This window comes from Mycolicibacter arupensis (assembly GCF_002086515.1).
Lineage (GTDB): Bacteria > Actinomycetota > Actinomycetes > Mycobacteriales > Mycobacteriaceae > Mycobacterium > Mycobacterium arupense.
The window spans coordinates 1-55,215 of sequence record NZ_MVHH01000005.1; the positions used below are offsets into that span (position 1 = coordinate 1).

Below are 55,215 nucleotides of genomic sequence, written 5' to 3' on the forward strand. Positions count from 1 at the left end.
CCCACCGAAGCCAGAACCTGCGCCCGCCGATTTACACCGAAATCTGGACGCCACCGGATCAACGCTGTGTAGAGCGACAGCCCGACGGTCAGGATCGCCGCTTCACCGCTGCTGGCCAGAGTCACTTCGTGCATGCGGTGAGCCTACGGGGGAACGGAACGTGTCTCGCCCGGTCGTAACTCGTTGTCGGGGTGGGCCGGCGAGTCGTTCGATACCTGCGTGTTCAGCGAAAGCACATGCACTGCGACGGTCGCACCACCGTCTCACCGGTGATACGCTGGTCGCATGTAGCGCAGGACGAAGTCGAGCGCAGTGCCCGTCAGCAGCACCTGCAGCAGGCCGAGGCCGACTTTGATGTACTTCCTTTCGACGCTGATTGCGCGCGAGCCTTTGGCAGTGTGGCGGCGACACTCCGCGCATCGGGGCGCAAGCCGGCGGCGCGCGCGTATGACGCGCTTATCGCGGCCAGCGCGATCGCGCACGCGTTGCCGCTCTACACGTGTAACGCGGCCGACTTCGCAGGAATCCCGCGGCTCGAGCTCCGGTCCGTCACCATCCTGGTCACGTGTAGGGCAGTTGCGGTACGGCGCCAGAGACTCGCGGTACCAGCCTCTCAGGTGGGGAAATCGGCGCTGCGAGAGAGCGTTTCGTTCGCCCGGATGTCAACTAGATTATTCTCCAGCGTATCGATCACGGCATCGTACCCGCTGTTGCCCAGGACCAGTCGACGGGGTGGTGGGTCCTGCGCCATCGCCGCGATCACCGCGCGGGCGCCGCGACGCGGATCGCCGGGCTGCGCACCGTCCATCCCGATGAAGGTGGCACGAACCCTTTCGAGCATGTCGTGGTAGTCGGGGATCGGCTCGTTGACGGGTTCGTTGGCGAATCCGGTGTAGGCGTTGGTGCGGAACGCTCCCGGTTCGACGGTCAACACGGAGATCCCGTGTGGAGCGACCTCGTCGCGCAGCGCGTCGCTGACGGCTTCGATCGCGAACTTCGTCGCACTGTAGTAGCCGAACCCGGGCGCTGATACAAGCCCGGCCACCGAGGACACGTTGACGATCCACCCTTTTCCGCGGGACCGCATCCCCGGGAGCACTGCACGCGTCACGGACAGCACCGCGAAGAAGTTCAGCTCGAACATCGCCCACAACGCGGATTCGTCCATTCCCTCGATCGATCCGTACCAGCCGCGGCCGGCGTTGTTGACCAGCACGTCGATGCCACCGAAGTGGTCCTCTGCGGCGCGCACCGCACGCTGCACCTGCGCAGCATCGGTGAGTTCCAGTGGCGCGACGAGAACGCGATCGCCGTACTGCTCTGCCCACGCCGCCAGCTCCTGCGGACGCCGGGACGTCAGTACCACGCGGTCACCGATCTCAAGTGCCGCTTCTGCGAACGCCATTCCGAAGTTGCCGGGGGTGCCTCCGGTGATGAACCAACGCCGAGTCATGGCTCGATCACCACCCGGCTGATCATTGTGCCGTCGAGGGTGAAGCGGTAGTGCAGGTCGGCGACCCCGCCCGGGAAGTCGCCCTCCAGGTGTTGTCCGATGTCGACGCCTGAGGCAGTCATCGTCGCACCGGTGAACTCGGTCGTGTAGGTGTACTCCGCGGCCGCGACGGCCACCCAGGCCCCGATCTCGTCATGTCCCTCGTAGTCGTGGCCTTCGTCGGTCACCACCGCATCGGTGCTGAGTGTGGCCAGCGCTTGATTCGCATCGTGGGCATCGAGTGCGGTCATAAACGTTCTGACGGTCTTGGGGAGTGCATCCCAATCTGTGGTGTTGGTCATTGCCCCATGATGAAAGTTCCCGTAGGGGGAAGGTCAACCCCCGGTTCGACTCGCGTCGCGATGTTGACCTTGCCCTTGGGGGAGGCTTGAGGATAGCCGTGTTTTGTCACGTGGGCGACGAAGAGCAGAGGAGTTCGCCATGGGTGCACAGGTCTCGATCGGTGACTTCGCAGTGATGACCAGTTTGAGTCGGAAGGCGCTACGCCACTACCACGACATCGGCTTTCTCGAACCCCTGCAGCGGATATCGCTTCTACGACACCGGCCAGGTCGATCACGCCCACCACCGCGCCGCGATGAACGACCCACACCAGCGGTTCGGCACATGCGTATTCATCAGGTGAAAGCGGCGTACATTACCTGACATAATGTACGTTATCGGCGTTGGGCGATATCCGCTGGAAAGGGTCGGTTCAGATCTATATCGTCGATCTCTTCGCCACGCAGGCGGAGTCACACCCCGGAGTTCACCATGGCCAGTCATCACCCGTCTCGGTCCTGGCGCGGTTGTCCGATGTGCAAACCGCACAAGCGCCGCGGCGCTGGCCGTGCCGCCTAGGATCCCGTGCCGGTACGCTGCCGCCTTGGCTACGGCCGCCGTTATTCACGACGCGACGACGGACGTGACTGACTCGGAGTCACCCCTTCCTCGCTCCCGCCCTGGCCTGTCAATACGTCACAGTGACGAAATAGGGTGGTTGTACCGGATGGGCCATGCGACTCGAAATCAACTCTGGCAGTTGCGAATCAGGCCAGAGGTGGCACCGCGCTACCCAGGGTGCGCATCGCCTGTGCCAGCCGCCGGTGACGATGGGCGAAGAAGTACCGCAAGATGGTGCCCACCAGTGCGCTCCATCCCGGGATGAGTCCCAACGGCCCCCGTGGCGCGACGGTGATCTCGTCCGTAACGATGGTCTTCTCGCCGGCGGAGTCGTTGCCGGGCTCCAAGGTGCGCTGGTGCACCCAGATGCGCATGCCCGTCATGCGGGACTCTTCACGGAACATTCGGCCCGGTTCGATCCTGGCGATGGTGATGTCATCGACCCCGGCCGGGATGAACCCGAAAAGCAGAATGTAGCTGCGGCCGATCCGTGTTCCGGGTGTCACAGTGCCGATCGAGCGGCCACGGAAGCTGCGCGGCATGGTCATCGCAAGAAAGGGACCCATCTCATCATTGATCCCGTCTTGCGACGTGACCCGCTGCCATACCGCGTCCGCCGAGCCATCGACCACACTGGTCGTGCGGATCACCTGTTCATCGGTGCGATCCGATTTCATGTCGTTCCTTCGTCGGCTTGGTTGGTCTGGATCGCGCCGGCGATCGGCGGCGGCCAGTAGCCCGTTGTCGTTGTTAGGATCACCTCAATACTGGGATGAATCCCCCGGTTTGACTACTCGCATTTCGCCAGGAGTTTCCCTATCGCACCACCAGACCGGTACCGACCCCGTAAGCAGCCGAAACAGGACCGCGCCAAGGAGACTCGGCAACGGGTGCTCGATGCTGCTGCTCAGGTTTTCTCCGAGTACGGGTATTCGGCGAGTACCACCAACCGCATCGCTGAATATGCAAGGTTGTCCATCGGCTCGCTGTATCAGTATTTTCCCAACAAGGACGCGATTCTGCGCGCCTTGATGGAGCAGCACGTCGAGGCCGGCATGACACTGCTCGCGCAACGCATCGCCGACGGTCTGCCTGGCCGGCTGGATGCCACACTCCGAATCGTCGTCCGCGCCGCGATCGAGAACCACAGTCACGACCCGGGGCTACATCGCGTGCTGTTCGAGGAAGCGCCGCGGTCCCCTGCCTTCCTTGACCGCCTGCACAGCCTCGAAGACATGGCAGTCGCCTCGACGGCACAACTGCTCGCTCAATACTCCGAAGTGAACGTCAACGATTCCGCCACTGCCGCACTAGTCATCGTTGTCACGATCGAATCGCTCGTCCACCGGCTCATCGCGACGCCTGCGCCCGTCCCGGCGGCTGTGGTCGAGGACGTCATCGTCACGATGCTGTGCGGTTATCTCACCGGCAGCGCCGGGTAATGCCGCTTACGACCGCCAGTCTGAGCGCCCGGCCACTACCGCGGCGGTGGCGGTGCTACGGGTTGGCAGGCATTGACCGCGGGGTTCCACCAGTTACCCGGACCGCAGTTCGGCGGTGCGGTGGGCTGGCATTCGTTGGTACCCGGATTCCACCAGTTACCCGGACCGCAATCGGGCGGTTGAGCCGAGGCGACCACGGGCGCAACCGTTGTCGCGTACGCCACCGGCGCTAACGCCACAGCCGCGGCAAATGCCATGCGAAGAGCGAACATAGCCAGACCTCCTAGGGAAGTGCCCAGACCCCCTCTGTGGGAGCCGCTCTTTTAGCACTACCCCATTCGGCGGTCTGACAATCACACGCTGTTGGAGTTCTACTCCGGCCAGCGCCGAGTTCAGTTCTGCACGTGGCGAATCAGTTGTGCCCAGGTTTCGCGCAGCGATGCGACGACGTCCTCTGACTCCTGCGGATGCAGCCCGTTGAAATTCTTGGCCGGAATCGACAGTTCGATGTCGTCGGGCACCTGCGCGCCGGCTATCGCCAGTGTCTTGCGGGCATCGGCGTGCGCCCAGGCCGCGCCATAGCGGCCCAATGCCGTACCGATCACCGCCGCGGGTTTGCCGATCAAGGCGCTCTCGCCGTACGGGCGTGAGAGCCAATCGAACGCGTTCTTGACCACCCCGGGCAGCCCGCCGTTGTACTCGGGAGTCACCACCAACAGCGCGGCACTGTCAGCCGCCGCGGTGCGCAGCGCCTGAACGGCTTCGAGCGGCGTCGCGGTATCGATGTCCTCGTTGTAGTGCGGTAGCTCGCCCAACTGGTCGAACAACGTCGCTTCGACATGCTCGGGCGCAGAGGCAATGGCAGTATGGGCGAGCTGACGATTCAGCGAGCCCGATCGCAAACTGCCGACGAGGACGAGAACCCTGATGGTGGACTGGTCGTGAGTCACTGCTCGAAGCGCATTCTGGGTTGGCCTTCTGGTCTGAGTCGGTCTGAGTTGATCGTGATGATAGTGCGCTCAGCTCCGACGGACAGATCGTGCGGCTACAGCGACTGCAGTACATAGAGGGCGCCGGTTGCGGTGGCAATCGCACCGAGCGCGATGCGCAACACAGCCTCCGGCAGCCGGGGACCTAATCGCACGCCCAGATAGCCACCGACCAGGCCACCGGCACCCGCGACGAGTCCGATGCTCCAGTCCGGTGCGATCGGCAATCCGGTGGTGGTCGCCGCAAGGATCAGGTAGGCGCTGGCACCGACTAGCGAGGTGATGAACGTGCAGACCAGTGCCGCCGGCGCGACGATAGGCAGCGGCGTGCCTCGGTGTACCAGGATGGGGCTGAGCAGAGATCCGCCGCCGATGCCGTAGATTCCGCCGACGACGCCGACGCCGAACGCGAGGGCGATGGTGGCCCTGCGAGTCGGCGGAATCGCGGATGCGTGAGCGTGCCGGTGACGTCGGCCGTGGATCAGCGAGATGCCCAGCGGCACAAGGATCCCAGCTATCAACAGGCGGAACACCTGGATGCCGGGAATCAGAAATGCCCGGATACAGGCGCCTAACACGACCCCTGGCAGCGTGCCGATCAGCAAGACCGCGGTCAGTGGGCTGCGCAATGGAGCCTGGCTGCGGTAGCGGGCCAAGGCTCCCGGTATCGCAACGATATTGAACAGCAAGTTGGTGGGCGTGACAGCCGGGCTGGGCACCCCCAGCACACTCACCTGAAGGGGCAGCAGGAATACCGCCCCGGACACCCCAATCGGCGTGGTCACGACAGCGACCAGCAGGCCTGCGAGGAAACTCACTGCCAGAAGATCACATGCGCCCACCACCGAAGTTCAGCGCACCGGTGAGGAGCTGACCACAGTTTGGATCATCGGATTGGTCCGTCGCGGCACCTTACCGGCTCGCCGTGGTCTGGGCGTACACCTGCGGCGGGTTACGCTTTCCGTGCGCTGGGGGGCGTCCCGAGTGCGGTCGAGAGGGATGCGATGTCGCGGCAGTTGGCCGATCTGGAGATACTGCGCGAACTGGAGCCCATTGCCGCGGCGAACGTGAACCGGCACGAGTCGGTAGCGACCGACTGGAACCCGCATGACTACGTGCCCTGGGACCGTGGCCGCGATTTCGCCGGGACAGGCGGAATCGACTGGTCGCCGGAACAGTCGCAGCTCAGCGATGTCGCGAAGGCTGCGATGGTCACCAACCTGCTCACCGAAGACAACCTGCCGTCGTATCACCGGCAGGCGGCCAAGTATTTCTCTGGTGACGGCGCCTGGGCGGCTTGGGTAGGCCGGTGGACCGCCGAGGAGAACCGCCACGGGATCGTCATCCGCGATTACCTTGTCGTAGCACGCGGTGTCGATCCGGTGGCGCTGGAGCAGGCACGAATGCAGCACGTCACCAATGGTTTCGCGGCGACTGCCGAGGAGGAGGCGCGACACCAGACGGACTTTCTGCTCTCCGTCGCCTACGTGACGTTCCAGGAGCTTGCCACCCGTGTCAGCCACCGCAACACCGGCAAGGCCTGCGATGACCCGGTCGCCGACCGGATGCTGCAACGTGTTGCCGCAGACGAGAACCTGCACATGATCTTCTATCGGAATATTGCCTCTGCGGCGTTGGATCTGGTTCCCGACCAGGCGCTGGAAGCCGTCGCTGCAGTTGTCGAAAATTTCAGGATGCCCGGGCAGGGCATGCCGAACTTTCGCCGCAACGGGGTGCTGATGGCCAAGCACGGAATTTACGATCCGCGTCAGCATCTGGACGAGGTCGTCCTCCCAACACTGCGGAAGTGGCGGATTTTCGAGCGCGGTGATTTCACCTGTCTCGGCGAGCAGCGCCGTGAAGAGCTCGCTGGCTATCTCGAAAATCTTGAGCGCCAAGTGATCAGGTTCGAGGAGCAACGCGAGCGCCGGATCGCTCGCGATGAACGCAAGAGGGACGTGCAAGCCATCTAGTGCCGAGGTCGCGCGTCGGCCGAGACGCAGCGACCGGGATCGCTACGCGGAGTGCACCGCCGCCGGATGTCCAGCACTGTCCGGTGCTGCATCCACCAGGTCATGGTGCACGTCGTAGCGCGCCCGCTGTTCGGCCATCAGCCGCGGGTAGTTGGCCATGGCGCGTCGCGTCCGCAGCTCGTTGACGCCGGGAATCCGCGCCAGCACCTGGTTGAGTCCGCCGACCGCCGGGCCGATCACCCGCGGCAGATGCTTGAAGGGTGTGTCGGCAACGCCCAAGCGGGCGGCGTTCGCGTCGCCCAGAAAGGCCCGGGTCATGCCGTTGATGATGTTCACGCCCAGACGGTGTTTCCACGCGCCCGTGAACGGCAACAGCTCGGCGATCTCCCGCGCCAGATAGTCGTGGGTCAAGGCGCGGACGAAGTCACGGTCGCCCTCGTCGGGGTCCAGCGCTGTCAGTGCGTACAGCTCGGCGATGCGGATCTGATCGGCTTCGGTGACCGGATTCAGTTCTTCTGCCACGCCGTTGAGCCGACCGACGTAGCGCCAGAAATGGTAGATGTCATCCAATTCGGCGCTGGTGTAACGGATCCCCAGCTGATGCATGGCGGCTAGGGCGATCCTGCCGAACTCGACGATGGTGAACGCCATGTAGCTCTGCGGGATGGGTGCCCCCCAGACGTCGGCGTCCCAGTCGCCCTCGGCCAACAGGTGACGCCGGACAAACGCGTGAATCATGCGGACCCGCACCGTGGTGGCCAGGCCGGCACCGTCTCGGCGCAGCCCACCGGGGGTGAGGATGTCCTGTAGCCATGCTCCGACTTCGATCGACCGCACGGCCGCCTGGCTGGTGTAGCGGCCCGTGAGCACCAGCGGCATGCCGGCGGCGGCGTTCATTGCCCCGGAGGTCAGCGAGGCCGCACCCAAGACGATCCCGTAGGACGCGGTGTGGCGCACGATGTGCCCCGCCGCCCGATTCAGGCGGTCGTGGTCGAGCCACTCGGGCTCGTCGTCGATCTCGGCGAACAACGCGCGCAGTGATTCCGGGGCCGCCTCGACTGCGTCGATGCCCTCGCTCAGCGCGGTTCGCAACATGGACATGCCCGCCCCGGGCGCCAGCATGGCGAAATCGGCGACGACGGCATCGGCCGGCGGATCGGCGATCTGGGTGCCGGCAATCCAATCGCGCCCGGCCTGGCCGTATCGCGCGACGGCCAGGGAGGCATGGGGAAAATCGGGCACATTTGCCATGCAGATATGTAAACATGAGAATGCCTCACTTACTACTCACTTTGAGGGAGCCGCCATGCCCGCTCAGGCGCGATCGCGCCCGCAACAGCAACGGGCCCGCGAGATGCGCCGCAGGCTGCTCGATACCGCTCGCCAGCTGATCGCACGCCGCGGCGTGGAGACACTGACCACCCAGACCATCGCCGACGCCGCCCACGTCAGTATCGGCACTGTATATCGCTATTTTCCGGACCGATCCGCGATCATTGCCGAGCTGGTAGACGACGCGACTCGAGACATCTCACTGCAGCTGGTGCGCGCCGTGGGCCACGCCATCGACCTCGGCGTGGACCAGGCGGCGCTGCTGATCGTGGACACCCTGACGACGGCCTACGAAAACCATGCCCCGATCCTGCTTGCCGCGTTGACAGCCTCATCTTTTGACGTACCGCCGTACCTCAACCACACCGCGATGGACGAGATCGAGCGCAGCCTGCTGCCGCTGGGCAGCGTGATCCCCAGCCGTGCCCGGCCTGACCTGACGCCTGCGCAATTGGACGATCTGGTGTTCGTGACCATGGGAGTGACGTCGAGCGCCTGCCTGCGAATCGCCCTGCAGCGGCCCGCGCACTCCGATCGTGACGCGATGGTCCGGCTGACCGCGACCATGCTGGCCGCCGCGCTGACGGCTCCGTGAGCGCCCTGGAGCTGCTTCCGTACCTGCGCTGGGCTCAGCGCAGGTAGACCTCGCTCCCGCTGGGATATCCCCCGCCGGTCGTCGTCACGTGGACGTGGTCATAGTGGCCATAGCCGCCGCGCTGAGCGCCGCCTCCGGGGGTGTAGTACGTCCCGCGCCAGATGGCGTCCTGCAGGCCGAATCGGCCGGCGTTCTCCATGACGTAAGCCACGATCGAGTCTCCCAGAGCGATGCCCTCGGCGCTCGTCGGGTTGGGGACCATCACGTCCAGGGCCAGACCGTTGGGGTGCCAGCGCAGCGCGTCGGCGCGGACCCCGCCGATCTGCATGATCTGAGGAAAGGCGTCGCTGATGCTGCGGGCGGTCTGGATCGTCCGCACCTGCAGGCCCCGCTCGGGGGCGACTCCGGCGGGCAGAAACCGCGGCACGGTGCGGGTTCGCGAGGCCACCGCGAACCGTGCCGGCGGGCCGGTCTCGGGCGCCGCGATCGGCGCCGCGACCAGCTGCAAACCGCCTGGTGAATTGTCTTCAGCAACCACCGCAATGGCTTCTTTCGGCACCGCAGGATTGGCGCTGCCGCCCACAGCAAAGAACATTGCCGCTGGAGCGAGGACTGCAGCCATCAATACCGAGGAGCGTTTGCGCTGGCTGGCTAACTCGTGTCGGCCCACGGAGAGACACAATACGAGAAATTTGGCTAATAGTCACAAATTTATAAACCTCATAAATTCCTTATGTCTTGCTCGTCACATCCGAATAGGCGGCGGTCGCCGCATTTCGCGCTGTTGATGCAGGTAAATGCGGTAATGCCGGGGACGGCCCCGCCCGGCAAAGGAAGACCACCTAAGCAGATGGGTTTACACTGGGCCTCATGAAATCGACGACCCTCGCCGCGGCGTTCCTGGGCTTGGCCGTGACCCTGGCAGCGCCCGCTCACGCCGACCCCGACACCGATTTCGCCAACCAGTTGCACACCTACGGCATCTACGGTCCGCGCGACTACAACGCCTGGCTGGGCAAGATCGTCTGCGAGCGCCTGGACAAGGGTGTCGACGGCGATGCGGCCAAGTCGGTCCGCTTCATCACCCCCAACCTTCAGAAGGGCACCAACCAGGCACAGGCCTGGCAGTTCCTGGGCGCCTCGGTCAACACCTACTGCCCGGACAAGCGGCCGGTACTCGAGCGCGCGGCACAAAACGGCTGAGCCCGGCCCGCTCCCCTGGTCCTGCCACGCTTACGGACCTAGGGTCGGTAGTAACCGATCCGACCGGTGGGAGGGCCCGCAATGGCCACAGCAAGCAACCTCGACAGCTTCGGAACCCGCGACCGGCTGACCGTCGCGGACACCACGTATCAGATCCGGCGTCTCGATCGCATCGACGGCTCGGCGCGGCTGCCCTACAGCCTGAAGGTCCTCCTGGAGAACCTGCTGCGCAACGAGGACGGCCGCCTGGTCACCGCTGAACAGATCGGGGCGCTGGCCGCATGGGATCCGGCCGCCGCGCACGGCCGTGAAATCGCCTACACACCAGCGCGAGTCCTGATGCAGGACTTCACCGGCGTGCCCTGCGTGGTCGACCTGGTCGCCATGCGCGACGCGATCGCCGACCTGGGTGGCCAGACCACCCGCATTAACCCGCTGTGCCCGACGGAGCTGGTGATCGACCATTCGGTGATCGCCGATGTCTTCGGGCGTGCCGACGCGTTCGCGATCAACACCGAGCTGGAGTTCGAGCGCAACGCCGAGCGCTACCAGCTGCTGCGCTGGGGGCAACAGGCATTCGACGACTTCTCTGTGGTCCCCCCGGGCACCGGTATCTGTCACCAGGTCAACCTGGAATATCTGGCCCGCGTGGTGTTCACCCGCGACGGCGCCGAGGGGCCACTGGCCTACCCCGACACCCTGGTGGGCACCGACTCGCACACCCCCATGGTCAACGGCCTGGGCGTGCTGGGCTGGGGCGTCGGCGGAATCGAAGCCGAAGCGGCCATGCTCGGCCAGCCGATGAGCATGCTGATCCCCCCGGTTGTCGGCCTCAAACTCACCGGCGAACTGCAGCCCGGCACCACCGCCACCGACCTGGTCCTGACAGTCGCCGAACTGCTGCGCGCCACCGGCGTGGTGGGCAAGTTCGTCGAGTTCTTCGGCCCCGGAGTGGCCAATGTCCCGCTGGCGAACCGCGCCACGATCGGCAACATGAGCCCGGAGTACGGGGCCACCTGCGCGATCTTCCCAGTCGACCGCGTCACCTGCGACTACCTGCGCCTGACCGGCCGCTCCGAACACCAGATCCAGCTGGTGGAGGCCTACACCAAAGAGCAGGGGATGTGGCACGACCCGGATCGGGAGCCGATGTATTCGCAGACCCTGGAACTGGACTTGAGCAGCGTCGAGCCGTCGATCGCCGGCCCCAAACGCCCGCAGGACCGCATTCCCCTGCGGTTGGCCCCGCACACCGTCGCCGCGCTGCTCGACGGCACCGAAACCACCGCGCAGGCCTTGTCGAACCTGGACAAGGCGTCGGCGGATTCGTTCCCCGCCAGCGACCCGATCGCGTTCGGTCAATCCCAAGCGGCGGGCAGGCCGCGGGAGCCGTGGGCCGGGGGTGACAAGCTCCCCTGGCGCACCGATGCCCACCCCCTCGAGCTCGCCGACGGCACCCGCAGCGAGATCGACAACGGCGACGTCGTGATCGCCGCCATCACCTCGTGCACCAACACCTCCAACCCCTCGGTCATGGTCGGCGCCGCACTGCTGGCACGCAACGCCGTCAACAAAGGGCTGACACGCAAACCGTGGGTGAAGACCACCCTGGCGCCCGGTTCGCGGGTGGTCACCGACTACTACGAGCGGGCGGGCCTGACTCCCTACCTGGACCAGCTCGGCTTCAACCTGGTGGGCTACGGCTGCACCACCTGCATCGGCAATTCGGGCCCCCTGATCCCCGAGGTGAGCAAGGCCGTCGTCGACAACGACCTGACCGTGTGTTCAGTGCTGTCGGGCAACCGCAATTTCGAGGGCCGCATCCACCCCGAGGTCCGGATGAACTTCCTGGCGTCCCCGCCGCTGGTGGTCGCCTACGCGCTGGCGGGCACCCTGCGCGTCAACCTGCTCACCGACCCGTTGGGCACCGGCAGCGACGGCGAGCCGGTGTATCTGCGTGACATCTGGCCCACCGAAGCGGACGTGGACGCCATCGTCCACGACAACCTGCAGGCCGAGATGTTCACCACCAGCTACGCCGATGTCTACACCGGCGACGAACGGTGGCGATCGCTGGACGTCCCCGAGGGGAACACCTTCTCCTGGGCGGCGGACTCCACCTACGTACGCCGGCCCCCGTACTTCGACGGCATGACCCGCGAGCCGGCAGCGATCACCGATATCACCGGTGCCCGGGTGCTGGCCAAGCTCGGCGACTCGGTCACCACCGACCACATCAGCCCAGCCGGCTCCATTCGGTATGACTCACCTGCGGGAAAGTATTTGTCCGAGAACGGAATTGAGCGCAAGGACTTCAACTCCTACGGCTCCCGGCGCGGCAACCACGAAGTGATGATTCGCGGCACGTTCGCCAATGTGCGGTTGCGCAATCAACTTGCTCCCGGCACGGAGGGGGGCTTCACACGTGACTTCAGCCAGCCTGACGGGCCGGTCAGCACCATCTACGAGGCATCGGTGAACTACCTCGCCGCCGGGACCCCGCTGGTGATCCTGGCCGGGAAGGAGTACGGGTCGGGTTCCTCGCGGGACTGGGCGGCCAAAGGTACGGCGCTGCTGGGGGTACGGGCCGTGCTGGCGGTGTCCTACGAACGCATTCACCGCTCCAACCTGATCGGCATGGGGGTACTGCCGCTGCAGTTCCCCGACGGCTCCGACGCGGACTCGCTCGGGTTGACCGGCGAAGAGAGCTTCGACATCACCGGGGTGACCGCGCTGAGCGACAGCATCCCCGCTACCGTGCGGGTGCACGCCGGTGACACCGAATTCGATGCGACGGTGCGCATCGACACCCCCGGCGAGGCCGACTACTACCGGCACGGCGGCATCATGCAGTACGTCCTGCGGCAACTGCTCGACTGATCGGCACGCTCAGCCGATCCGGGCGCCCTCGGTGCCGAAGAAATGCAGATCAGCGACGTCGGCATGCAGCATCAGCCGGGCACCGCGGGCCACCTCTGTGTCGCCGGGAACCCGGGCCACCACCGCGTGCCGGGAGTGCGGATCCACCATCGAGCCGTACAGGTAGGTGTCGGCGCCGAGTTCCTCGACGAAATCCACCTCGACCCCTATCCCCCGATCGGCGATCCGCAGATGCTCCGGACGCACCCCGACGGTGACCGACGCTGCCGCAGCGATGTCTGGGCTCAGCTCGATGCGGTAGCCGCCCAACGACACCGCACTGTCGATCACCGGCACCGTGAACAGGTTCATCGCCGGTGATCCGATGAATCCGGCGACGAAGACGTTGGCCGGAGTGCGGTAGAGCTCGCGCGGCGGTGCACACTGCTGCAACACCCCATCACGCAGCACCGCGACCCGATCCCCCATCGTCATGGCCTCGACCTGATCGTGCGTGACGTAGACGGTGGTGATCCCCAGTCGGCGCTGCAGTTCCGCGATCTGGTTGCGGGTCTGCACCCGCAGCATCGCGTCCAGGTTCGACAACGGCTCATCCATCAAGAACACCTGTGGGCGTCGCACAATCGCGCGGCCCATCGCAACTCGCTGCCGTTCGCCGCCGGACAGATCCTTGGGTTTGCGCGCCAACAGCTCGGACAGGCCCAGCAACTGCGCGGCCTCGGCGACCCTGGCGCGGATCTCGGCCTTGGGCGTCTTGGCGATCTTCAGGGCGAACCCCATGTTCTGCGCCACGGTCATGTGCGGGTACAGCGCGTAGTTCTGAAACACCATCGCGATATCACGGTCGCCGGGATCGGTACCGGTCACGTCCTGGTCGCCGATGTAGATGTGGCCGCAGTCAACGGGTTCCAGGCCCGCCAACATGCGCAACGTCGTGGTCTTGCCGCAACCCGAGGGCCCGACCAGCACCATGAACTCGCCGTCCCGCACCGCCAGGTCCAATGCGTCCAGCGCGGGTCGGTCGGCACCCGGATAGCGCCGGGTCGCCGCGTCGAAGGTCACTGCTGCCACTGGGCTCTCCTGACTACCGTCCACCGAATCCGGTCGCCGCGATTCCGCTGACGAAGGCGCGCTGCGCGATCGCGTAGATGACCACCAACGGTGCCAGCATCAGCATGGATGCCGCCATCAGCACCGGCCATTCGGCGACGTACTCGCCCTGCATCCAGACCAGCCCGAGAGTCAGGGTCGCGATGCCCTTGCGCTGAATCATCAACAGCGGCCACAAGAAATCGTTCCAGACGTTGATCCAGGTCAGTACCGCCAACACCATGACCGCAGGCTTGGCGTGCGGCAACAGGATCCGCCAATAGATGGTCCACGGCGAGCAGCCGTCCAAAATGGCGGCCTCTTCCAGATCTATCGGGAGAGTGACGAAGAACTGCCGCATCAGATAGGTGCCGAACGCACTGCCGAACAAGCCCGGAATGATCATCGCCCACATGGTGTCGGTCCATCCGAACACCCGCATCAGGATGAACTGCGGAATCACAGTGACGGTCAACGGCACCATCAGCGTGGCCAGATACACCACGAACAACGTGTCGCGTCCGGTGAACGGCAACCGCGCGAAGGCGTAGCCGGCCAGCGAGCAGAAGAAGACCTGACCGGCGGTGACACATCCGGCGTAGAAAACCGTGTTGAACAGCATGCGCCAGAACGGCATCCGGGCGAAAACCTCGGCGTAGTTCGACCACTGCGGATGCGCCGGCAGCAGCATCGGCTGGCTGATCTCGGACTGGCGTTTCAGCGAGCCCGCCAGGGCCCACAGGATCGGGAAGAGTGCACAGGCGGCGACGGCGCCCAGTCCGGCGTAGACCCCCAACAGTCCGCCGATGCGGTGCCGCACGGGGCGGGACATCACTGCTGCACCGCGTTCCGGCGCGAGAGCCGTAACTGCAGGACGGTCAAGACCAGCAGCACCGCAAACATGACCCAGGCCAGTGCCGCGGCGTAGCCGAAGTCCAGGAAGGCGAAGGCATGCTGGAACAGCATGATGGCCAGCACGTAGGTACCGGTCTCGGGGCCGCCGCTGCTGCCGGTGAGCACGTACACCAGATCGAACGCCTGGAATGCGTTGATCACCGAGATCACCACCACAAACCACACCGCGCCGCGGATCATCGGCACCGTGATCGAGACGAAGCGCCGCACCTCCCCCGCGCCGTCGATACGGGCCGCCTCGTGCAGGGAATCGGGAACACCCTGCATGGCCGCCAACAGAATCACCGTCGCAAAAGGCACGCTCTTCCACACGCTGACCAGACACAACGAAACCATCGCCCAATGTGGTTCGGTGAGCCACGGGACCGGGCCGACACCGAACCATCCGAGCGCGATGTTGAGCAATCCGCTGTCGGTGTTGAACACGAACTGCCACACCACCGCGATCACCACCGACGAGACCGCCAACGGCACAAAGGCGATTGCCCGAAACAGCCCGATGCCCGTGATCGTGCGGTTCAGCAGTCCAGCCACCGCCAGGCTGATCAACACCGTCGGAACCACGGTGCCGACGGTGAACACCGCCGTATTGCGCACCGCGATGCCGAACAGCGGGTCGGCGGTGAACAGATCGCGATAGTTGGCCGCGCCCACGAACTTCGGCGCCGTGAACAGGTCCCAACGCTGCACGCTCATATAGAGCGAGAACGCCAGGGGGAAGGCCATGAACACCGCGACCGCCGCCAGATTCGGGGCGATGAACCAGCGACCCGCGCGGGCCCGTCTGCGCGTGGGATTCATGCCGAAGCCAACACTTCGTCGATCTGGGGCGTGAGATCACGTTTGAGGCTGGTGGCGGGCCGCTTGCCGCGCAGCACCGGGCCGATGGCGCGGTCCATCAGGGCGTGGACCTTCTGCCACTGCGGGGAGATCGGCAGGCCCTCCGAGTGCCCCGGACCACCGGTCAGCACCTCAAGGTTGCCGATCCCGGCGTGGGCGGCGGCAAATCCAGGTGAACTGATCGCCGAACGCAGTACCGGGACGAACAGCCCGCTCTCCCCGATCAACGCCTGCCCCACCGGGCCGGCCGCGAACTTCACGAACTCCCACGCCTGCTGCTGATGTCGGCTGTCGGCAGCGATAGCCAGTCCGGTGCTGCCGATGGCGGATCGGGCCGCCCTACCCCTGGCCGTGGCAGCCGGCCCGGTCGGCAGCACCGCCACGTCGAAATCGAGGTCTTCGGCCTGCGCAAACGTCTGATAGCGCCAGTGACCACCGAGGGCCATGGCTGCTGTGCCCGCGGTGAACAGTCCCATGGTCGACATCGACTGGGTGTCCGCCGCGGCGGGAGCCACGCGATGCAGGTTGGACAGATCCGCATAGAACTGGATGCCGGCGAGAAAGTCGGCGTCATCGAAGTTCAGATGTGCCGGATTGAACCGCGGGACGGCCCACGGCGTGCCGTTGTTCATGCCGAACAGCGCCGCGGAATAGGGCGGCGACCATGTGTCGACGAAGCCCCACTGGGTGATTCGGCCGGGCGAAGACCGCCGGGTCAGTGCGGTGGCGGTGGCCAGAAACTCGTCGAAGGTCCAGGGGGTGTCCCAGCGGCCCGGCGGTGGCCGCACCCCGGCCTCGGCGAAGAGCCTGGTGTTGTAGAACAGAAACGCCCCCGACCACTGTTCGGGGAACGCGTACTGGCCGCCGTCGAATCCGAACGTCTCATAGAGCGCGGGAATGCTGTCGGCGTGCAACGTCGCCGCGAACTGCCGATCCCGGTCTAACAGGGTGTTCAGGTCGGCCAAGACGCCGCGGTCGGCAAGGCCGGCGTAGTTGAACTCCCAGGCCATCAGCACGTCCGGGCACTTGCCGCCGGCGCAGAACGTCGACATCTGCTGGGTCGGGTCACCACCGGCCAGAATCGCGCGTACCCGGATGTCGGGGTGCCGGCGCTGGAAGGCGTCGACGATACGCATCCGGGCGTCTGCTTCCTCCGGATTGGCCGCGAAGAAGAAGGTCAGCGCGTCATCATCGGTGTCGCAGGCCGATGTCCACGGGATCAGCGCCGCCGCCCCGATCGCCCCGGCGCCGCGCAGCAGGCTGCGTCGCGGGAGCGTGCGAGCGCCGGACGACAGCACCGGGGAACCGTCAGACTTCGATCGGCGGGTAGAGGCGCTCGAGGGTGAATTGGCGGTCTCTTCGTGCCGCCCAGGAGCTGGCGGCCAACGACACCACCAGGATGCCCGCCAGCACTGCGACCGATGTCCACATCCGCTCGTCGATACCACCGACCGTCAACTGCCGCAATCCGTTGACGGCGTAGGTCATCGGGTCATAGGGGTGCAGTATCTGGAAGGGCTTCGCCGTGGTCTCCACCGGATACACGCCACCGGAGGACACCAGCTGGAACATCAGGAAGGCCAGGGTGAACACCCGGCCGACCGCCACTCCCAGCAGGGCGTTGAAGGCCTGGATCATCGCCAGGAACGAAGCGGCGATCAATCCCAGGAAGGCGACCGTTCCCAGCGCGTATCTGGCCTGCAATCCCACGCCGAAGTGCACCACCGTGTACATCAGCAGGACCTGGCAGATCCCCAACAACAGGGCAGGCCAGTAGGACGCGAGCACCACGCGAAGTGCGGTGACCCCGTTGACGATCGCGCGAGTCTGCAACGGCGTCAACAACATCCACACGATCAGCGAACCGATGAACAGTGCCAGCGGCAGGAAGAACGGCGCGAAACCGGTGCCGAAGGTGGCAGCGTGGTGGGTGAAGTCCATATCGACGCCGACCGGGCTGGCCAGAGTCTGCGATACCTCTACTCGCTGTTGGTCGGTGATGGTCGAGGCGCGCTGGTCGGCCTCACCCAGCCCGGCGGCCAATTGCCCGGCACCGTCTTTGAGCTGGTTGCTCCCGTCGGTCAACTGGACCAGCCCGTCGCTGAGTTGGCGTCCACCGGCCTCCAGCGCGGCGGCCCCGTCCCGCAGCGCGATGACATCCGACCGCAGGCCACCGTCGAGGACGTGATTCATGAACGTGCGCAGGCCACTGGCCGGATCAGCCAGATCCGTCTCAAGTTCCTGGGTGTTCGCGCGCAGTTCGGCCAACCCCTCGTCGGTGGCAGGGTCGATCCCTTCGACGTCGAGCAGGCGCTGGGCGCCGGCAAGGGTGTCGCCGAGTCCCTGCACCGCCGGGTCGGGGTTGGCGCGCAGGCCTGCGACCACTTGGTCGACGATCCCGGCGGCCTGTTGGTAGTTGACGTTGAGCGATGCGATGCGGTCGGTCACCGTCTTGAGGTTGCCGCCGAGCCTGCCGGCTGCCTCTCCGGCCGCGTTCGGGTCGAAACCCATGGCGGCCAGGTCATCGGTCACCTTGATCAACGGATCGGTGGCGTGGTGGACGCCGGTCGACAGCTGACGGATGCCGTCGGCGAGCGCGATGGATCCATCACGGGCGGTCGCGAGGTTCTCGGCCAAGGTCGTGGAACCCCCGGCCAACTGCTCGGCACCGTCGGCGGCCTTCTTGACTTCGTCGGTCACCTGGTTCAGTGCGGTGCCGATCACCTGTTGGCCGACCTTGGCGCTTACCTCGTTGAGCACCTCGCGGGCGGCGTTCTGGCCCATTACCGAGGCCAGGTAGTTGTTGGCGTCGTTGAAGCGGAACTGGATCTGAGCCTTCTGGGGGTGTGGCCCGGCCGGCGACACCACCGCCTCGCTGAAGTCCGCGGGCAGGGTGATCGAGAAGTAGTAGGTGCCGTCGGACACCCCTCTGGTGGCCTGGCTTTCCGACACCTGGTGCAGGTCGAGCTGCTTGGAATCCACCAGCGCACGGGTGACCTCATCACCGGCATGCAACTGCTCACCGGAGACCACGGCCCCGGTGTCCTGATTGACCAGGGCGACCGGGATCTTGTCGATGGCGGCGAAAGGATTCCAGAACGCCCACAGATACATCGCTCCGTACAGCAGCGGCAACACGATGATGGTGATCAGCGCGAGCCGCGGCATGGTGCCGCGCGAATAGCGTTTGAGGTCGGTGCCCAGCGACATTCCGGCGAGCATGGTCAGGCATTCCTCTTCTCGTGACGGCCGTGGACGAGCTCGGCGCGCTCCAGATGGTCGACGGTGATCTGCGCGGCGAGACCGAATCCGTCAGGAATCGGATTTGCCGAGGACGTGATCACGGTCTGCTGGGCCCCCAGGGCGACCAGCCGTGTCAGCAGCAGCGCGCGATCGCGGCTGTTCTTGATCTCATCTATGCTGCCGACCACCAGCAGCGGTGGGCGGGTGGTGTTGGCCAGGGCGATTCGCAGCAGCAACCCGGTCAATTCGTCGAGGTGCTCGACGTAGTCGTGCATCTGGGGTAGCGGCAGGTCGCCGAAGACCGGGCCGCAGATCGCATCGCGCTCGGCATCACCGGCACGGCGGACCAGCCGGTACCAGGGGGCATCCCAGCGGATCTGTTCGGTGATCAGGTCTTCGACCGTCACGGACTCGAAGATCGAGTCGATCTGTTCGATGCCGGCCAGCGCGGCGTTGTCGAAGATGTCGCGGGCCCTGTTCTGCCCCAGCACGGTGAGGGTGCCCGACGACGGCTTCATCCGGCCTGCCAGATTCATCATCAGGGCGGTGCGACCCGATCCGGGCGGACCGACCAGCACGGTGGCACCACCGGTGGGGATGTCCAGGTCGAGCGGCCCGAACACCCGCCCCCACGGCCCGGTCATCGTGATGCCGCGGGCGATCACCGCAACGGGCGGCTTCGCCTCTTCGGCTGGCGTGTCATCTGGCACAGACGTTCCCCTCACACATCGGTTCGCGTGACCCATCAAAGCAGAATCGGGCTGCCGTGAGCGCTCCTCAGGTGTACTTGCTGTCGAGTCCAGGGTCCGGAAGTTGCAGGGTCGCGGCACGCAGTCGCTCAGCACCACCGGCGATGTTCAGGGCGTGGATGCGCCCGTCGGCTCCGATCTCGACGCGTAGCAGGGCCACCAGGCGGTCGCCCGGCGCGATCGCGATACCCGGAGCTCCATCGATGAGCAGCACAGCACCGGCGCGCGTGCGCTCGGTGAAGCGGCGGGTCTCGGTGGCGACTTCGGCGGCACCGCGGATCTCCACCGCAACGCCGTCGGGCAGCAATACCGGGTCGGCTCGGCGCACGACATCGGGCGCCAGCAGCTGCAACAGCGCCGGGATGTCGCCACCGCGCGAGGCGGACAGGAATGCATCGACGATCCGCAGGTGTTCGGCGCGCAGTGCCGGCCGCTCTGCGGGTGCCGCGTGAAGTCGTGCCCGGGCGCGGCTGGCCAACTTCTTGGCGGCGTCTGGAGAGCGATCCAGCAGCGGGCCGATCTGGTCGAACGGGAGGTCGAAGACATCGTGGAGCACGAACGCGACGCGCTGTGCCGGTGATAGCTGGTTCAGAACCACCAACAGGGCACGGCTGATCGCCTCCGAACGCAGTACTTCCTCGTCGGCGGCCGGCGCGGCCATGGCCGGGGTGTGATCACGTTCGGGTGCCTGCGACAGGGATTGCTCGGCCCGCCGCGAGCGCGTTCGCAACTGATCCACGGCGACGCGCGCGGTGATGGTGGTGAGCCAGCCGGGCACATTGTCGACCGCGGCCAGATCGGCTCTGCTGGCCTTCAACCAGGCTGATTGGACGGCGTCCTCGGCGTCTGCCGCCGAGCCCAGCAGATGCAAGGCCACCGAATGAAGACGCTGACGTTCGTCCTCGAACCGTTGGGCCAAAACATCGGGGTTGCTCATAGGTCACCTTTCCCGCGCGGGAGTCGTCATAGAGATATCGCCATATCCACCGACGACAGAAAGAGCAACAACATGAGCGTACCGACCCTGACCGTGGTGACGGTCGCGGCAACCGCGGCCATCACCATCGCCATCGCGATCGCCGACTTCGTGCCGGCACAGTTCGTTCTGGCCAATTCGGCGCAGGTCGGCGTGCCGAGGTCGTGGTTAGTGCCGCTGGGTGCAGCAAAGCTGGCCGGCGGCGTTGGACTGCTCGCCGGGCTCGCCGGCTTCACCGCGGTCGGGATCGCTGCCGCGGTGGGGTTGGTCGCGTTCTTTGTCGGGGCCGTCGTGGCGCATGTGCGGGCCGGAGTTTTCTACAACATCGGTTTTCCGGTCGTCTACCTGCTGGCATCGACGGCGTCGTTGGTGGTGCTGCTGGCGTGAGTCAGCCGGATAATGGCGACTGATCGGCCTCTGCCAGGGCGACACCGGCGTCGCGCATCGCTGCCAGCGCGGCAACGGTTCGCTCGGGGGTGGTGCCTGCGGTCAGATGTGGCAGCACAGCGGTGTCAAACCCGGCCCGGACGGCGTCTACGGCGGTGGCTCGCACGCAGTGGTCGGTGGCCACACCCACCACGTCGACGCTGGCTACCTGGTGCCGGCGCAGCCAAGCGTCCAGCGTGGTGCCGTCGGCGTCGGCTCCCTCGAACCCGCTGTACCCGGCACAGTAGGCACCCTTGCGAAAGACCGCCTCGATGCGGTCAGTGCTCAGCGCGGGATGAAACTGTGCCCCCGGGCTTTCGGCCACACAGTGCGGCGGCCAGGACGTCTGGTTGTCCGGGCAAGCGGAGAAGTGCTCGCCCGGGTCGATGTGCCAATCCTGGGTGGCCACCACATGCGCGTAGCGCTCGCGCGCCGCCGGGCTCCGGAGGTAGCGGCTGATGGTGGCGGCGAGTGCGTCAGCGCCATCGACCGGAAGCGCTCCCCCGCCGCAGAAATCGTTCTGCATATCGACGATGATCAGCGCCCGCATGCGTTCACAGTATCGTCGGCGGCGCAAGGCTTCTCGCGTGCACAGTGCCCAGGACACCAGGACTGTCACCAGCACCGCGGCGTCGATACCGGTGGTCCAGGTGGCCGGATAGAGCACCCCGGCCAGATAGTGGGCGATAAAGCCTTCCGGCGGCAGCGGCGCCATTCCGGCGGCGGTACGCGCCCGCCGCTCCAGCCAAGTCAGTGGGCAGTCCCACCGCGCCGCGACGATCAGCACCGCCCAGCAGACCGCAGCACCATGCAGCCACAGGGTGCGTGGTGCGCGCAGCCCGATAAAGCCGCCGACCACGACATAGCCGACGAACGCCAGATGTGTTGCGACGATCAACACCACCGCGCTCAAATACATCGCTGCGCGTTTCGCCCTCCGCAGAAACCACTTCCGTCCCTGGGCGTCACGGTACATTGGCGAGCATCCAACGTGGTCAGGAGCGAATCTGATGGCAAGCGGCGATTTCGGCCCGAACGGCCCTGGTTACGGACCCGGATATGGCCAGCCCGGCGGTTATCCGCCGCCGCAGGGCTGGGGCCAGCAGCCCGGCGGTCTGGGCAGGCGTTTTTGGGCCCGCGTCATTGACGGTCTGCTGATCGGGGTGGTGGCGTTCTTCCTGTCACTGTTTCTGTTCTCCGACGATTACCCGTTCCTGGTGACCGGGCTGTTCTCCGGGGTGCTGACGTTCGGCTACTTCGTGCTGTTCGAGACGTCGCAGGGGGCTACCCCGGGTAAGCGGCTGTTGGGCCTGGCAGTACATGGGCCCGACGGAGTCTCGAAGCCGACGTCATCGCAGGCGGCCGTGCGCAATTCATTCACCTTGCTGGCGGTCGTGCCCTACCTGGGCCCGCTGCTGGCCTTCGTGGCCTACGTCGTGATCGCGGTGACGATCAGTGGTAGCCCGACAAAGCAGGGCAAGCACGATGAGCTGGCGGGCGGAACCCGAGTTACCCGGTCCTGAGGTTCAGCGGGCCAGCGTGAAGCCCTGCCAGGCCTTTCGGCGCTCCGGGGCCGGGTCGTATTCCAACCGCGACCTGCGGTCGAACACCATGACGGCCCGCTCCCCAGCGGTGTAGGCAGGCCAGCCGTCGCCCGGCGCCCCGGTGCGGCCGAACGCGCCCCAGCGGCGCTGCACGTGCTTGCTGACCTGCAGCGCCGTCCGGCGGTCTGCGCCGGCGGTGAGCAGCCGACCGAATCCACCGTTGCGGTACACATCGAACACCGCGAACAGCTCGGTGGCATGCGTGGCGCCCATCCCCGCCCACCGCAACATCCGTGGCGCATAGTCATACCGGTAGACGTAGGTGGGTGCATGGGCGCCATGGGCTTCGGCGATCTGCCACACCGCGGCGTTGAAGGCGAAGTCGCCGCCCAGGCGGATGCAGGCCGACCGCTTCGGATAGTCCGGGTAGGCGGCGATGATGCGGTCGCGCACCCCGTCGCCGGCACCGGCCAGGACCGCCTCGACCGAGGGTTCGTCGACGGGCAGCATCCGCAGGAACCGGGTGAACAACCGCCCCTCATCGGCGTTGCTGCCCACGATCAGCGGAACGCGATGGGCGGAACCCGTCCGCATCGCCTCAACCGGATCCACTGGCAGCACGTCGTCCCCGCAGACTGGGCCGATCGGAAACGCGCCCAACATGTCTCGGTTGCCCTCGGCGATCAGCCGGTCCTGGGCGGCCAGCAGCTCGGACGTCGACACCCGCAGCAGAGCCCGGGCGCTGTCGGAGGGACGTACTCCCAGCAACGCCGCGAATCGTTCGGCGAACGCGGCGGCAATCTCGTTGTTGCGCACCAGTCCAGCCGCCGGGCTCTCGGCGATCGCGCGGGTGAACAGGCCCTCCGCTGCCGGGACCGCCAGCAGGGTCGCGACGGCGTGCGCGCCCGCACTCTCGCCAAAGATCGTGACGTTGTCGGGGTCGCCGCCGAAGGTCGCGATGTTCTCCCGCACCCAGCGCAGCGCAAGGACCAGATCGCGCAGGTACAGGTTGCTGTCCAGGGTGACATCGGCGTTGGACAGCGAGGACAAGTCCAGGCATCCGAGCGCGCCCAGCCGATAATTCATCGATACGAAGACGCATCCGCGCCGGGCCAGGGCGGCGCCGTCGTAGATGGGGGTGGCCGAACTGCCCATGATGTAGCCGCCACCGTGGATGAACACCATGACCGGAAGCGGGCCCGTCTCGGTGTCCTCCGGCGCGGTCACGTTGAGGGTCAGGCAGTCTTCGCTGGTGGGCTGGAACCGGCCCGGTGCCAGCAGGGTGTAATAGCGCTCCTGCGGCGCGCATTGGGTGAATCCGTGGCAGTGGCGCACCCCGGACCAGGGCTCGGCCGGCTGGGGCGCCCGGAACCGCAGCGGGCCCACCGGCGGGCGCGCGTATGGGATGGATCGCCATCGGCGCACCCCGTCACGGGCGAAACCCTCCACAATGCCGCTGGTGATGGTGGCCTGCACAGGGTTTTTATGCATGAGCCGAACGGTAGCGAATCACCCGGTGGTTAGCGAACCTCGACGCAGGAGAGGTGAAGCTGGACCACCGCGTGGGCCCGGTGGTTAGCGAACCTCGACGCAGGAGAGGTGAAGCTGGACCACCGCGTGGGCCCGGTGGTTAGCGAACCTCGACGCAGGAGAGGTGAAGCTGGACCACCGCGTGGGCCCGGTGGTTAGCGAACCTCGACGCAGGAGAGGTGAGGCTGGACCACCGCGTGAGCAGCGCCGGTTAGCCTAACGGCATGCGTCTCACCGGGCTGATCGCCGTCCTGCTGTTGGTCGCCGGATGTTCGGGCGCCAAGGTCGGCGAGCCGGAGCCGACCACGTCCACTGCCGCCACATCCACGTCAGCGCCGCCCTCGACGTCGGTGACGTCGTCGTCGGCAAAGCCCGCGGGTCCCCCGGCCGCTGGGGCCGCGATCGCCGACGTGATCGCCTGGGTCGAGGCCGGTCGGCCGGTCGATGCCGCGGTCTATCACCAGGCCACCCGCGACGGCGAGGTCACCGACCTGATCGACGACGTCGCTTTCACCGTGTCGGCCACCCCCCGCCGCGCCACCGCCTGCATGACCGATACCGGAGCGCCCGACAGTGCGCTGGCCTGTGTGGTGGACCTGGTGAACCCGCCGGCTCAGCCCGAGGACATCTACGGCGAGTGGAAGGGCGGCTGGGTGGACTTCAGCGGCAACACGCTGCAGGTGGGTTCCGCACACGGTGATCCGGGGCGGTTTGTGCACGGCGACGGGGCCGAGTTGCCCGATGGCTCCGCGTTGTCCTTCGGCGACTACCGCTGCCGGGCGGATCGAGTCGGGCTGTTCTGCGTGAACTACGCGCACCGTTCGGCGGTGCTGTTGAGCCCGGAGGGTGTCGGAACATTCGGCTGCCTGCACCCGGTGCCTCCGCCGGCCGACGCCGGCAAGCTGTTCAGCTGCGCCAGCTGACTCTCACCGCCAGCGATCGGCCGAATCGACGGCCTGCAACAGGATGTCGCACAGATGCCGCAGCTCCTCATGCGGAGCGCCTTCACCCAAGGCCGTGGAGATGTCCTCGGCAGCGCATCGCACCTGGTAGACGCGGTCAGACAGGGCCGTCGCCTCGTCGGCGGAGAGCACCACCGAGTCTGGTGCCAGCGCGGTCGTCTTCCCGCTGCCGATCAGGGCGCGCTGCTCGTAGGCGCGCTGTCGGCAGGACTGCCGGCAGTATTGCCGCCGCCGCCCGATCCCAGCATCTCCCACGTCGCGGCCACACCATCGGCACGGCTGGGGGCGGGGACTGCGTGGCACGTCTGCACACCTTAGTCCGGAAGCCGCGACGATCCCGGTATCATGGGAGGTCGCGCCAGGGTGCGCCGGGAACTTCACAGGGTTCGCTCGCGTTGACCATCGCGAGGCATATTTCATTGATAGGCATAAGGAGAGTGGGTCATGGCTGATCGTGTTCTGCGGGGCAGTCGGCTGGGAGCCGTGAGCTACGAGACCGACCGCAACCACGACCTGGCGCCGCGCCGCATGGCGCGCTACCGCACCGACAACGGCGAAGAGTTCGAGGTTCCCTTCGCCGACGACGCGGAGCTCCCCGGCACCTGGATGTGCAAGAACGGTATGGAAGGCGCACTGCTCGAGGGCGACGTGCCCGAGCCGAAGAAGGTCAAGCCGCCGCGCACCCACTGGGACATGCTGCTGGAGCGCCGCTCGGTCGAGGAACTCGAGGAGCTGCTCAAGGAGCGCCTTGAGCTGATCAAGACCAAACGGCGGGGCTGAGCCCTCGGCTCTGCCCGTCAGGCGCTGGCGACCGCGGCGGTCTAGCCGCGGGCGCCGCGCAGCCGGTTCACCCGGCCGCCGATCCCCCACCGCGCGACCTTGACCATGGCCTCGCGGATGTTGGAACCACTCATCTTGGATACGCCCAGCTCACGTTCGGTGAACGTGATCGGCACTTCGGTGATGGTGAAGCCGTTGTTGACCGCCCGCCAGGTCAGATCGACCTGGAAGCAGTACCCCTTCGAATCGACCGCGTCCAGGCCGATCTTCTCCAGCACTCCGCGACGGTAGGCGCGGTAGCCGGCGGTGATGTCGTGGATTCCGACACCGAGCAACACGCGCGCATAGGTATTGGCGGTCTTGGACAGCACCAGCCGACGCACCGGCCAGTTTCGTACCGTCCCGCCGTCGACGTAGCGCGAGCCGATCGCCAGGTCCGCTCCGGCGTCGATGGCGTCGAGCAACCGGTACAGCTGTTCGGGTGCATGGCTGCCGTCGGCGTCCATCTCCACGATCACCTCGTAGTCGCGGTCCAGGCCCCAGGCGAATCCGGCCAGGTAGGCGGCGCCCAGTCCGGCTTTGGAGGTGCGGTGCATCACGTGGATGCGGGTCGGGTCGGCGGCCGCCCGCTCGTCGGCGAGTTTGCCGGTGCCGTCGGGGCTGCCGTCGTCGACGACGAGGACGTGCACATCGGGGCGGGCCTGCTGCAGCCGGTCGAGGATGATCGGCAGGTTCTCCAACTCGTTGTAGGTGGGGATGACCACCAACGTGTGCAGGCTGGGACGCTCACTCATGGGCGCCGTTCCTCCCGTTCTCCGCATCGGCGCCGGTGCGGCCCCGTTTGTTGTGACGTCGCGTCAACCGCACGCGCATGAAGTTTCCATTTTGCCGTATGGCGGCGACCAGGGCCGCAACGGCCGCTCCGAGCAGCGCCCACTGGATGGCCGGCCCCCACTGGGTGGCCGGCGTCAGCGAGGTCTTCAGGTGCAGGCGACCCTCGAGATAGCCGGGTTCGAAGAAGGCGGTGCGGGCGAGCTCATGGCCGTCGGGGGCGATCATCGCACTGATCCCGGTGGTACCGGCGACGACGACGTAGCGATCGTGTTCGACGGCTCGCACCTTGGCGAACGCCAGTTGCTGTTCGCTCATGGTCTGGTCGAATGTGGCGTTGTTGGTCGGTACGGCCAGGAGCTGGGCGCCGGCGAGCACCGATTGACGCGGAGCGCGGTCGAAGATCACCTCCCAGCAGGTGGCCACCCCGACCGGGACGCCGGCGACGTGCACCACGCCGTCGCCGCGGCCGGGAACGAAGAATCCCGCGCGGTCGGCGTAATCGGACAGGTGGCGGAAGAACCCGCGCCACGGCAGGTACTCGCCGAACGGCTGCACGATCCGCTTGTCGTGGCTCTCCCCCACCCCGGTGTGCGGATCCCACACCAGCACCGAATTGGATGCGACCGGGTTGTCTCGGGTCCAGCCGGGCGCGGCACGGACCGTGCCCACCAGGATCGGCGCATCGATCGCCTGCGCGGCCAGGGTGATCTGCCGCGCGGCATCGGCGTTCGTCACGGGGTCGATGTCGGAGGCGTTCTCCGGCCAGATCACGAACAGCGGTTGCGGGGCGCGCCCGTCGGCGACATCCTCGGCCAGGCGCAGGGTCTCGCGGACGTGATAGTCGAGCACCTCTCGGCGCTGGGCGTTGAAGTCGAGCCCCAGCCGCGGCACGTTTCCCTGCACGGCGGCCACCGTGATGGTCGGTTCGTCGCCCGCGCCCACCCCGGAACGACGCACCCCGGGCCACACCACGACGGCGGTGAGCATGACCAGACACAGGCACAGCCCGGGCAGCAGCACCGCGGGCGCACGATCGGTGGATTCGGGTGTCGGTGCACCGCGCAGCCACCGCACGATCTCCAACGTCAACGCGGCTCCCGCGCAACCGAGCAGTGCCACGCCGGTGGACAGCAAGGGCGCTCCGCCGAGTGCGACCAGGGGCAGCAGCGGGCCGGCGGTCTGGCCGTATCCCACTACACCCCAAGGGAATCCACCGAACGGAAAGGCCGTCTTCAGCCACTCCTGGGCAGCCCACAGCAGCGCAAACCAGACGGGCCAGCCGGGCAGGTCTCGCACCGTCACGGCGGCCGCGCCGAACAGCGCCGGAAACAGCGCGCACATCAGGGCCAGGGCCAGCCAGGGCAGTGCTCCGACCAGGCCACCGACCCAGGGCAGCAGCGGCACGTAGAACGCCAGGCCGCACAGCAGGCCGTAGCCGAAGCCCCCGGCAATGGTGGTCTCTCGGCGCACCAGTACCCAGGCCAGAAGTGCGAATGCCAGCACCGCGGCCCACCACCAATTCAACGGCGGGAAGCTCGAGCGCAACAGCATGCCCGCGCCCACCGAAGCGGCCAGTGGTGCCCAACGGTCGGCCGCGGCGATACCGAGGCGCTCCACCCGATTCGGGCCGGCCGGGTCGGGGGCGGCGGTCGGTTCATCGACCGGCACCTCGAAGATCTCCGTGGCCGGTTCGGGCTCGGTCTCGGCCGCCGGCGTGCCGGTGAGCTCAGCCATGAAGGACCACGCCACGGTGCACGGTGCGCAGGCAACGCGGGCTGGCGCCGGCTTCAAGCACCGGCAGCGCCGGCACCCGTGCGCGCGGGTCGGTCGACCACCGCTGGACGGTGTCACGCGGAGCTTCGACAGCGAGCGTGCTGGTCTCCCAAACCGCATAGGAGGCGGGAGCGCCCGGAACCAGGGTGCCGGTGATGCCGTCGTTGATCCCGGCGGCGCGCCAGCCGCCCCGCGTCGACGCCGCGAACGCGGCCCGCACCGACACCGCCCGTCCCGGGGTGCGGTGATGTGCGGCGGCGCGTACCGCCGCCCAGGGATCCAGCGAGGTCACCGGGCTGTCGGAGCCGAACGCGAGGGGCACGCCTTGGGATGCTAACAGCGCAAACGGGTTCATCCCGGCGGCTCGCTCGAGGCCCAACCGTTGGGCGTACATGCCGTCTTCGCCGCCCCAGAGGGCGTCGAAAGCGGGCTGCATGCTGGCGATCACGCCCCAGGACCCCAGTTTGGCGGCCTGCTCGGCGTCGACCATCTCCAGATGCTCCAGTCGGTGCCCGCAGCGAGCCACCGCGGCGACCCCGAACTTCGCCACCACCCGTTCCAATGCCTCGACCACCGATGCCGCCGCGGCGTCGCCGATCACGTGGAATCCGGCGGTCACCCCTGCCTCGGTACAGGCCCACAGGTGGGCGGTGACCGCGTCGGTGTCCAGATGGCACACCCCGGTGCAGCCGGGGGCATCGGCGTAAGGCTCGTGGAGCAACGCGGTGTGCGAGCCCAGTGCCCCGTCGATGAACAGATCACCGCCGAGCCCGCGAGCGCCGGTGGCCTCGATCAGTGCGCGTGCCTGAGCTGCGGTGCGGACCGGTTCGCCCCAATAGCCGATGACCTCGACTCCGTGGCCCCCGTGGCTCAACGTGCGCAGTTCCTGCCAGTCGTCGAGGCCGCCGATGTCCGGGCCGGCGCACTCGTGCACCGCGACGATCCCGGCAGCGGCCGCGGCGTCCAGAGCCGCGACCCGTGCCTCGGCGCGCTGGGCCGCGGTGAGCAGGGTGCCGGCCGCGGCGCGGACCAGGTGGTGCTCGTCTCCGGACAGCGGGGCTTGCGCGTCGATTCCCGCGGGCAGCCCGGGTACCAGGTTGCGCAGCGCGGTCGAGGCCAGCGCGGAATGGACGTCGGCGCGTGACAGATACGCAGGCCGATCCCCCACCACCGCGTCCAGGGCCTCGGTGGTGGGGGCCGCTGCGTCGGTCCAGCCGGACTCGTCCCAACCGTGTCCCCGGATCGGCTCCCCCGGATGTGCTGCGGCGTACTCGGCGATCAACTGCAGGCAGTGCCGTGCCGAGGTGGCCGGCCGAAGGTCCAACCCGGTGCGGCACAACCCGGTCTCGGTGACGTGGACATGGCTGTCGACGAAGGCCGGGGTGACCAAGGCCCCCTCTAGGTCGTGTACCTCGGCCTGCGGGAACTGGTGGCGGCCGACATCGTCGCTGCCCAGCCACACCACCAGCCCATCCCGGACTGCCATGGCGGTGGCATCGGGATGACTCGGGCTGTGGACTCGCCCCCCGAGCAGTAAGGACGCAGGTCTGGCGGTCACAACTGTCACGACGTAGAAAGTACGGGTCGGCGCTGGCTGCGGGTCAGCCGACCGGGAGGGCGCGCTGGGGCCCCTCGGTGTCGTCAGTGACATCGAGCCACTCGGCGTCGATGTAGTCGGCCCGGCTCCCGGGCACCCGCCGGCTGCTGTACCACTGGCGGCCGATCGTGGCGGCCGCCAGCAGCGGGGTGTGCCGGCCCAGCGCCGTGGCGGCCACCGCGGCCAGCAGGGGGCGGGCGGCAGCTCGGGTCTGGGGTGCCAGGAGCAGCAGACCCAGCACGGTGGTGACCGGGCCGGGAACCAGGACCAGCACGGTGCCGGCCGTGACCAGCCCGCTGTCGGCGAGCACACCGGGATCGGCGGGCTTGCGTAACCGATGGATCTGGCGCTTGAGCTGGGCGCTCGCCAGTATCAACCCGGCCAGGAACGCGCCCAGCAGGAGCAGCGTGGTCCAGCCGAAACCGAACGCCCAGATCAAGGCGGCAACCGCCGCCACCTCGACCACGACGTACAGCCCGAAGAACCTCAGCACAGCGCTCACCATGCCCTATCAACGTGCGGGCCGGGAAGGTGGTTCCATGCCTGTCGCGGGGACGGTCGGGCCGCAATACTGAGGCGATGACGATCATCCGACTCGAGGCGCCCGCCGGTCCCCTCGACGCCCTGCTGGAAGTTCCGGACGGGCCGGGGCCGTGGCCCGGCGTGGTGCTGATCCACGACGCGATCGGGTATGGCCGGGATATGCAGGCTATCTCCGAACGCGTCGCCAGCGCGGGCTATCTCGCGCTGTCGCCGAACCTGTACTCCCGCGGTGGCCGGGCGCGCTGCATCACCCGCGTGTTTCGGGACCTGCTGACCCAGCGCGGGCGCGCCCTCGAGGACATTCTGGCCGCCCGAGACCAGCTGCTGGGCATGCCGGAGTGCTCGGGCGCGGTAGGGATCGCGGGCTTTTGTATGGGCGGCCAGTTCGCCTTGATCCTGTCGTCCAGGGGATTCGGCGCCGCTGCTCCGTTCTACGGTGTCCCTCTGCCCCGGCACCTGGAGCAGACCCTGGACGGCGCCTGCCCCATCGTCGCCAGCTTCGGTGGCCGCGACCTGATGGGCAAGGGCGCCGCTGACCGGCTCCGTCAGGTGGTCGAGGGCAAGAACATCGAGCACGACATCAAGGTGTATCCGGGGGCGGGGCACAGCTTCGCCAACCAGTTGCCGGCCCAGCCACTGATCCGCATCGCAGGTTTCGGTTATGACGAGGCCGCGACCGCGGATGCCTGGGAGCGGGTGTTCGCATTCTTCGGCGAGCACTTGAGCACTGTGTCGTGACGGTTCGGGATCGGCCCCGCAGCCGGCGGCGCGGGTGTTTCGGTCTAGCCGGCAGCCGGCTCGGCCGCGGTGAGCGCCAGGCCGATATTGGTGCGCATGCCGCCCCGCAGCTTGCTGAAGAAGTTGAACACCGGACCGATGAGCGGGTAACGCTTGCCGATGGCTGAATAGACGGCCCCGTTGTCGGCTTTGTCCAACACGGTGGCAACGGCTTCGATCGGCTCGCTCTTGGGGCGCCCCCGCACATCGCAGATCGCCAGGGTGACGCGCGGCGTGTTGCGGATCCTTCTGACCTTCCAGGACGACTCCTGCGTGATCACCAGGAGGCGATCACCGTCGGGTGCGGCCCATACCGGGGTGGGCTTGGGCCGCCCATCCTTGGTGAACGTGGTGAGCAGCACGTAGTCAGACTTGGCGATCTGGGCGAAAGTGGGGGCCATGACCGCGAACCTACCCCTGACGCGCGCGTTTGTTACAGCGGCGGGCGGTTAGCGATGGGGTACAGATCGGCGAGCTTGGGCAGCGCGGGGCTGGGCTGCTCGGCGTCGACGAAGTCTGCCACCGCGTCCAGGGTGATGAGCCCATAGCGGACCAGCAGATCAACCGCGTTCAGTCCGAAGTGGGTGGCCACCTTGATCAGGTTGTCCGCGGTGATCAGACGTCCTTCGTGGGCGGCCTTGTAGTAGGCGGATTTCCGGTAACCGAAGGCTTGGTATACCTCTGTCGCAGGAAGCGGCCGTCCGACCAGGTACGGCAGCACGACCGAGGGGTCTTTTTTGCGATCGTCCATGGTTTTCGACTCTAGATCCTGTCATGTCGAATAGTTAAGAGAATTAACCGGAAATTCTTCATATTTTTCGACCCGCCAGGTATGTCGGATCACGTCCATATCGTACGAGACGCCCGACTCTCGCCCCCGCGGGGGGATGTTAACGGGGCATCCGGCGCCAGAGGGTTTGCGGCAATGCCTTGAGCACCGTGAACAACGGGCGCAGGGCCCACGGCACCCACACACTGCGACGGCCCCGACGCAGCGCCCGGGCTGCCGCCGCACCCACCTGCTGCGGAGTGCTGGACAACGGTGCCGGATCCATACCGGCCGTCATCCGGCCCACCACGAAACCTGGCCGTACGATCAGCAGCCGCACTCCCGTGCCGTGCAGCGAATCGGCGAGCCCGCTGGCGAAACCCTCCAGGCCGGCCTTCGCCGAACCGTAGACATAGTTGGCCCGGCGCACGCGCACGCCCGCCACCGAGGAGAACACCACCATCTGGCCGCGGCCGGCGGCCCGCATGGCCACGGACAGCTCTGTGAGCAGGCTGATCTGCGCCACATAGTCGGTATGCACGACGGCCACCGCATGTGCGGCATCGACCTCGGCGCGGGCCTGATCGCCCAGGACGCCGAAGGCCAGCACGGCGGTGCCGATCGGCCCATGTTCTTCGATGATCGACGCCACCAGCGCGGCATGGCCGGTGAGGTCGTCGGCGTCGAACTCCTTCGTGTGCACCGCCGCGGCCCCCGCGGCCCGCACCGCCGCCACCTCGGCGTCGAGCCGATCGGCCGACCTCGCGGCCAGCACCACCGTCGCCCCCGGCGCCAACCGCTGCGCCAGCTCGGCGCCGATCTCGCTGCGGCCACCGAAAATCACCACCGGCCCGTCAACCGTGTCGTTCACGGCTGTGATTATCGCCTGCGCTAGCGTGGGCGGTGATGGCGAACGCGACGACTCGACTGACCAGTGACGCGTTGGCGTTTCTCACCGAACGCCACCTGGCGATGCTGACGACCCTGCGGTCCGATGGCTCACCGCACGTGGTTGCGGTGGGATTCACCTTCGATCCGAAAACCCATATCGCCCGCGTGATCACCACGGGTGGTTCGCAGAAGGCGGTCAACGCCGAGCGGGCAGGGGTTGCGGTGCTCAGCCAGGTCGACGGGGCCCGCTGGCTCTCACTGGAGGGCAGCTCGACGGTCAGCGACGCCCCCGCGGCCGTTCGTGACGCCGAGCTGCGGTACGCCCAGCGCTACCGCACTCCGCGGGTCAATCCGCAACGCGTCGTGATCGAAGTCCAGGTGGAACGGGTGTTGGGCTCATCCGACCTGCTCGACCGCGGCGACCGCTAACCGGCCGATTCGCGCACCGGCACCACCACCAGGTCGTGGGGCCGATTGTTCACCGACTCCGCCCCGTCGGCGGTGACGATCACGATGTCTTCGATCCGGGCTCCCCACTGGCCGGGAAAATAGATCCCGGGCTCGACTGAGAACGCCATTCCCACGGCGAGTTCGTCGTCATTGCCCGCAACGATGTACGGCTCCTCATGCACCGACAGGCCGATACCGTGCCCGGTGCGATGCACGAAGTAGTCCGCCAAGCCCGCCTGCGCCAGGACATCGCGGGCCGCCGCGTCGACCTGCTGGGCCGTCACTCCGGGCCGGACAGCGGCCACCGCGCTGCGCTGGGCCTCCTGGAGGGCAGAATACCGCTGTGCGACAACGGAATCAGGCTCGCCCAGGCTGTAGGTTCTGGTCGAGTCGGAGTTGTACCCCGGCTCGACCGGACCGCCGATGTCCACCACGACGATGTCACCGGCCTGCAGCACACGGTCGGAGCACTCATGGTGCGGGTCGGCGCCGTTGGGACCCGAACCCACAATGATGAAGGCGACGTCGGAGTGGCCTTCGGCCACGATCGCCTCGGCGATATCGGCGGCGACGTCAGCTTCGGTGCGTCCGGGCACCAAGAACTCCGGTACCCGGGCGTGCACTCGATCGATGGCCGCGCCCGCCCTGCGCAGGGCGTCGATCTCGCTGGGGTCCTTGACCATACGCAGATCACGTAAGACCCCGGTGGCCAACACCGGTGTCGTGCCGAGCACGTCGGCCAGGGGCAACAGGTGCAGAGCGGGCATCGAATCGGTGACCGCCACCGCCGCCGGACCGCCCAGGGCCTCGGCGACCAACCGGTACGGGTCCTCGCCGTCGACCCAGTCGCGCATCGCGATCCCGAGGTCGGCCGCCGCCGATTCCCGAAGCGCCGCCAGCTCCAGGCGCGGCACCACCACGGTCGGCGATCCCGAGACCGGCAACACCAGGGCGGTGAGGCGCTCGAATGTCTGGGCCCGGGAGCCGATCAGATAGCGCAGGTCGTAGCCGGGCGTGATCACCAGGCCGGCCAGGCCGGCTTTCGCGGCGGCGGCGGCCGCGGCGGCCAGTCGGTGGGCGTAGACGCTGCTGTCGAACCGGGGAGTCACGCCATCAGGCTAACGGGCCAAATAGGCTGGACGCCGTGTCTGCTCCCGTGTTGCTGCTCGACGGCGCTAGTATGTGGTTCCGCTCCTACTTCGGGGTGCCCTCCTCGATCACCGCGCCCGACGGTAGGCCGGTGAACGCGGTTCGCGGTTTCTTCGACAGTGTGGCCACGCTGATCACCCGTCAGCGGCCCGACCGGCTGGTGGTCTGTCTGGACCTGGACTGGCGGCCCCAATGGCGGGTGGACCTCGTCGAGTCCTACAAGGCGCACCGGGTGGCCGAGGAGGCCTCGGCAGATGCCGCCGATGCCACCGACATCGAAGAGGTGCCCGACGACCTGAGCCCGCAGGTGGAGATGATCGCCGAACTGCTCGAGGCCTTCGGGATCGCCACCGGCGGCGCGCCGGAGTTCGAGGCCGACGACGTGCTGGGCACCCTGGCGGCGGCCGAACGGCGCGATCCGGTGATCGTGGTCAGCGGTGATCGCGATCTGCTGCAGGTGGTCACCGAGCAGCCGGTCGAGGTGTCGGTGCTCTATCTGGGTCGCGGGCTGGCTCGGGCCACCCTGTGGGGGCCCGGCGAGGTGGCCGAGCACTATCGCCTGCCGGTGGAGCGGGCCGGAGCCGCCTATGCCGAGCTGGCGCTGCTCCGCGGCGACCCTTCCGACGGCCTGCCCGGCGTGCCCGGCATCGGCGAGAAGACTGCGGCCGGCCTGCTGACCCAATACGGCTCGCTGGCGGCGGTGCTGGACGCAGCCGCGGACCCGGGATCTGCGTTGGCCAAAGGTGTTCGAGCGAAAATCCAGGCGGGCCGGGACTACATCGACGCCGCTGGTCCGGTGGTGCGGGTCGTCACCGACGCCCCGGTGACATTGTCGACACCGTCGGACACACTGCCCCGGGTGGCCGCCGATCCAGCGCGGGTGGCCGAGCTGGCGCAGCGGTACGGGGTGGGGTCGTCGATCGCCCGGCTCCAGCGAGCCCTGGACGCACTGCCGGACTAACCGCCGGCTGGCGCGGGCCGCCTACTTGGGCCGGCCGACCTCGTAGGTGCCCGAGTTGTCCTGGAAGGTGACGGTCACCTGGCGTTTGGTTCCATCGATGCTGACCTCGCAGTTGAACGTGTCACCCTGCTTGACCACCGGGCTCTGCCCGTTGTTGCACCGGACATCCTTGACGTTCTTGGCGCCGTAGCCATTGGTCTGATCGGCCAGGATCTGCTGCACGCCTTCCTGCGCCTTGTCGATGTCGAGCTTGGTGGTCACGAAGAAGCCGGGCTTCCAGAAGCCCAGCACCAAGAGCACCAGGACAGCGATGGCGACCGATCCCGCGAGCACGGGTCCGACCACACCCGACGACCGCTTGGTCGCGGTGCCCGGCGCCGGGTACTGACCCGGCTGCTGCGGGTACTGGCCGTACTGGCCGGGTTGACCGTACTGCCCGGGCTGGCCGGGCTGCCCGTACTGACCCGGCTGGCCATAGGCAGCGGGCTGACCGTACTGGGCGGGCTGGCCGTAGGCGGCCGGCTGACCATACTGCTCGGGCTGCGGGTAACCCGGATATTGCTGTGGCGCAGCGGGATAGCCGCCCTGCTGCGGGTACTGGGGGTACTGCTGCGGCGTGTAGGCCGGGGGCTGCCACTGCTGCTCAGCGCCGGTCGCGGGACCCTGTCCGGTGCCCGGCTGGTCCTCGGGCTGGCCGGGCTGCTGAGGCTGCCACGGCTGCGTCGGGTCGTATCCCTGCGGTCCGCTCATCGTTGTTCCTCAAGTCCTCTCGCGTAGCGGGTGCTGATCACCGCCGGCTCTCACCGTAGCGCCCGGACCAGCCTACCCGGCGTCAACGGCAACCACGCCGCGCAAAACCGTGTCGATCGCCTGTTTTGCTGTGGCCTGCAACTCCGGGCTGGGCGCCGCGTTGCGCAGCTGATCCAGCAGGTCGAGCACTTGACGGCACCATCGCACAAAATCCCCCGCCGACAGCGGCGAACCGCCACCGGCCGCGTCCGAAGCGGCCAGCGCCGAGGCAAGGTCACCGCTGCGCGCCCACCGATAGACGGCCGCGACGAATCCGTCGTCGGGCTCCCGGGTCGGATTGATCCCGTGCCGGCGCTCATCGGCACGTAACGCCGCCGAGAGCTTGCGCGTCTGTTGCAGGGCCCGGCGCACCGGCTCGGTGGGTGCCTGCAGGGTCGGCGGTCCGCCGGGGCCGTCCGCGCCACGCGTCTCAAAGAGGACCGAGGACACCACCGCAGCAAGCTCCGGGGGCTTGAGGCCGTGCCACGCCCCGCTACGGAGGCATTCGGCCACCAAAAGGTCGCTCTCGCTGTAAATCCTGGCCAGCATCCGGCCGTCGTCAGTGACCGTGGGGTCGCCCTCCCCCGAGCCGTCGCTGATGAAGCCGCGTTCGGACAACAACCCGACGATGCGATCGAAGGTCCGTGCCAGCGAGTTGGTGGCAGCTTCGACCTTGCGGCGCAGCTGCGCGTTGTCGGCCTCGACGCGCAGGTACCGCTCGGCGACGCGCACCTGGACTTCCCGGTCGGCCATGTCATGAACGGGGTGGTCTCGCATGCGCTGGCGCAGCGCCGCGAGCTCCGGATCCACCGGGCCGTCGTGCGCGTTGTCGCCGCGACGGCCGCGCGAGCTGGGCACCACCAAGCCGGCGGCCGCCGACCGCAACGCGGAGGCGAGATCGCGGCGAACCCGCGGCTGGCGGTGCTCCACACGTTTGGGCAGGCTCATGGTGCCCAGGGGCGGGACGGCGCCGGAGTAGTCCGCCGAGGAGATCCGGCCCGCCCAACGATGCTCGGTGAGCACCAGGGGCCGCGGTTCGTCGGACTCCCGATCGGCCTGCAGCACCACCGCCAGCCCGCCGCGACGACCGTTGCTGAGGGTGATGATGTCGCCGCGGCGCAGCGCCGACAACGCCTCGCCGGCAGCTTGCCGCCTGGCCAGACGCGAGGCGCGCGCCTGGGCTCGTTCGCGTTCGGAGATCTTCGCCCGCAGCCGGGCGTAGTCCAGTACCGCCGAGTCGCGACCGCCGATCTCGGCAGCGATCTCGTCGAGGGTGCGTTCTCCCCGCTCGGCGCTGCGCACCAAACCCACCACGGACCGGTCGGCCTGGAACTGCGCGAACGACTGCTCCAGCAGCTGGTGGGCCTGCTCGGGACCCATGTGCTGAACCAGGTTGATCGTCATGTTGTACGACGGCGCGAACGAGCTGCGCAGCGGGAAGGTTCGGGTAGAGGCCAGTCCGGCCACCTGATCGGGGTCGGCAGTGCTTTCGCTGGGGTGCCACAGCACCACCGCATGACCTTCCACGTCGATGCCGCGCCGGCCCGCGCGCCCAGTCAGCTGGGTGTACTCCCCCGGGGTCAGTGCGGCGTGCTGCTCGCCGTTGAACTTCACCAGCCGTTCGAGCACCACGGTGCGGGCCGGCATGTTGATGCCCAAAGCCAGGGTCTCGGTGGCGAACACCGCCTTGACCAGACCCGCCGCGAACAGCTCTTCGACGGTGTGGCGAAACACCGGCAGCAGGCCGGCGTGGTGGGCGGCCAGGCCGCGCAGCAGCGCCTCGCGCCACTCGTAGTAGCCCAGAACGTCCAAGTCGTCGTCGGCCAGATCACCGCAGCGGTGGTCGATCACCTCGGCGATCCGGGCCCGTTCGGCTTCGGTGGTCAGCCGAAGGGGGGAACGGAGGCACTGCTTGACCGCGGCGTCGCAACCGGCCCGAGAGAACACGAAGGTGATCACCGGCAGCAGCCCCGCCGAGTTCAACACCGCGATCACATCGGGACGCATCGGGGGCCGGTAGGTGGGCCGGTCGATCCGGCCGGAGGAACCGCCGTGCCGCGTTCGCCGGGCGCTGCCCCAGTCGGTGAGGCGGTCGGCTTCGCGGCGATGCGCAATGTGGCGCAGCAAGGCAGGGTCCACGCGCGGTCGCCCGCCAGCCCCCGCGTCGGGCCGCGACTCAAACAGGTCGAACAGCCGTTTGCCCACCATCATGTGCTGCCACAACGGCACCGGCCGATGCTCGTCGACAACGACGGTGGTGTCGCCGCGCACGGTCTGAATCCAGCCACCGAACTCCTCGGCGTTGCTGACCGTGGCCGACAGACTGATCAGCCGCACCTCCTCGGGCAGGTGCAAGATGACCTCCTCCCACACCGCGCCGCGCATCCGGTCGGCCAGGAAGTGCACTTCGTCCATCACGACGTGAGAAAGACCTTGCAGGGCAGGAGAGTTCGCATACAGCATGTTGCGCAGCACCTCGGTGGTCATCACCACCACCGGCGCGCCGGAATTGACCGAAAGATCGCCGGTCAGCAACCCCACCCGGTCCTTGCCGTAGCGGGCCACCAAGTCGGTGTGCTTCTGGTTGCTCAGCGCCTTGATCGGGGTGGTGTAGAAGCACTTTCCACCGCCGGCAAGGGCCAGATGCACGGCAAACTCACCGACCACGGTCTTGCCGGCACCGGTGGGCGCGCACACCAGCACGCCCCGCCCCTCCTCCAGCGCCGCGCAGGCCCGGCGCTGGAAACCGTCCAGCCCGAAGGGCAGTTCGGCAGCGAACCGGCTCAGCTCGCTGCCCCCGGGTTGCTGTGGCGAATCACTCATGAGGCGCGGTGACCGGAGCGGGCGCGTCGATCGGTGAGGCCTCGTCGTCGGAGAGCGCACCGGCCGACTCACGCTTGGCCTTGCGCTTGTCGTGCACTCGGGCGATCTGAATGGCGAATTCCTGCAGCAGGGTCAGGGTGCAGCCCAGCACGATCATCGAGAACGGGTCTGAGCCGGGTGTGAAGAACGCGGCGAAGACGAACATGGCGAAGATCAGGCCCCGCCGCCACTCCTTGAGCCGGGCATAGCTCAGCACGCCGACCATGTTGAGCATGACGATCAGCAGGGGGAACTCGAAGCTGATGCCGAACACCACGAGCAGGTTCAGCAAAAAACCGAAATAGTGCTCGCCCGACAACGCGGTCACCTGGACATCGCTGCCGACCGTCAGCAGAAATCCGAGTGCCTTGGACAGCACCAGATAGGCCAGGATGGCGCCGGTGACGAACAGCACCGCCGCCGACACGACGAACGCCACCGCGAAGCGCCGTTCCTTGCGGTAGAGCCCCGGGGTGATGAACGCCCACAGGTGGTAGAACCACACCGGGCAGGCCAGCACGATTCCGGCGGCCAGGCCAACCTTGAGGCGCAGCATGAACTGGTCGAACGGCGCCGTGGCCAGAAGCCGGCACTGCCCGTCGGGAGCGATCGAGGCGCGCGCCGAGGCCGGCAGCTCGCAATACGGCTGGCGAAGCCACTCACCGAGGCTCTCCAGGCCAAAGAGTGGCTGGGTGTACCAGATGAAGCCGACGATCGTGGTGAGCACGATGGCTGCCATCGAGATCAGCAGCCGGGTGCGCAGTTCCCGCAGGTGATCGACCAGGGACATCGTCCCGTCGGGATTGGCACGGCTGCGCCGCTGCCGCGGATCCAGCCGCCGCAGAACTCCGAGATTGCGCACAGTCGAATGGGACGCGGTCGCCGCGACGGCGGGACCGGGTTACGCCGACTGGCCGCCCGGCGGATCGACCCGCTCGGACGCGACGGTGGTCGAGGTGGCAGTCGAATCCGGCTTGCTCTCGTTCTGCAGCTCGCGGACTTCGGACTTGAAGATGCGCAAGGACTTACCGAGCGAGCGGGCCGCTTCGGGGAGTCGCTTGGCGCCGAACAGAATGACCACGGCGACGGCGAGGATCGCCAGATGCGACGGTCCTAATGCGTTCACTTTGGTTACCTCCAGACGTCGCCACGATGCTACCGCAGCTCACGACTCCGGCGGTGCATCCCGTCGCCGGGTGGCCCCGGTCCAGCGTTGACCGTCGAAGTAGCGCAGCAGTGCGCCGTCCGCAGGGTCGGGATACCAGTCGGGAGCCAGGGGTGAGGGAGCAGAACGTTTCGCCTTGGCCTTGACCAGGAAGAAGATCCCCACCACGACACCCACCATGAGGGCCAGAAAGGCGATGTCGGCCACCAGGGTCTCGAGGGTGTACAGGGTCAACGGCGTACCTGCTCATACATCGCCAATGCCCCCAACGCTGTGTCACGCACCGCCACCGCCAGCGATTCCGGCGCCACCACCTGCACCTCGTCACCCAATCCCAGCAGCAGCCGGGTCAGCCATTCTTCGGATGCGTACGTCAGCTGCGCCTCCATCCAGCCATCAGGCAGTTGTCCGATCGCCTGCATCGGGTAGTACTCGAACATCCATGCCGCCGACGGCGCCAGCCGCACCGTGGCGACCGGCAACGACGGATCGGCGTCGAACAACGAGGTATCGGTCTCGGCGTGGCGCGCAGGCTCCGGCGGCGCGGCCGGCTCGTCGAGCAGGCGGGCCTCATCGATGCGGTCGAACCGGAACAGCCGCACTCCTTCGGATTCGCGGCACCATGCCTCCAGGTAGCTGTGGCTTCCGATCAGCACCACACGAATCGGATCGACGACTCGGTGCGACACGCTGTCGCGCGACGCGGCGTAGTAGTCGATGCCCAATGCGCGGCGGCGACGCACACCGTCGCGGACCACATCGGCCGCCGATTCGTCACTCGCCGCCGAAGCGGGCGGCGCCGGTGCTGCGGCTCCTGCCGCCTCCTCGACCTTGGCTATCGCGCTGCGGGCGGCGCGCGGGTCGACGATTCCAGGCATGTCGACCAGGGTGCGCAACGCCATGAGCATGGCCGTGGCCTCGCGCGACGTCAGTCGCAGGGGACGGTCCACTCCCGCGGACTCGAACACGTCGAGGCGATCGTCGTAGAACGTCACGTCAATGAGCTCACCGGGCCCGTATCCCGGCAGGCCGCACATCACCAACTGCTCCAGATCGGTCTGCAACTGGCTCAGGCTCACCCCGAGTTCGGCGGCGGCCTGCGCCTTGGTGATACCCGGGCGGGCCTTGAGGTAGGGCACCATGTTCAACAGCCGGACCAGCCGCTTGGACAGCTGCGTCATACCGGCACCTCCCCCACCCGGGCACTCAGCCGCGCCAACACGTCATCGCGCAACGATGCCGGTTCCAGGACGACGGCATCGGTCCCGTATCCGGCTACTTCCCGGGCCAGCCGATCATGGGTTCCCATGTCCACGCCGATGACGTCGCCGTCGCGGCCGGCCAGCAGCTCACGGGCCAGCACCTTGCCGGCGCGGCGCAGCGCCACCGCCCGCCCGTCGGCAACCCAGATCCGAGCCTGCACACCGCTGGGGGCGTCGCCGACTGCCTCGGCGACGATCACGCGCAGGTCGGCGACCTCGGGTCGCGTGACGCTGTCGGGCGGCCCAATCGGCCGCACCTCGGGCCCGATCCGCGAGAGCCGGAAGGTGCGCACGGCGTTGCGGTCACGGTCGTGTCCCACCAGATACCAGCGACCGGCGTGGGTGACCACACCCCACGGCTCGACGGTGCGGGTGACGTACGGCTCGACCGGCGAGGGCCGGTGCTCGAACTGCACCGCCTGACCCGCCTGGACGGCATCGGTCAACGCGCCCAGTGCCGGTTCAGCCCGATGCATGCCCTGCAGCGCCGTGGGCGGTGTCACCAAAACATCTGCCTGAGTCGAATCCACTTCGACACCGGCGGCATGCAGTTTGGCTACCGCGCCCTCGGCGTTGGCGCGCAATTCCGGTGACTGCCACAGCTGCACCGCGACGGCCACTGCGGCTGCCTCTTCGCGGGTCAGGTCGATGGCGGGCAGGGCGTAGGTGTCGGGGTTGATCCGGTAGCCCTCTACCGTGTCGAACCCGGAGGCCTTCCCGGTTTCCAGGGGAATGCCCAGGTCACGCAGCTCGTTCTTGTCGCGTTCGAACATCCGGGAGAACGCGTCGTCACTGGGGCTGTCGCCGTAGCCCACCACGGTGGCCCGAATCTTCTCGGCCGTGAGGTAGCTGCGGGTGGCCAGCAACGCGATCACGAGATTCAGGAGTCGTTCGACCTTGGCGGTAGCCATGACAAGACAGGATAAGGCTCGTCGGTTACGTCAAGGTTCAATTGTGGTTCGCCGGTGTGCAGGAGAGCCCTGGGAAGTCCCAGGTGCTGCACTGATAGTCGGAGAATTCGGGATCCGCGGCCTGCGCCTGGCCCGCAAGGTCAGCATGCGCCGAGACTTTCGCACCATAGACGCCTGGGTAGAGCGGCATCAGCTGGTCGTCGTTGGGAAACGACAACGAGAAGCTGTCGCCGTTGTGCACCTCACGGGTCTCCTGGTAGCTGAGCGTGTGTGAGGGCCCGGCAAGCTCCAAAGGGGCGCCGGAGGCGGTCAGATGCATCTGAATCACCAGCGCGGTCCCGGGTCGATCGGTGTGGCAGTCGGTGACGTCGACGCGGCTGCCCATGTAGTCGGCCCCGTCGACGGAGTAGACGAACGGTTTGGCGACGCTGAACTGACAGGTAAGGACGCCCTCTGCGTGCGCGGCCGGCGTCCCTGCCAGCGCGGTTCCCAGGGGGATCAGCGTGGCCAGGCCGCACACTCGGTTCATCGCCGGGGTCACATGCTCGCGATCAGGCGCTTGACCCGCTCGTCGACTGACCGGAACGGGTCTTTGCACAGCACGGTGCGCTGCGCCTGATCGTTGAGCTTGAGGTGCACCCAGTCGACGGTGAAGTCGCGGCCGGCTGCCTGTGCAGCGGTGATGAATTCGCCGCGCAGCTTGGCGCGCGTGGTCTGGGGAGGGGTCTCGACGGCCTCGTCGACATCCTCGTCGGTGGTGATGCGGGCGGCCAATCCCTTGCGCTGCAGCAGATCGAACACGCCGCGGCCGCGTTTGATGTCGTGATAGGCCAAGTCCAGCTGCGCGATCTTGGGATCGGACAGCTCCATGTTGTACCGGTCCTGATAGCGCTGGAACAGCTTTCGCTTGATCACCCAGTCGATCTCGGTGTCGACCTTGGCGAAGTCCTGCGTCTCGACGGCGTCGAGCTGGCGGCCCCACAGGTCGATGACCTGCTCAAGCTGCGGGTTGCTGGCACGGGTCTGGACGTATTCCACCGCGCGCCCGTAGTACTCACGCTGGATGTCCAGGGCACCGGCCTGGCGGCCACCGGCCAGGCGCACGGGCCGCCGGCCGGTCATGTCGTGACTGACCTCGCGGATCGCCCGGATCGGGTTGTCCAGCGAGAAGTCCCGGAAGGACACCCCGGCCTCGATCATCTCCAGCACGAGCGCCGCACTGCCCACCTTGAGCAAGGTGGTGGTCTCGGACATGTTGGAGTCACCGACGATCACGTGCAGGCGCCGGTACTTCTCGGCGTCGGCATGCGGTTCATCGCGGGTGTTGATGATCGGGCGGGACCGGGTGGTCGCGCTGGAGACGCCCTCCCAGATGTGCTCGGCTCGTTGGGACAGGCAGAACGTGGCGGCTTTGGGGGTCTGCAGCACCTTGCCGGCGCCGCAGATCAGCTGGCGGGTGACCAGGAACGGCAGCAGCACATCGGAGATCCGGGAGAACTCCCCAGCCCGCACGATCAGGTAGTTCTCGTGGCAGCCGTAGGAGTTGCCCGCCGAGTCGGTGTTGTTCTTGAACAGGTAGATATCGCCGCCGATCCCCTCGTCGGCAAGCCGCTGCTCGGCGTCGATCAGCAGGTCTTCGAGCACCCGCTCGCCGGCCCGGTCGTGGGTGACCAGCTGAATCAGGTTGTCGCACTCGGCGGTGGCGTACTCGGGATGACTGCCGACATCGAGGTACAGCCGAGCCCCGTTGCGCAAGAACACATTCGAGCTACGTCCCCACGACACCACCCGGCGGAACAGATAGCGCGCCACTTCATCGGGCGACAGTCTGCGATGGCCGTGGAAGGTGCAGGTGACACCGAACTCGGTCTCAATGCCCATGATTCTGCGCTGCACGTCATCGAGCGTACTGGTTGAACCAGCACAGCGGGGCCCAGCCGGGCCGGTGGCGTGCCGCTCAGGCCGGCGGTTTGGCCGGGGCCTGGACGTTCTCCAGCACCACTTCGGCCACCTGTCGCATGGTGGTCCGCTTGTCCATCGCCGCGCGCTGAATCCACTTGAAGGCCTCGGGCTCGGTGAGCCCATGCGCGGTCTGCAGCACACCCTTGGCCCGCTCGACGAGCTTGCGGGTGGCCAGCTGCTCGGCCAGCGTGCTGACTTCGCGTTCCAAGGCGGTGATCTCCTCGGCGCGACTGACCGCCAGCTCGATGGCCGGAACCAGGTCACCGGCGGTGAACGGTTTGACCAGGTAGGCCATCGCGCCGGCGTCGCGGGCCCGCTCCACCAGATCGCGCTGGCTGAAGGCGGTGAGGATGACGATCGGCGCGATGCGTTTGGCGGCGATCTCCGACGCGGCGTCGATGCCGTCGCGGCGGGGCATCTTCACATCCAGGATCACCAGGTCGGGACGCAACTGCTCGGCCAGCTCGACGGCCTCCTGGCCGTCACCGGCCTCGCCCACCACCTCATAGCCCTCTTCGCGCAGCATCTCGGCGAGGTCTAGCCGGATCAGCGCTTCGTCCTCGGCGATCACCACCCGTCGGGTGGGGCGCGGGCTGCTGGCGGGCGTGGGCTCGGTCATGCCCCATATTCTGTCCTGGCTGCCGCCTGGGGCAACCCCGAGGGGCATCGTCTAAGGTAGGAAGCCGCGCACCGGCGCTGGGCCCTCGTATCCCAACTGGCAGAGGAAACGGATTCAAAACCCGTGCAGTGTGAGTTCGAATCTCACCGAGGGCACCACAAGTTTCGCTAGATTGGCCCCTTCAGGCCGCCACCGGACGCACTATGCGCACCGGTCGATCAGTGTCTTGCGTGCGCTATCTCGCTGCCGCTAACCAATCCCCGGCATCCCCTGCTCCCCAAGGGTTCACGATTGTCGCCCCCAAGGGACCTCACCGAACTTAGACTCGGCCACGCCGGGATCGCGGCAGCCGAGGAGGGCCCTTGAGGAAATCCGTGCTGGTGACGCTGATGACGTTGTTGTGCGCGGCGATCTGCTTTCTCCTCTGGCCCTCGGATCACTCGCAGCGCTCCGGGCACGCCCCGCCCATGGTCCGGGTGCAGTCGGAGGCCTCTCCCGGCCGTGACGGCGGCGTCGGGGGCAACCTTTTGCAACGCGATCCCCTCATCGACGCCTTGGGCGAATCCGACAATGACGACTGCGAGTCGTGCCAGCTGCCCTTTGTGCCATTCTTCGGGACACGGGCGGGAGTGAGCTGCGAGATCAACTACCGCCGTGGCGAGCTGCGCGACTCGGCGTACTGCATGTCGATGAACCCGCCGCAGCACGTGTCGATGGACGCCGACGGGGAGTTGGCGATCTGCGGCGACAACGTCGAGTGTCTCTCCGATCCGCCCTACGATCAGCCGACGCTTCCGTTCGGCCAGAGCGCGGGTGCCGGACCGTTCACCTGCCGCTCGGAGGCAACGGGCGTGACCTGCACGGTCAGCCCGTCAGAACGCGGCTTCGCGATCTCCCCAGCCGGCATCGAGCCCGTGGGCTGACGCCCGCTCATCGCGGGGCATACATGATCACGCCGACCCCGATCAGACAGATCAGCGCACCCGCGATGTCGGCGCGGTCCGGCCGGAATCCGTCGAACGCCATGCCCCACGCCAGAGAGCCGGCGACGAACACTCCGCCGTAGGCGGCCAGGATTCGGCCGAACTGTGCGTCGGGCTGCAGGGTGGCCACGAAGCCATAGAGGCCCAGTGCGATCACCCCGGCCCCGGCCCACAGCAGGCCACGATGCTCGCGCACCCCCTGCCACACCAGCCAGGCCCCGCCGATCTCTGCGACGGCGGCCAACACGAACAGCGCGACAGAACGCATCACCATGAGCGGTGACCCTAGTCGGACGCCGCCTACCTGCGGAAACCGCCAACATCCCTGCTCAGCGCATTAGGCTGTCGGTTGTGTCCGTCAAGCGGTTTCTTGCGGTGCCGGCCGAGGCTCAGACCCCGTACCGGCGTTCGCACTGCGTACCGGCCCGGACACGGCACTACGCGGCGCGCTGGTCGCAGCGACTTCGGATCCACAAATTGGCTGCCGGCCTGGCCGCGTTCATCAGCGCGGGATGGGCAGTGCTGGAGATCTGGGTCGACCCCGCCTACTGGTGGATCGGCGCCATCAACCTGGTCGCGGCCGCCGCGTTGGCGCTGACACCGCTGCTCTACTACTACGGCGAGCTGATCGCGCCGCTGGCCTTTGTCGGCATCGCCTACCTGACGACCACGATCGTGTGCTGGATGGTGGGAACCGGATCAGGCATCCAGTTCTACTTCCTGGCGGCGGCCTCCATCAGTGTGCTGATCCTCGGCGTGGACCGGATCAAGTTGGCCGCGGTCGTGGCCGGCATCGGGGCAGCACTGACTATCGCCTTGCAATTCCTGGTCCCGGCCGACAACCTGCACCAACCACCCTGGCTGCACAACCTGTCGTTTGTGCTGGTCGTCATCTCGGCCTGCTTCATGGTGGTGGCCACCGTGTGGTTCGCGCTGCGCGAGATCGCTCATGCCGAAACGGCCATGGAAGCCGAATACGAGCGTTCCGAGGCCCTCTTGGCCAATATCCTGTCCACGGCTGTCGCCGAACGGCTGAAGAACCCGGCGATCGACGTGATCGCCGACAGCTACCCGGACGCCTCAGTGCTGTTCGCCGACATCGCCGACTTCACCCGGCGGGCCAGCCAGACCGACCCGGGCCAACTGGTCGGGTTCCTCAATGAGCTCTACACCGGTTTGGACAGCCTGGTTGACCAGCACGGCCTGGAGAAGATCAAAACCAGCGGCGACTCCTACATGGTGGTCAGTGGCGTTCCCGACCCACGGCCGGACCACCTGAACGCGCTGGCACGGCTGGCACTCGACATCGCCGCCACCGTTGCCGAGTTGCGCGACCCGCTGGGTCGGCCGGTGTCGTTGCGGATCGGACTGGCCACCGGGCCGGTGGTAGCCGGGGTGGTCGGCAATCGCCGCTTCTTCTACGACGTGTGGGGTGACGCGGTGAACCTCGCCTCCCGCATGGAGTCCACCGGCGTCGCAAACCGCATTCAGGTCCCCCAAGACGTCAAGGACCGCCTCAACGACGAGTTCGAGTTCGAGGAACGCGGAGACGTCGATGTCAAGGGCAAGGGCATGATGCACACCTGGTTTCTGGTAGGCGCACGGCCCGTCGCCTCGCACGGAACGGCAAGCCGCTCTCTATCGGTGACTCCCGCGCGCTGACCGGGCTCTTGGGCCGCCTTCGGTAGGGTGCCGAAAAGGGTCGTCTCACAACGCTGAGGAGCGCAATGACAAGGCTTTGGGCTGTGCTGGGCTCGCTGGCCGGTCTGGTGACCACCGTCAACGGTTATCGCCCGCTGACCAAACGCGGCTACCCGTCGCTGTATGCGTTCGCCTTTGGTCTGTTCGCCTCGGAGCTGCCGCTGCAGCTGATCGCCGCTCAGTCCACAGCCATGGCGTCGCTGTCGCGGTGGCTCTCACCGCAGGCCCGCCGGGCCGGCTGGCTGCTGTCGGCCATCTCGTGGCTGGGCCTGCTGGGGTTGAACCATGCTGGGCGCACCAGCAATCGGCCGCTGACCGAGGCGCTGGACGCCGAGCTCGGAGCTACGCGCCGTACCGACAGCAGCGGACTTTGGAAGCGGCCCGGCCCTGACGCTGAGATCGCGAAGGCGCCCGGGGTGGTGCGCATGATGCGGGTCTACCGGGACTACGCCACCGACTCCGACATCGCCTACGGGGAGTACGGCGGGCGCAACACCCTCGATGTGTGGCGGCACCGTGACCTCCCCCGCGACGGCCGGGCGCCGGTGCTGCTCCAGGTTCCCGGCGGTGCCTGGATGGTGGGAAGCAAACGCGGCCAAGCGCATCCGTTGATGGCACACCTGGTGGAGCGAGGTTGGGTGTGTGTCTCGATCAACTATCGCCTGAGTCCGCGGTCCACCTGGCCGGACCACATCATCGACGTCAAGCGGGCGCTGGCCTGGACCAAAGCGCACATCGCCGACTACGGCGGCGATCCGGACTGGGTGGCGGTGACCGGCGGCTCGGCAGGCGGTCACCTGTGTGCCCTGACCGCCTTGACCGCGAATGATCCGCGGTTTCAGCCGGGATTCGCCGACGCCGACACCAGTGTGCGGGCGGCGGTTCCGTTCTACGGGATCTACGACTTCACCGGGGAGACCGGTCTTCATCCGCTCTTGACCCCGGCACTGGGGGCGTACGTGTTCAAGCAGAGCCGCCGGCGGTTCCCCGACACCTATCGTGACGCCTCTCCCATGACCTACATCTCTGCCGAGGCCCCGCCCTTTTTCGTGCTGCATGGGCAGAATGATTCCTTGGTGCCCGTGGAACAGGGCCGCGCCTTCAGCGCTCGGCTGCGAGAGGTCAGCTGCAATCCGGTGGTCTATGCCGAGTTGCCTTTGGCGCAGCACGCTTTCGACATCTTCGGCTCGCCGAGAGCCGCACACACCGCGGTCGCCGTGGATCAGTTCCTCACCGAGGTCTACGACCGCCACAGCCAGGACGTCGTCACCAGTTACTGAGCGGCAGTCAATACCCGGCCGGAACGGCGCAACTGTGTCAGACTTCGGCCATGGAAACATCGGTTTCGAATCTGCTGCCGAATCTGTGGAAGTCGACACTGGTCTCTGGTGTCTTGGCCCTTGCGTTGGGCGTGCTGGTCCTGGTCTGGCCAGGCCGGACCATCCTTGCTGCCGCGGTGCTCTTCGGGGTCTACCTGGTGGTCACCGGCATCGCCCAGCTGATCTTCGCGTTCAGCCTGCCCGTCATGTCCGCCGGCGGACGGGTGCTGTTGTTCCTCAGCGGTACCGCGTCGGTGATTCTGGCGGTCCTGTGCTTCCGGCACTTCAACTCTGACGAAGAGGCCCTGGCGGTGCTGCTGCTGGCCATCTGGATCGCGGTCGGCTTCATCTTCCGTGGCGTGGCCACCACCGTCGCCGCCATCAGCGACCCGGATCTGCCCGGCCGAGGCTGGCAGATCTTCATGGGTGCGGTCAGCCTGCTCGCCGGTCTGGTGACGTTGGCCTCGCCGTTCGCCTCGCTGTGGGTGCTGGCTCTGGTCGTGGGCAGCTGGCTGATCGTCATCGGGCTCGTCGAGATCGTCACCGCACTCAAGATCCGGGGTGCATCGCACAAAGTCGCTGCCGCGCTGTCTGCCGGATAGCCCGCCGCCAGACAGCGCCCGGCCCCGAAGCCGTGTCGCGGGTAGGGTGGGTCCTGACCCGTTTCGACACCTGACTGAAGCTCTGATCTGGAGTCTGCTCAATGCCTGAGTCCGGCATGCCCTCGCTGTCGCCTGAGTCGCAACCTTCCTGGCCCCCGGCCGGCGGCAGCTACCCCCCTCCGCCGGCCTACCCGTACTCCTACCCGGCGCCCGGGCAATATCCCGGCTATCCCCCGCCGGCACCCGCACCGGTACTTCGCAACGGCGCCGGCATCGCTGCCCTGGTGGTGGCCATCGCCGGCATCGTGACGGCACTGTCGGTGATCGGCGGGGTCGGGCTGGGCCTGGTGGCCGTGGTGCTGGGAATCGTCGGCCGCGGCCGAGCCAAGCGCGGAGAGGCCGATAACGGCGGAGTCGCGCTGGCCGGAATCGTCCTGGGTGCCCTGGCGGTGATCGCTGGGATCGGCTGCATCTTCATCTACGTCGGGATCTGGCGGACCGCCGGCGGCGGCGACTACGTGGCCTGCATGACTAAGGCCGGATCGGACGCCGAAGCCCAGCAGGAATGCACCGAGAGGTTCCGTGAGCACTTCGAGAACACCTTCGGCAGCGGCGCCGACGCCCCCCGGGTCCAAGAGGAGACCGACAACGGGCTGATGCCTGCCTAGCCTCCGGCTTGCTGGGGTTTGGTGCTGGGGAAATATTTCAGCACACCCTCTTGCGTGACTGTCGCCAGAACCTGCCCGGATCTGTCGAAGAAGTGCCCGGTGCCCAATCCGCGCGAGTCTGCGGCCACCGGTGACGACGTCGCGTACAGCACCCACTCGTCGAACCGAACCGGCCGGTGAAACCACACTGTGTGATTGGCGCTGGCGGCAAAGATCCGGTCGAAGCCCCACGACAGCCCGTGGGTGGTGATGATCGAATCCAGCACCGTGGTGTCCGATGAGTAGACCATCATCGCGGTGTGCAGGACCGGATCGTCGGGTATGGTGCCGTCGGCCTTGAGCCAGACCCGATTGTGTTCGAGTCGTCCGCCCTGGCTGCGCATCACCCAGGCCGGGTCGTTGCTGTAGCGCCACTCGATCGGGTGCGGTGCATTGACGAAGCCCGGCACCACCTCCTCATAACCGCTCAGGAGTTCACCGAGCCTGGGCAACGTCTCCGGCTCGGCGACAGTGGGCGCCGTCACGGCGTGTTCCAGGCCGCTGCCGGCCGCCAGGTAAGACACCATCGACGTGGCGATCAACGTCTCGCCCTGCAGTGCATCAACGCGGCGATTGGCGAACCGGCGCTCATCGCGCAGCCGGTGCACCCGGAACTCGATGTCGCGACCCGGGTCGCCGCCGTTGATGAAGTGGACCGAGAGCGCTCCAGGCGGAAGGTGCCCGGCGACCGTGCGGCTGGAGGCGACGAACGACTGTGCCATCAGCTGACCGCCGAAGGTGCGTATCGGCGTCTTGCTGGGATGCGATCCGACGAAAACGTCGTCGTCGACACCCGTGAGATCCAGTACGGCCAGCAGTTCTTCGAGATCCGTATTCGGCTCGGACGACACTAGATGTCGTCCTCCCCGATCCGGTGCACGTGAATCATGTTGGTGGAGCCTTCGGTTCCCGGGGGGGCACCTGCGACGATCACCATCAGATCACCGCGCTGGTAGCGGCCCAGATCAAGCAGTGCCTTGTCCACCTGGCGGATCATTCCGTCGGTGGTGTGAGCCTGCGGAACGATGAATGTCTCAGTCCCCCAAGTCATCGCCAACTGGCTTCGGATCTCCGGCATCGCGGTGAACGCCAACAACGGCAGCGGCGTGTGCAGCCGCGCCAACCTGCGCACCGTGTCCCCGGACTGGGTGAACGCCACCAACGCCTTGGCATCGAGGCGTTCACCGATCTCACGCGCGGCGAACGAGATCACCCCGCGCTTGGTGCGGGGCGCGTGGGTCAACGGCGGTGCCGCCGTCGAGTTCTGCTCCACCGCGCAGATGATGCGGCTCATGGTTCGCACGGCGTCCAGGGCATATTTGCCCACCGCCGTCTCCCCCGAGAGCATGACCGCGTCGGCGCCGTCGAGCACCGCGTTAGCCACATCGGAGGCCTCCGCCCGGGTGGGCCGGAAGTTCTCGATCATCGACTCCAACATCTGAGTCGCCACAATCACCGGGCGCGCATTCTCGCGCGCCACCTGGATGACACGCTTCTGTACCAGCGGCACCTCTTCGAGAGCCAGCTCCACACCGAGGTCGCCCCGGGCCACCATCACCGCATCGAAGGCCAACACCACGGCCTCGAGGTTCTCGATGGCCTCCGGCTTCTCCAGCTTCGCGACCACCGGGACCCGGCGTCCCACCCGATCCATCACCTCGTGCACCAGCTCAACATCCGACGGTGAGCGCACGAACGACAGCGCCACAATGTCGACCCCGAGCTCGAGAGCGAACTCTAGGTCCCTGATGTCCTTCTCCGACAGCGCGGGAGCGGACACCTTCATGCCTGGCAGCGACATGCCCTTGTGATTGCTGACCGGACCGCCCTCGGTGACGCTGCACACCACGTCATCGCCATCGATGTGCTCGACCACCAGCCCGACCTTGCCGTCATCGACTAGCACGCGGTCGCCCGGAGCCGCGTCGGCCGCCAGCTTCTTGTAGGTGGTGGAAACCCGGTCGTGGTCGCCGGGGCAGTCTTCGACGGTGATGCGCACCGTCTCGCCGTTCGCCCAGTAGACCGGGCCATCTGCGAAGCGGCCCAACCGGATCTTGGGGCCCTGAAGATCGGCGAGCACACCGACTGCGCGCCCGGTCGCGTCCGAGGCGGCGCGCACCCACTCGTAGGAAGCCTGGTGGTCTGCGTGCTCACCGTGGCTGAAGTTGAGGCGAGCCACATCCATGCCCGCGTCGACCAGTGCCCGGACCATCTCCGCGGAGTGGGTCGCAGGACCGAGAGTGCAGACGATCTTTCCGCGTCTATTCACAGCGCCAGCATAGTCGGGCCGGCTGAGCTGTCTTCCTCAGGAATGGTTGCGGTCAAAGAAAATCCATGTGACACACGGTTGCTGCGGCCACATCAGGTGCCGCCACGCAGCAGTCGGCCCTGCTTGTCGTGCACCCGTCCACTCAGTATCAAGACGGCGTCGATAACACCCCACGCGAACGGCACGATGATCCCCAGCCCGTAGGTGGTGATGGTGGCCAGCACACCGATCAGCAGCTGCACCAACCCCAGACCAGTCTGGCCCAGATACATCCGGCCGAACCCAAGGAAGCCGAAGAACCCCAGCAGCTGCAACAGGGCGGCGGTGACCTTCGACTTCGGCGAGTACGGCTGCCCGGTCACCGGATGCCGCCCATAGGGCGCCCACGCGTCCGGGTAGCCCGGGCACGCACTCGGATAGCCGGGCGGTGGCGGATAGGGCTGCCACCCGCCGTGTGGACCCGGTGGGGGCCACGACGGATCGCTCATGACTGCAGCATGCCAGAAATACCGGAGCTGGCGGCCGACTGGCTATCCGCGCTGTTCAGCGTCCTGGGAGGCATCCGATTCGCCATCGGCGCCGTCCGATTCTTCGTCGATGACACCAGCTTCGCCCTCGGCGTCGGCCGTGTCATCTGCCGTGTCGTCGGCCGGGGGTTCGGCGGGATCAGTGGTGTCGTCGTCGGCGGCCTCGACCTCCGGCGAATCGTCGCTGTCGGGCTCGGGCTCGGAATCCGCGTCGGCGGTGTCGGGCTGTTCGGACTCCTCACCCGGCACTGCCTCATCGGGATCGGCCTGAACCGGCTCGACCTCGGTCTGCGCGATCTCGGCCTGCGCGTCCGATTCGTCGTCCTCGGCCGTGGCGGCTGGCTCGTCCTCGTCGGACGTGACTTCGCTGGGCTCGTCGTCGCCGGGCGGTTCGACTCCTGCCGCAGCCACTTCAAGGGTGTCGGATTCGTCACGCTCATCGGGTGCTTCGCCGTCGGGCTCAGCACCCGGCTCAGCCGTCTCCTCTGACTCCACCGCCAGCTCCTGCTCGCCGCTGTCCTCGGGTTGCCACCCGCGGCGAATGGCCTCGGGATCCTCGCGCCCCTTGGCTGCGAGCAGGAGGTATACCACCGCGCCAATGAACACGAAGGTGGAGGTGAACGAGTTGACCCGGATTCCGGCGATATGGGTCGCAGCGTCGTCACGGAGCAACTCGATGCCGAACCGGCCGATGCAGTAGCCCGCCACATAGAGCGCGAACAACCGTCCGTGTCCCATGCGGAAACGCCGGTCGACGTAGATCAGCACCACGAACACCACGAGATTCCAGAGCAATTCGTACAGGAACGTCGGCTGAACGATCTTGTACAGCTCGCCGGTGGAGACGCCGTCGAGCAGGTGGGGATCGCGCACCCCCGCGGCATCCTCGCGCCAGAAGATCTCCAGGCCCCAGGGCAGCGTGGTCTCCCGGCCGTAGAGCTCCTGGTTGAAGTAATTGCCGATACGGCCGATGGCCTGCGCCAACACGATTCCGGGGGCGACCGCGTCGCCGAACGCCGGTAGCGGGATGCCATGGCGGCGGCAGCCGATCCAGGCGCCAACCCCGCCCAGTGCCACCGCGCCCCAGATTCCCAGACCGCCGTCCCAGATCCGCGGCGTTGCTTCCCAGCCGACACCGCCCTCGCCGAAGTAGGTCCGCCAGTCGGTCATCAGGTGGTAGAGCCGCCCACCGATCAGACCGAACGGCACGGCCCACAACGCGATGTCATAGATGACGCCCGGCTCACCGCCACGGGCCCGCCACCGGCGATCGCCGATCAGCAGGGCGGCGACGATGCCAATGATGATGCACAGGGCGTAGGCCCTAATCGGCACCGGACCCAGGTGCCAGACGCCGCGGGCAGGACTGGGGAAATACGTCAGCCAATCCAGGGTCATGGCGCTGAAACCTTGTGACGCACACCGGCAGCGAGTTCTTGAGTCAACGACCGCAGTTCGGTCAGCCCATCGGCGAGCGCGGTGACCAGCGCCGAACCGACGATGACGCCGTCGGTGTAGGCGCCGATCTCGGCGGCCTGTGCGCCCGATCGCACACCCAGCCCAACTCCGACGGGGATGTCGGAGACTTGGCGCACCCTGGCCACCAGTTCGGGCGCGGCGTTCGACACTGTGTTGCGGGCACCGGTGACACCCATGGTCGAAGCGGCGTAGACGAACCCGCTGGTCGCCTTGACGGTCTCGGCAAGGCGTTGTGGCGTCGAGGACGGTGCCACCAGAAAGATTCGGTCCAGCGCGTGCGCTTGGGAGGCGGCCAGCCAGTCGTCGGCTTCGTCGACGATCAGGTCAGGGGTGATCAAACCCAGTCCACCCGCTGCCGCGAGATCGCGGGCGAACGCGTCGACGCCGTAGCGCAGCACCGGATTCCAGTACGTCATCACCACGGCGCGTCCGCCGGCGTTGGCGATGGCCT

58 protein-coding genes, 1 tRNA gene and 3 pseudogenes (1 of these 62 only partly in view) are annotated in these 55,215 nt (G+C 67.2%); 20 read left to right on the forward strand and 42 right to left on the reverse strand.

All coding sequences use genetic code 11. The features are described from left to right. Positions 1-236: 236 nt before the first annotated feature. Positions 237-497: pseudogene (locus tag BST15_RS23155) on the forward strand (PIN domain-containing protein); the annotation flags it as partial. 116 nt (positions 498-613) lie between these two features. On the opposite strand, the gene BST15_RS03905 reads toward BST15_RS23155, so the two are convergent. Both BST15_RS03905 and BST15_RS03910 read right to left on the reverse strand, forming a co-directional pair. After that, complete coding sequence (locus tag BST15_RS03905) at positions 614-1,453, reverse strand: SDR family NAD(P)-dependent oxidoreductase (protein ID WP_046189613.1); 840 nt, start codon at positions 1,451-1,453, stop codon at positions 614-616. After that, entirely contained in the window at positions 1,450-1,794 is a 345-nt protein-coding gene (locus BST15_RS03910) for a nuclear transport factor 2 family protein (protein ID WP_046189614.1), read from the reverse strand. Before BST15_RS03910 ends, BST15_RS03905 begins: the two co-directional genes overlap by 4 nt. A gap of 139 nt (positions 1,795-1,933) precedes the next feature. On the opposite strand from BST15_RS03910, the pseudogene BST15_RS22515 reads away from it, so the two are divergent. After that, positions 1,934-2,078, forward strand: a pseudogene (locus BST15_RS22515) (MerR family DNA-binding transcriptional regulator); the annotation flags it as partial. A gap of 463 nt (positions 2,079-2,541) precedes the next feature. On the opposite strand, the gene BST15_RS03915 reads toward BST15_RS22515, so the two are convergent. After that, on the reverse strand, positions 2,542-3,072 hold the full coding sequence (locus tag BST15_RS03915; RefSeq protein WP_046189615.1) for a hypothetical protein: 531 nt from the start codon (positions 3,070-3,072) through the stop codon (positions 2,542-2,544). 99 nt (positions 3,073-3,171) lie between these two features. On the opposite strand from BST15_RS03915, the gene BST15_RS03920 reads away from it, so the two are divergent. After that, positions 3,172-3,837, forward strand: coding sequence for a TetR/AcrR family transcriptional regulator (locus tag BST15_RS03920; RefSeq protein WP_409366514.1), 666 nt, complete (start codon positions 3,172-3,174; stop codon positions 3,835-3,837). Between the two features lie 392 nt (positions 3,838-4,229). On the opposite strand, the gene BST15_RS03925 is transcribed toward BST15_RS03920, so the two are convergent. Beyond that, positions 4,230-4,787: an NAD(P)H-dependent oxidoreductase gene (locus BST15_RS03925; RefSeq protein ID WP_046189617.1), complete on the reverse strand. Its 558-nt coding sequence runs from the start codon at positions 4,785-4,787 to the stop codon at positions 4,230-4,232. Between the two features lie 95 nt (positions 4,788-4,882). Continuing rightward, on the reverse strand, positions 4,883-5,644 hold the full coding sequence (locus BST15_RS03930) for a sulfite exporter TauE/SafE family protein (protein WP_198528312.1): 762 nt from the start codon (positions 5,642-5,644) through the stop codon (positions 4,883-4,885). 186 nt (positions 5,645-5,830) lie between these two features. On the opposite strand from BST15_RS03930, the gene BST15_RS03935 reads away from it, so the two are divergent. Next, complete coding sequence (locus BST15_RS03935) at positions 5,831-6,799, forward strand: acyl-ACP desaturase (RefSeq protein WP_046189619.1); 969 nt, start codon at positions 5,831-5,833, stop codon at positions 6,797-6,799. A gap of 42 nt (positions 6,800-6,841) precedes the next feature. Here the strand turns inward: BST15_RS03935 and BST15_RS03940 are convergent, their stop codons facing one another. After that, entirely contained in the window at positions 6,842-8,050 is a 1,209-nt protein-coding gene (locus BST15_RS03940; RefSeq protein ID WP_046189620.1) for an oxygenase MpaB family protein, read from the reverse strand. A gap of 55 nt (positions 8,051-8,105) precedes the next feature. On the opposite strand from BST15_RS03940, the gene BST15_RS03945 reads away from it, so the two are divergent. Next, on the forward strand, positions 8,106-8,726 hold the full coding sequence (locus BST15_RS03945) for a TetR/AcrR family transcriptional regulator (protein WP_165757099.1): 621 nt from the start codon (positions 8,106-8,108) through the stop codon (positions 8,724-8,726). A gap of 34 nt (positions 8,727-8,760) precedes the next feature. Here the strand turns inward: BST15_RS03945 and BST15_RS03950 are convergent, their stop codons facing one another. Then, entirely contained in the window at positions 8,761-9,396 is a 636-nt protein-coding gene (locus BST15_RS03950) for a VldE C-terminal domain-containing protein (protein WP_109370831.1), read from the reverse strand. A 200-nt stretch (positions 9,397-9,596) separates the two neighbouring features. Between BST15_RS03950 and BST15_RS03955 the strand changes: the two genes are divergently transcribed. Both BST15_RS03955 and acnA read left to right on the forward strand, forming a co-directional pair. Then, positions 9,597-9,929 carry a DUF732 domain-containing protein gene (locus BST15_RS03955; protein WP_046189623.1) on the forward strand — a complete coding sequence of 111 codons (333 nt, stop codon included), beginning with the start codon at positions 9,597-9,599 and terminating at the stop codon, positions 9,927-9,929. Positions 9,930-10,010: 81 nt separating this feature from the next. Beyond that, a complete protein-coding gene (gene acnA / locus BST15_RS03960; RefSeq protein WP_046189624.1) occupies positions 10,011-12,809 on the forward strand; it encodes an aconitate hydratase in 2,799 nt (932 codons plus the stop codon). Between the two features lie 9 nt (positions 12,810-12,818). Here the strand turns inward: acnA and BST15_RS03965 are convergent, their stop codons facing one another. From BST15_RS03965 to BST15_RS03995, 7 genes are all read right to left on the reverse strand, one after another. Then, the gene (locus BST15_RS03965; protein ID WP_046189625.1) at positions 12,819-13,880 is read right to left on the reverse strand and encodes an ABC transporter ATP-binding protein; all 1,062 of its coding nucleotides are present in this window, start codon (positions 13,878-13,880) and stop codon (positions 12,819-12,821) included. Positions 13,881-13,893: 13 nt separating this feature from the next. Beyond that, on the reverse strand, positions 13,894-14,730 hold the full coding sequence (locus BST15_RS03970; RefSeq protein ID WP_046189626.1) for a carbohydrate ABC transporter permease: 837 nt from the start codon (positions 14,728-14,730) through the stop codon (positions 13,894-13,896). Further along, positions 14,730-15,614, reverse strand: a complete 885-nt coding sequence (locus tag BST15_RS03975; protein WP_046189627.1) for a carbohydrate ABC transporter permease — start codon at positions 15,612-15,614, stop codon at positions 14,730-14,732. Before BST15_RS03975 ends, BST15_RS03970 begins: the two co-directional genes overlap by 1 nt. Continuing rightward, positions 15,611-16,948, reverse strand: coding sequence for an ABC transporter substrate-binding protein (locus tag BST15_RS03980; RefSeq protein ID WP_046189639.1), 1,338 nt, complete (start codon positions 16,946-16,948; stop codon positions 15,611-15,613). Before BST15_RS03980 ends, BST15_RS03975 begins: the two co-directional genes overlap by 4 nt. A gap of 13 nt (positions 16,949-16,961) precedes the next feature. Beyond that, complete coding sequence (locus BST15_RS03985) at positions 16,962-18,875, reverse strand: YhgE/Pip domain-containing protein (protein WP_046189628.1); 1,914 nt, start codon at positions 18,873-18,875, stop codon at positions 16,962-16,964. A 2-nt stretch (positions 18,876-18,877) separates the two neighbouring features. Next, a complete protein-coding gene (locus tag BST15_RS03990) occupies positions 18,878-19,540 on the reverse strand; it encodes an ATP-binding cassette domain-containing protein (RefSeq protein ID WP_052734802.1) in 663 nt (220 codons plus the stop codon). Positions 19,541-19,673: 133 nt separating this feature from the next. After that, positions 19,674-20,582 (reverse strand): sigma-70 family RNA polymerase sigma factor, encoded by a 909-nt coding sequence (locus tag BST15_RS03995; protein ID WP_046189630.1) that lies wholly within the window; start codon positions 20,580-20,582, stop codon positions 19,674-19,676. A 72-nt stretch (positions 20,583-20,654) separates the two neighbouring features. Here BST15_RS03995 and BST15_RS04000 point away from each other — a divergent pair, with 72 nt between their 5' ends. Then, the gene (locus BST15_RS04000; RefSeq protein ID WP_046189631.1) at positions 20,655-21,008 is read left to right on the forward strand and encodes a DoxX family protein; all 354 of its coding nucleotides are present in this window, start codon (positions 20,655-20,657) and stop codon (positions 21,006-21,008) included. Position 21,009: 1 nt separating this feature from the next. On the opposite strand, the gene BST15_RS22520 is transcribed toward BST15_RS04000, so the two are convergent. Further along, entirely contained in the window at positions 21,010-21,597 is a 588-nt protein-coding gene (locus BST15_RS22520) for an isochorismatase family protein (protein WP_046189640.1), read from the reverse strand. Between the two features lie 54 nt (positions 21,598-21,651). After that, a pseudogene (locus tag BST15_RS22525) lies at positions 21,652-22,023 on the reverse strand (DUF2784 domain-containing protein); the annotation flags it as partial. 34 nt (positions 22,024-22,057) lie between these two features. Between BST15_RS22525 and BST15_RS04010 the strand changes: the two are divergent. After that, positions 22,058-22,570, forward strand: coding sequence for an RDD family protein (locus BST15_RS04010; protein WP_046189632.1), 513 nt, complete (start codon positions 22,058-22,060; stop codon positions 22,568-22,570). A gap of 3 nt (positions 22,571-22,573) precedes the next feature. Here BST15_RS04010 and BST15_RS04015 read toward each other — a convergent pair whose 3' ends face one another. Next, entirely contained in the window at positions 22,574-24,082 is a 1,509-nt protein-coding gene (locus BST15_RS04015; RefSeq protein WP_046189633.1) for a carboxylesterase/lipase family protein, read from the reverse strand. A 263-nt stretch (positions 24,083-24,345) separates the two neighbouring features. Between BST15_RS04015 and BST15_RS04020 the strand changes: the two genes are divergently transcribed. After that, positions 24,346-25,044, forward strand: a complete 699-nt coding sequence (locus BST15_RS04020) for a hypothetical protein (protein WP_046189634.1) — start codon at positions 24,346-24,348, stop codon at positions 25,042-25,044. Positions 25,045-25,047: 3 nt separating this feature from the next. On the opposite strand, the gene BST15_RS04025 is transcribed toward BST15_RS04020, so the two are convergent. Beyond that, entirely contained in the window at positions 25,048-25,386 is a 339-nt protein-coding gene (locus tag BST15_RS04025) for a beta/alpha barrel domain-containing protein (RefSeq protein ID WP_082103951.1), read from the reverse strand. Positions 25,387-25,527: 141 nt separating this feature from the next. Here BST15_RS04025 and BST15_RS04030 point away from each other — a divergent pair, with 141 nt between their 5' ends. Beyond that, entirely contained in the window at positions 25,528-25,863 is a 336-nt protein-coding gene (locus BST15_RS04030; RefSeq protein ID WP_046189636.1) for an RNA polymerase-binding protein RbpA, read from the forward strand. 41 nt (positions 25,864-25,904) lie between these two features. Here the strand turns inward: BST15_RS04030 and BST15_RS04035 are convergent, their stop codons facing one another. The 4 genes from BST15_RS04035 to BST15_RS04050 form a co-directional block, all read right to left on the reverse strand. Beyond that, entirely contained in the window at positions 25,905-26,657 is a 753-nt protein-coding gene (locus BST15_RS04035; protein WP_234708324.1) for a polyprenol monophosphomannose synthase, read from the reverse strand. After that, positions 26,650-28,431 (reverse strand): apolipoprotein N-acyltransferase, encoded by a 1,782-nt coding sequence (lnt, locus tag BST15_RS04040; protein ID WP_083070818.1) that lies wholly within the window; start codon positions 28,429-28,431, stop codon positions 26,650-26,652. Before lnt ends, BST15_RS04035 begins: the two co-directional genes overlap by 8 nt. Further along, positions 28,424-29,956, reverse strand: a complete 1,533-nt coding sequence (locus tag BST15_RS04045; RefSeq protein WP_046686444.1) for an amidohydrolase — start codon at positions 29,954-29,956, stop codon at positions 28,424-28,426. The genes lnt and BST15_RS04045 overlap by 8 nt, the downstream gene beginning before the upstream one ends. Positions 29,957-30,071: 115 nt before the next feature. Continuing rightward, positions 30,072-30,572, reverse strand: coding sequence for an FxsA family protein (locus tag BST15_RS04050; protein WP_083070820.1), 501 nt, complete (start codon positions 30,570-30,572; stop codon positions 30,072-30,074). A 74-nt stretch (positions 30,573-30,646) separates the two neighbouring features. Between BST15_RS04050 and BST15_RS04055 the strand changes: the two genes are divergently transcribed. Next, a complete protein-coding gene (locus BST15_RS04055) occupies positions 30,647-31,348 on the forward strand; it encodes a dienelactone hydrolase family protein (RefSeq protein ID WP_046188276.1) in 702 nt (233 codons plus the stop codon). Positions 31,349-31,392: 44 nt separating this feature from the next. Here BST15_RS04055 and BST15_RS04060 read toward each other — a convergent pair whose 3' ends face one another. From BST15_RS04060 to BST15_RS04070, 3 genes are all read right to left on the reverse strand, one after another. Further along, on the reverse strand, positions 31,393-31,788 hold the full coding sequence (locus tag BST15_RS04060) for a PPOX class F420-dependent oxidoreductase (protein WP_046188275.1): 396 nt from the start codon (positions 31,786-31,788) through the stop codon (positions 31,393-31,395). A 32-nt stretch (positions 31,789-31,820) separates the two neighbouring features. Beyond that, the gene (locus tag BST15_RS04065; protein ID WP_046188274.1) at positions 31,821-32,138 is read right to left on the reverse strand and encodes a hypothetical protein; all 318 of its coding nucleotides are present in this window, start codon (positions 32,136-32,138) and stop codon (positions 31,821-31,823) included. 139 nt (positions 32,139-32,277) lie between these two features. After that, on the reverse strand, positions 32,278-33,027 hold the full coding sequence (locus tag BST15_RS04070) for an SDR family NAD(P)-dependent oxidoreductase (RefSeq protein WP_046188273.1): 750 nt from the start codon (positions 33,025-33,027) through the stop codon (positions 32,278-32,280). Between the two features lie 35 nt (positions 33,028-33,062). Between BST15_RS04070 and BST15_RS04075 the strand changes: the two genes are divergently transcribed. Beyond that, the gene (locus BST15_RS04075) at positions 33,063-33,476 is read left to right on the forward strand and encodes a F420-dependent biliverdin reductase (RefSeq protein WP_046188272.1); all 414 of its coding nucleotides are present in this window, start codon (positions 33,063-33,065) and stop codon (positions 33,474-33,476) included. Here BST15_RS04075 and BST15_RS04080 read toward each other — a convergent pair. Next, a complete protein-coding gene (locus BST15_RS04080; protein WP_046188271.1) occupies positions 33,473-34,606 on the reverse strand; it encodes a M24 family metallopeptidase in 1,134 nt (377 codons plus the stop codon). The genes BST15_RS04075 and BST15_RS04080 overlap by 4 nt on opposite strands. A gap of 35 nt (positions 34,607-34,641) precedes the next feature. Here BST15_RS04080 and BST15_RS04085 point away from each other — a divergent pair, with 35 nt between their 5' ends. Beyond that, positions 34,642-35,607: a 5'-3' exonuclease gene (locus BST15_RS04085; protein ID WP_083070821.1), complete on the forward strand. Its 966-nt coding sequence runs from the start codon at positions 34,642-34,644 to the stop codon at positions 35,605-35,607. A gap of 21 nt (positions 35,608-35,628) precedes the next feature. On the opposite strand, the gene BST15_RS04090 is transcribed toward BST15_RS04085, so the two are convergent. The 10 genes from BST15_RS04090 to BST15_RS04130 all read right to left on the reverse strand — a co-directional run bounded on the left by BST15_RS04090 (position 35,629) and on the right by BST15_RS04130 (position 45,177). Beyond that, positions 35,629-36,357 carry a DUF4333 domain-containing protein gene (locus BST15_RS04090; RefSeq protein ID WP_046188269.1) on the reverse strand — a complete coding sequence of 243 codons (729 nt, stop codon included), beginning with the start codon at positions 36,355-36,357 and terminating at the stop codon, positions 35,629-35,631. A 72-nt stretch (positions 36,358-36,429) separates the two neighbouring features. Next, complete coding sequence (locus BST15_RS04095; protein WP_046188268.1) at positions 36,430-39,219, reverse strand: DEAD/DEAH box helicase; 2,790 nt, start codon at positions 39,217-39,219, stop codon at positions 36,430-36,432. Next, a complete protein-coding gene (tatC, locus tag BST15_RS04100) occupies positions 39,212-40,120 on the reverse strand; it encodes a twin-arginine translocase subunit TatC (protein ID WP_046188267.1) in 909 nt (302 codons plus the stop codon). The genes BST15_RS04095 and tatC overlap by 8 nt, the downstream gene beginning before the upstream one ends. Before the next feature lie 39 nt (positions 40,121-40,159). Next, positions 40,160-40,384 carry a Sec-independent protein translocase subunit TatA gene (gene tatA / locus BST15_RS22345; RefSeq protein ID WP_046188266.1) on the reverse strand — a complete coding sequence of 75 codons (225 nt, stop codon included), beginning with the start codon at positions 40,382-40,384 and terminating at the stop codon, positions 40,160-40,162. A 39-nt stretch (positions 40,385-40,423) separates the two neighbouring features. Beyond that, positions 40,424-40,657 (reverse strand): DUF2510 domain-containing protein, encoded by a 234-nt coding sequence (locus tag BST15_RS22350; protein WP_052751377.1) that lies wholly within the window; start codon positions 40,655-40,657, stop codon positions 40,424-40,426. Continuing rightward, on the reverse strand, positions 40,654-41,604 hold the full coding sequence (locus tag BST15_RS04110; protein ID WP_046188265.1) for a helix-turn-helix transcriptional regulator: 951 nt from the start codon (positions 41,602-41,604) through the stop codon (positions 40,654-40,656). Before BST15_RS04110 ends, BST15_RS22350 begins: the two co-directional genes overlap by 4 nt. Then, positions 41,601-42,596 carry a helix-turn-helix transcriptional regulator gene (locus BST15_RS04115; protein ID WP_046188264.1) on the reverse strand — a complete coding sequence of 332 codons (996 nt, stop codon included), beginning with the start codon at positions 42,594-42,596 and terminating at the stop codon, positions 41,601-41,603. The genes BST15_RS04110 and BST15_RS04115 overlap by 4 nt, the downstream gene beginning before the upstream one ends. Before the next feature lie 37 nt (positions 42,597-42,633). Then, complete coding sequence (locus tag BST15_RS04120; RefSeq protein ID WP_131701176.1) at positions 42,634-43,125, reverse strand: hypothetical protein; 492 nt, start codon at positions 43,123-43,125, stop codon at positions 42,634-42,636. An 8-nt stretch (positions 43,126-43,133) separates the two neighbouring features. Beyond that, the gene (pafA, locus tag BST15_RS04125) at positions 43,134-44,492 is read right to left on the reverse strand and encodes a Pup--protein ligase (protein ID WP_109370710.1); all 1,359 of its coding nucleotides are present in this window, start codon (positions 44,490-44,492) and stop codon (positions 43,134-43,136) included. A 61-nt stretch (positions 44,493-44,553) separates the two neighbouring features. After that, complete coding sequence (locus BST15_RS04130; protein ID WP_046188261.1) at positions 44,554-45,177, reverse strand: ANTAR domain-containing response regulator; 624 nt, start codon at positions 45,175-45,177, stop codon at positions 44,554-44,556. Between the two features lie 81 nt (positions 45,178-45,258). Between BST15_RS04130 and BST15_RS04135 the strand changes: the two genes are divergently transcribed. Further along, positions 45,259-45,335, forward strand: a tRNA-Leu gene (locus BST15_RS04135). A 204-nt stretch (positions 45,336-45,539) separates the two neighbouring features. Continuing rightward, on the forward strand, positions 45,540-46,100 hold the full coding sequence (locus tag BST15_RS04140) for a hypothetical protein (protein ID WP_131701177.1): 561 nt from the start codon (positions 45,540-45,542) through the stop codon (positions 46,098-46,100). Between the two features lie 7 nt (positions 46,101-46,107). Here the strand turns inward: BST15_RS04140 and BST15_RS04145 are convergent, their stop codons facing one another. Then, entirely contained in the window at positions 46,108-46,434 is a 327-nt protein-coding gene (locus tag BST15_RS04145; protein ID WP_046188260.1) for a YnfA family protein, read from the reverse strand. 77 nt (positions 46,435-46,511) lie between these two features. Here BST15_RS04145 and BST15_RS04150 point away from each other — a divergent pair, with 77 nt between their 5' ends. The 4 genes from BST15_RS04150 (at position 46,512) to BST15_RS04165 (ending at position 50,450) form a co-directional block, all read left to right on the forward strand. Further along, positions 46,512-47,822: an adenylate/guanylate cyclase domain-containing protein gene (locus BST15_RS04150; RefSeq protein ID WP_083070822.1), complete on the forward strand. Its 1,311-nt coding sequence runs from the start codon at positions 46,512-46,514 to the stop codon at positions 47,820-47,822. A 65-nt stretch (positions 47,823-47,887) separates the two neighbouring features. After that, positions 47,888-49,141 carry an alpha/beta hydrolase gene (locus BST15_RS04155; RefSeq protein ID WP_083070823.1) on the forward strand — a complete coding sequence of 418 codons (1,254 nt, stop codon included), beginning with the start codon at positions 47,888-47,890 and terminating at the stop codon, positions 49,139-49,141. Positions 49,142-49,173: 32 nt separating this feature from the next. Further along, positions 49,174-49,782 carry an HdeD family acid-resistance protein gene (locus BST15_RS04160; protein WP_083070824.1) on the forward strand — a complete coding sequence of 203 codons (609 nt, stop codon included), beginning with the start codon at positions 49,174-49,176 and terminating at the stop codon, positions 49,780-49,782. A 101-nt stretch (positions 49,783-49,883) separates the two neighbouring features. Continuing rightward, entirely contained in the window at positions 49,884-50,450 is a 567-nt protein-coding gene (locus BST15_RS04165; RefSeq protein WP_046188258.1) for a DUF4190 domain-containing protein, read from the forward strand. Here the strand turns inward: BST15_RS04165 and BST15_RS04170 are convergent. The 5 genes from BST15_RS04170 to trpA form a co-directional block, all read right to left on the reverse strand. After that, a complete protein-coding gene (locus BST15_RS04170; RefSeq protein ID WP_046188257.1) occupies positions 50,447-51,340 on the reverse strand; it encodes an acyl-CoA thioesterase II in 894 nt (297 codons plus the stop codon). The genes BST15_RS04165 and BST15_RS04170 overlap by 4 nt on opposite strands. Then, complete coding sequence (gene pyk / locus BST15_RS04175; protein ID WP_046188256.1) at positions 51,340-52,758, reverse strand: pyruvate kinase; 1,419 nt, start codon at positions 52,756-52,758, stop codon at positions 51,340-51,342. Before pyk ends, BST15_RS04170 begins: the two co-directional genes overlap by 1 nt. A 92-nt stretch (positions 52,759-52,850) precedes the next feature. Next, complete coding sequence (locus BST15_RS04180) at positions 52,851-53,246, reverse strand: NINE protein (RefSeq protein WP_046188255.1); 396 nt, start codon at positions 53,244-53,246, stop codon at positions 52,851-52,853. Positions 53,247-53,288: 42 nt separating this feature from the next. Further along, on the reverse strand, positions 53,289-54,683 hold the full coding sequence (gene lgt, locus BST15_RS04185) for a prolipoprotein diacylglyceryl transferase (RefSeq protein WP_046686361.1): 1,395 nt from the start codon (positions 54,681-54,683) through the stop codon (positions 53,289-53,291). Beyond that, a protein-coding gene (gene trpA / locus BST15_RS04190) for a tryptophan synthase subunit alpha (protein WP_046188254.1) crosses the window boundary here: on the reverse strand, positions 54,680-55,215 show its 3' portion. 271 nt of this gene lie beyond the right edge of the window; the window shows 536 of its 807 coding nt (coding positions 272-807); the start codon falls outside the window, past its right edge; its stop codon occupies positions 54,680-54,682. The genes lgt and trpA overlap by 4 nt, the downstream gene beginning before the upstream one ends.

What these genes read in the sequence shown, in the direction of transcription:
- BST15_RS03905 (WP_046189613.1), bottom strand. Translation starts at nt 1,453, where the DNA reads ATGACTCGGCGTTGGTTCATCACCGGAGGCACCCCCGGCAACTTCGGA.
- BST15_RS03910 (WP_046189614.1), bottom strand. Translation starts at nt 1,794, where the DNA reads ATGACCAACACCACAGATTGGGATGCACTCCCCAAGACCGTCAGAACG.
- BST15_RS03915 (WP_046189615.1), bottom strand. Translation starts at nt 3,072, where the DNA reads ATGAAATCGGATCGCACCGATGAACAGGTGATCCGCACGACCAGTGTG.
- BST15_RS03935 (WP_046189619.1), top strand. Translation starts at nt 5,831, where the DNA reads ATGTCGCGGCAGTTGGCCGATCTGGAGATACTGCGCGAACTGGAGCCC.
- BST15_RS03940 (WP_046189620.1), bottom strand. Translation starts at nt 8,050, where the DNA reads ATGGCAAATGTGCCCGATTTTCCCCATGCCTCCCTGGCCGTCGCGCGA.
- BST15_RS03945 (WP_165757099.1), top strand. Translation starts at nt 8,106, where the DNA reads ATGCCCGCTCAGGCGCGATCGCGCCCGCAACAGCAACGGGCCCGCGAG.
- BST15_RS03955 (WP_046189623.1), top strand. Translation starts at nt 9,597, where the DNA reads ATGAAATCGACGACCCTCGCCGCGGCGTTCCTGGGCTTGGCCGTGACC.
- acnA (WP_046189624.1), top strand. Translation starts at nt 10,011, where the DNA reads ATGGCCACAGCAAGCAACCTCGACAGCTTCGGAACCCGCGACCGGCTG.
- BST15_RS03970 (WP_046189626.1), bottom strand. Translation starts at nt 14,730, where the DNA reads ATGTCCCGCCCCGTGCGGCACCGCATCGGCGGACTGTTGGGGGTCTAC.
- BST15_RS03975 (WP_046189627.1), bottom strand. Translation starts at nt 15,614, where the DNA reads ATGAATCCCACGCGCAGACGGGCCCGCGCGGGTCGCTGGTTCATCGCC.
- BST15_RS03985 (WP_046189628.1), bottom strand. Translation starts at nt 18,875, where the DNA reads ATGCTCGCCGGAATGTCGCTGGGCACCGACCTCAAACGCTATTCGCGC.
- BST15_RS03990 (WP_052734802.1), bottom strand. Translation starts at nt 19,540, where the DNA reads ATGACCGGGCCGTGGGGGCGGGTGTTCGGGCCGCTCGACCTGGACATC.
- BST15_RS03995 (WP_046189630.1), bottom strand. Translation starts at nt 20,582, where the DNA reads ATGAGCAACCCCGATGTTTTGGCCCAACGGTTCGAGGACGAACGTCAG.
- BST15_RS04000 (WP_046189631.1), top strand. Translation starts at nt 20,655, where the DNA reads ATGAGCGTACCGACCCTGACCGTGGTGACGGTCGCGGCAACCGCGGCC.
- BST15_RS22520 (WP_046189640.1), bottom strand. Translation starts at nt 21,597, where the DNA reads ATGCGGGCGCTGATCATCGTCGATATGCAGAACGATTTCTGCGGCGGG.
- BST15_RS04010 (WP_046189632.1), top strand. Translation starts at nt 22,058, where the DNA reads ATGGCAAGCGGCGATTTCGGCCCGAACGGCCCTGGTTACGGACCCGGA.
- BST15_RS04015 (WP_046189633.1), bottom strand. Translation starts at nt 24,082, where the DNA reads ATGCATAAAAACCCTGTGCAGGCCACCATCACCAGCGGCATTGTGGAG.
- BST15_RS04020 (WP_046189634.1), top strand. Translation starts at nt 24,346, where the DNA reads ATGCGTCTCACCGGGCTGATCGCCGTCCTGCTGTTGGTCGCCGGATGT.
- BST15_RS04030 (WP_046189636.1), top strand. Translation starts at nt 25,528, where the DNA reads ATGGCTGATCGTGTTCTGCGGGGCAGTCGGCTGGGAGCCGTGAGCTAC.
- BST15_RS04035 (WP_234708324.1), bottom strand. Translation starts at nt 26,657, where the DNA reads ATGAGTGAGCGTCCCAGCCTGCACACGTTGGTGGTCATCCCCACCTAC.
- lnt (WP_083070818.1), bottom strand. Translation starts at nt 28,431, where the DNA reads ATGGCTGAGCTCACCGGCACGCCGGCGGCCGAGACCGAGCCCGAACCG.
- BST15_RS04045 (WP_046686444.1), bottom strand. Translation starts at nt 29,956, where the DNA reads ATGGCAGTCCGGGATGGGCTGGTGGTGTGGCTGGGCAGCGACGATGTC.
- BST15_RS04050 (WP_083070820.1), bottom strand. Translation starts at nt 30,572, where the DNA reads ATGGTGAGCGCTGTGCTGAGGTTCTTCGGGCTGTACGTCGTGGTCGAG.
- BST15_RS04055 (WP_046188276.1), top strand. Translation starts at nt 30,647, where the DNA reads ATGACGATCATCCGACTCGAGGCGCCCGCCGGTCCCCTCGACGCCCTG.
- BST15_RS04060 (WP_046188275.1), bottom strand. Translation starts at nt 31,788, where the DNA reads ATGGCCCCCACTTTCGCCCAGATCGCCAAGTCTGACTACGTGCTGCTC.
- BST15_RS04065 (WP_046188274.1), bottom strand. Translation starts at nt 32,138, where the DNA reads ATGGACGATCGCAAAAAAGACCCCTCGGTCGTGCTGCCGTACCTGGTC.
- BST15_RS04075 (WP_046188272.1), top strand. Translation starts at nt 33,063, where the DNA reads ATGGCGAACGCGACGACTCGACTGACCAGTGACGCGTTGGCGTTTCTC.
- BST15_RS04090 (WP_046188269.1), bottom strand. Translation starts at nt 36,357, where the DNA reads ATGAGCGGACCGCAGGGATACGACCCGACGCAGCCGTGGCAGCCTCAG.
- BST15_RS04095 (WP_046188268.1), bottom strand. Translation starts at nt 39,219, where the DNA reads ATGAGTGATTCGCCACAGCAACCCGGGGGCAGCGAGCTGAGCCGGTTC.
- BST15_RS04110 (WP_046188265.1), bottom strand. Translation starts at nt 41,604, where the DNA reads ATGACGCAGCTGTCCAAGCGGCTGGTCCGGCTGTTGAACATGGTGCCC.
- BST15_RS04115 (WP_046188264.1), bottom strand. Translation starts at nt 42,596, where the DNA reads ATGGCTACCGCCAAGGTCGAACGACTCCTGAATCTCGTGATCGCGTTG.
- BST15_RS04120 (WP_131701176.1), bottom strand. Translation starts at nt 43,125, where the DNA reads ATGAACCGAGTGTGCGGCCTGGCCACGCTGATCCCCCTGGGAACCGCG.
- BST15_RS04130 (WP_046188261.1), bottom strand. Translation starts at nt 45,177, where the DNA reads ATGACCGAGCCCACGCCCGCCAGCAGCCCGCGCCCCACCCGACGGGTG.
- BST15_RS04145 (WP_046188260.1), bottom strand. Translation starts at nt 46,434, where the DNA reads ATGGTGATGCGTTCTGTCGCGCTGTTCGTGTTGGCCGCCGTCGCAGAG.
- BST15_RS04155 (WP_083070823.1), top strand. Translation starts at nt 47,888, where the DNA reads ATGACAAGGCTTTGGGCTGTGCTGGGCTCGCTGGCCGGTCTGGTGACC.
- BST15_RS04165 (WP_046188258.1), top strand. Translation starts at nt 49,884, where the DNA reads ATGCCTGAGTCCGGCATGCCCTCGCTGTCGCCTGAGTCGCAACCTTCC.
- BST15_RS04180 (WP_046188255.1), bottom strand. Translation starts at nt 53,246, where the DNA reads ATGAGCGATCCGTCGTGGCCCCCACCGGGTCCACACGGCGGGTGGCAG.
- lgt (WP_046686361.1), bottom strand. Translation starts at nt 54,683, where the DNA reads ATGACCCTGGATTGGCTGACGTATTTCCCCAGTCCTGCCCGCGGCGTC.